We start from the raw sequence: 55,667 nt of genomic DNA, 5'->3' as shown, positions 1-55,667 counted from the left end.
TAGACGGTGCCGTTCTTACATCAAAAGATGACGCTTACTTGCTTAAATAGGCGTTGAGCATCCAGATGGTTTTTTCCTGCTCGCGAATGTAGTCACCGGCTTGCGCCGCGGTACCTTCATCGTCGGCGTCAGAGGCAAGCGCCAGCAGCTCACGCTGCAGCTCAATGATCGTTTGGTAGCCTTTCAGCACGCCTTTGACGCAGGTGGTGCCATCGTGAACGTCTTTATCTTCCTGAATGCGCGACAGCGTTACGTAGTCGCTGTAGGCGTGTACCGGCTTGTGACCCAGGGTCAGGATGCGCTCGGCAACCTCGTCCACTTTGGTCAGCAGGTCGGTGTAGAACTCTTCAAACTTGGCGTGCAGCTCGAAAAAGTCGCTACCGCGAACATTCCAGTGGTAGCCGCGTACGTTCATATAGAAAATTTGGTAATTGGCCAGCAGGTGGTTGAGCTTTTCTGCGAGTTGACTAGCGCTACCTTCGTGTAGGCCAATGCTGTTGGTGTCAGTCATATCCTGCTTCCTCTTTATGCCGCAGTGTTTATGCCACAGTAGGCGGCGGTTGATGCGTGCTTTCAGAATAGGGTGTAACTGTAGCGATGCAAAACAAGTTTTTTGCATCGCGGCCATAGATCTTTGAAATAGAACTTTGAAATTAGAACTTTGAAATTAGCGCTTTGCCATTGGTGCTTCGACATTAAGCCACTTTCGTTACCCTTTGCTGATTTAATAGATGCTGGCGGCGAGAGCCTTTTTCAAGGTCTACATACATTTCAAGGTCTGTGTACCCACAGACGCAGCAGGCTTTCACAGCGCGCTTCCAGCAGTTTAGCGGTGCGCGGTAGTGCGTCAGCTAACGTCATGGGGCCATCGGCTAACGCGAAAGCGGCGGTGACGCCTTCATCAAAACAGGCTTGCCAACCATCGCCTAGGCTGCCCGCCAGCACGATGACGGGTTTGTGGAGACGTTTGGCAGCACGGGAAACGCCGATGGGCGTTTTACCCGACAGGCTCTGCCCATCCAAACGGCCTTCGCCGGTAATCACCAGGTCGGCACGGGCCAACAGCGAAGCCATGCCGGCCTGCTGCATAATCATCTCAATACCGGGCTTTAGCGTGGCATTTAAAAAAGCCTTGGCCGCAAACCCCATACCGCCCGCGGCCCCTACGCCCGGTAGCATTCGATAATCATCGCTTAATGCATGAGTGCTGATATCGGCGAAGTGACCCAGCGCACGATCCAACTGCTCGACCTCTTCAGGTGATGCTCCTTTTTGCGGGCCAAATACCGCGCTGGCACCGCGTTCGCCCAGCAGCGGGTTGTCCACATCAACGGCGGCTTCCAGGCTAAACTTGGCTAACCGCGGGTCTAGCCCATCGAGTTCTAAGCTAGCCAATTGGTTAAGCGCCGCGCCGCCGGGGGGAAGCGGTTCGCCGTGTTGATCTAAAAAGCGCGCGCCCAGTGCCTGCAGCATGCCTGCGCCGCCGTCATTGGTGGCGCTGCCGCCAAGCAGCAGCAGCGCTTTTTCTGCACCTTGATCCAGTGCCGTCAGCAGTAGTTCACCCACCCCAAAGGTAGAGGTGTGTAGCGCATTACGCTCGTCGGCCGCTAAGTGCTGTAATCCGCTGGCTTCAGCCAGCTCAATAAACGCGGTACGCTGGTCGCTCAGCCATCCCCAGGCTGCTTGACGAGGGCGACCCAGGGCATCTTGAACGTTTAGCTGGCGCCGCTCGGCACCAGTCGCGGCGATGAGTGCGTCTAGACTGCCTTCGCCGCCGTCCGCTAAAGGGCAGACTTGAATGTGCGCCTCAGGTGCAGCGCGCTGCACGCCCCGCGCCATGGCAGTTGCGGCGTCTTGGGCGCTTAGTGCATCTTTGAAGCTGTCGGGGCAAAGCAAAACATTCATTAGCACGATCTCCGCAAAACGGTGTCTTCAATACGGTGTCTTCATTACCCTACAATGTCAGTTAAGTATGACCACCTTTGGCGAGCTTAGCGCGCTAGCCTGCGCCAAACCAGCGGCCTCGCCCATTTAGAGGGACTAATATGAAGTCGATACCCATAAGCTTAACCTGTCTGCTGGTACTTGCTGGCTGCCAAGTGGTTCCTGACCGTCTGCCCCAAGCGGAACCAGCGCCAGCGGCTTCGTGCTATTTCCCCGCCATCCATGAGCAGGCGCTGGAAACCAGCGTTGAGGTGCTCACCGAGTGGGGGTTTACCCTGAACTCTACCGATACTTCCCTGGGCTTGATCAGCGCCAGCCGCGAACGGCCACTGCACGGCTATTATGATCCTTACGATGATGCCTACAGCTATGGGCGTGGAATGCGCCTGTTTGGTGGTGTGGGCATAGGGCGCGGTGGTTCCGGTGTCGGTTTTGGCATCGGGGGGATTGGTTATGGCGGTGGCGTGGGCCAGCAGCCGGTGGAGGTGGAGCGTGTGTCGCTACTGGTGGATGACGCGCATATACGGATATCCCGAGATATTCGCCGCTTCGATCACTGGGGTGATCTGCGTGAATCCTACAGTGCCAGCAACGACGATTTCTGTCAGCGCTTTCAAACCAGTTTTACGCAAACCGCCCCTGCGACCGGGAGGCCGTTATGAAAATGCGCCACTGGTTGTTAATCGGGCTACTGGGGGGATTGGTTGGCTGCGCGACGACAACGCCTTTGGAACCCCGTGAACTGGTTTACGCTACCTCTTCAGAGGAAACCTTCCGCGAAGCCGTGGAATTGATGGTGGAGCAGGGCTATGTGGTACGCCATGCGGATCTGTCGTTGGGGCGCGCCGAGGCATCCCTTGCCCGCTGGCCGGAGTATCGCCTGCAACTGCAGGTAAGCGAAGAGGGCAGGGGCAGCCGCGTACGTGTTTCGGCGCTGAAGGGAAGTCAGCCCTTGCCGCCCTATTTGCTCGACCCTTGGCTTGTCGCCTTGCAACATAAATTAGGTGTCGCGCCATGAAGTGGGCGGGTACCGCAGTAGCCGTTTGCTTGGGTATGAGTAGCTTTGTGGTCAGCCCCGATGCCCGTGCCCACCCTCACGGCTGGATCGACCTGAGTGTGCGGGTCATCACCGATGATCAAGGCATGGTGAGTGGCCTGCATCAAACCTGGCGGATGGATCCCTTCTACAGCCTGGTCGTTTTTGAAGAACTACAGCAGGTGGAAAACGCCAGTCTAGAGGAGGGGCTGGATCAGCTTGGCAAAGAGATTCGCGATAATCTCGCCGCGCAGCACTATTTAACCGAAGTGAGTATTAATGGTGAACGCCAGGCGTTGGGTGAGGTAAGCGAATATACCGCCATGGAGCGGGATGGGCGGCTTACCTTTATGTTTATCCTGCCGCTGGAAGCGCCCCAACCGCTGACAGATGCCATGCTTAGCTACCAAGTGTTTGACCCCACCTACTACATCGAAGTGGTGCACGAGGAGGAGGGTGGCCAGCCACGGGATGATGCACTGATACTTCACGGTGAGCCTGTCTGTGAGTTGTCTATTCTCCCCGCTGATCCCGACCCTGAGTTGGTGATGCAAGCGGCGCTGCTCGATAAAGATGAGAGTGGTGAGCCCGGCTTGGGGCGCTATTTTGCCGAAACCGGCCAAGTTGATTGTCGCTAGGCGCTGTTCGAAAACAGGCAGAGCCGTGCTATTTTATGGTCTTGTTACTTTATAACAACTTTTTCGGTGGAGCGGTTAAATGTTTTTAACACGGCCCTTTACACGTCAATTAGGGTTAATGCTGGGTCTTCTGCTAGCCGCAGCAGTGCTCATCATCGTTTGGCAAGGCGGGTTTCAGAGCGTGAGCTATCAGCTACTTGGTTGGCAGCGTGATCTGCACCGTTCGCTAACGCTGGCGATTACCGAACTGTCGCGCACCCCCACCATGGCGACCTGGGTGAGCCTGCTAGGCATTAGCTTCGCTTATGGCGTCTTTCATGCCGCCGGGCCGGGGCACGGTAAAGCCGTCTTGGCGACCTACTTAGCCTCCCACGGCGGTGCGGTAAAGCGCGCCTTGGGGCTCTCTTTTGCTGCCTCCTTACTGCAAGGCGTGACCGCCATTGCGCTGGTCGTTGTGCTGGTTTACGGCCTAGGCTGGATAACCCGGCAGGCCATGGGTAGCGTTGCCTGGGTAGAGCAGGCTAGTTTTCTGCTGGTGGCGGCGTTAGGGGCGTGGCTATGCTGGCGGGCCGTCAAGCAGTTGCGGCGAGCCTATCAGCCGGAGCGAGCGGCTCATTCGCACAGCCCAGGCCATGAACATAATCAAGACCATGAACATAATCCAAACCACGAACATAGCCATGGTCATGACCACAGCCACTGTTGCGGTGGTGCTCACCATATTGAACCGCATCAGGCGTTAGATTGGCGTACGGCGATGATGACGGTCGGCGCCATTGGTATGCGTCCCTGTAGTGGGGCGGTATTAATGCTGGGGGCAGCCAGCTTGCTGGGTCAGTTTGAGGTGGGGGTAGCATCGGTAGTGGCCATGTCGATCGGCACTGGGATAACCGTATCAGCGCTTGCCCTGGCGAGCATTTTTGCCCGTGGCTGGGCGCAGCGGCGCTTATCCAAGCAACAGTACAGCCAGCGCAGCGTACAAAAAGCCACCGGCTGGGTGGCCTTGGCCGGTGGTGCGCTGATAGTAGTAATAGGGATTTCGCTTAGTGTTGCGGGCGTCGCACAGCCTGCCAGTGGGCCGCTCCTCAATGAGCCACCTGCTCGTCAAGGCCACCCATTAACGGGGTAAAAGTCGTCTATATATCAAGCCCGTCGATAAGTGCCAGTAACTGATCCCGTAACTGCGCCTGGCCATCCAGGTCGTAGGGTTCGGGGCTGCCATTGCCCCATACCGGTGCCGGCCAGGTCGCATCGCTGTGCCGTCTAAGCACAACGTGTACATGCAGTTGGCTAACCACATTGCCTAGCGAGGCAATATTGATTTTGTCCCCCTCAAGCGCTGTTTTCATTGCTTCACCTAGCTGAGTGGCTTCCCGCCACAGCTGCTGCTGGTCGTCAGCAGGAAGCTCAAATACTTCGCTAATAGAGGCGTGGCGCGGTACTAGAATCACCCAGGGATAGCGTGCGTCATTCATTAATAGCACGCGGCTTAGCGGAAGGTCTGCGATGGGGAAGGTGTCGGCGGCAAGGCGTTCATCCAGCTCGAATTTGATCAAAGGATAGGCTCCGGGCAAGGGTTTAGGTAATTGCTAGTATAGTCGCCTCGAAGCGACGTAGGGAAAGCGAGCGCGATTGCCAAAACGCTGTTACCCTGAAAAAACTCCCAAGAGGCAAATGACGTTGCCAGTGGAGTTTCCCGATGTTGAATGACTCGTTAAGGAGAACGGAAAATGAAAAAATTATTGGCCATGAGCTTTATGCTGCTGATGACAGCGGGTGTTCTAACTGGTTGTAACACCATCTCTGGCGCTGGTCAGGATGTGCAAGAGGGCGGTAAAGCCGTCCAAGATGCCGCTGAATAATTAAGTAAGACTGTGTTTTAAAGCAAGTGGTATCCTACGGGCTAGGCTAACGCCCGGCCCGTTGGTTTTTATAACCGGTTTCCATGCCCCTATTTTTGGAGATTCAAGGATGAAACCCCGTATTACTCTGGCTAAGTTCGCTGCTGTTAGCGCTTGTGCACTGTTGTTAACGGCCTGCGTTAGTTCCCAAATGCCGATTTCCCCTGCCAACGACGACGTAGACGCAGCGCCACCGCCGCCAACGGTAGCGCCGAACGGTTCCAGTGGTGAGCAGGCTGCCAGCTGTGATCTAGACGCTATCCAATCCGCTATCGGTGAGCCCTTCGACGAGGCTAACGTTGCGCAGTTACAAAGCGATAGCGACGCTCGGCAAGTACGCGTGCTGCGCCCTGGTAGTATGGCCACCATGGATCACCGTCCGGATCGCTTAAATATCCATCTTGATGATCAAGACGGCATTGAAGCGCTGCGCTGCGGCTAACGGTAGCCGAGCACAGCTCGTTTTCAGGCTAACCTAAAATCAGCACGACGCAGGCGGCGGTCAATGCCCCCATGGTGATATTGAACGCCCGCCACGCGGCCTCCGTTTTGATCCACTGCCCAATCGCCGTGCCAAAGGCGGCCCACAAAGCGATGCACGGTAGTCCCACTAGTTCAGCAAAGCCCGCCAGCACTAGCGCGTTGACTATCGGCTGACCGCTTTCGGGCAGAAAACCCGCCATCAGCGCCAGCCCCATTACCCACGCTTTAGGATTGGCAAACTGAAACGCCGCTGCCTGCCAAAATGTAAAGGGTACGCTATGGGTCTGCGCCTTAAGATTGGGCGGCGGGGCGCTGGCAATTTTCCAAGCCAAATAGAGCAAATACGCGCTGCCTATCCAGCGCAGTGCCGTTTGAATCGCCGGGTAGCGTTCAAACAGCACGCCCAAGCCCAGTGCTATACCTGCAAACAACAAAAAGCAGCCGCCTAAAATCCCCCACATATGCGGCAGCGTACGCCTAAAGCCGAAGTTAGCGCCAGAGGCGGTAAGCATAACGTTGTTCGGCCCTGGGGTAAGCGTCATCGACATCATATAGAGTGCGGCCGGACCGAGGATTACCCATTCGCTATTCATTTATTGTATCCATACAATTTGGTGATAAGGATTGTTTTGTTGCCGATTTTGCTAGCATAATGGGGTTTAAATTGACGTCAAAGGTTTTATTGTCACCATGACAATGTGGGTGCCTTCGCTAGCTGAATTTTCTGGTTCACGTTACCGCGCTATTGCCAGTGCCATTGAAGCCGCTATCCAGGCGGGAACACTACTGCCAGGGGAGCGATTGCCGCCCCAGCGCCGCTTGGCGGATGCGCTAGGTGTGACCATTGGCACGGTAACCCGGGGGTACGCTGAGGCTGAACGCAATGGCTGGGTGTCGGCACGGGTGGGTAGCGGCACCTATGTGAAGAGCCAAGACCAAAACAATGCTTTTAGCCTGACGTTTCCCGCTGACGAAACGGCCGGTGTGATCGATTTAAGCCTTAGCCTGCCACCGCCCCACCCGTTGCGGCAGACGCTGTTGAGCGAAGCGCTGGTCGCTTTAAGTCAATCCGGGGCAGCATTAGCACGTGGTGTTACTTACCAACAGGCCCAGGGGCGTCATGAGCATCGTGAAGTACTCGCTCGCTGGTTAAATACTTTGGGTATGCCGCTGATGGCCGATGAGCTGCTCATTACCCAGGGTGGGCAGCATGGCCTTAGTTTGGCGCTCAGCACCTTGCTAAGGCCGGGCGAGCTGTTGGCCGCTGATGCCTTGACCTATCCCGGTGCCATCAGCGCTGCGCAGCAGGGGCATCTAAAGTTGGTAGGCATTGGTCAAGACAGTGAAGGGATGCGCATGGATCTGCTTGAGGCGCAGTGTGCCCGGCAGCCACCTAGAGCGATTTATCTAACGCCGGAACAGAACAACCCCACCGGCGCGTGTTTAAGCGAATCGCGCCGCGAGCGACTGGTAACGTTGGCACGGCGCTACGATATCTGGCTGATTGAAGATGGCGTGCAGTATCTACCCGCTGAGCAGCGCGGTACACCCCTTTACAGGCTTGCGCCGGAGCGCACGCTGTTTGTGTTTAGTACCGCTAAAGTGCTGGCGGGTGGGCTACGAATTGGCGTACTGCGTGCGCCTAAAAGCTTGCACGAGCGGTTAGCGACAGGCCTTCGCGCTCAGAGTTGGATGGTGCCACCGCTAATGGTCGATGTGGTTTGCCATTGGATTAATCAGCCCGCGGCGGAAAAATTACTTACCTGGCAAACTCAGGAGCTCGCGGAGCGTCAGCAGTTGGCTGCCGAATGGCTAAAAGATTTTTCCTTAAGCGGGCGTTCGCACAGCAGCAATGTATGGCTTGCGCTGCCAGAGGGGAGCCGGGCCGTAGAGCTGTGTGAACGGCTACTGCAGCGGGGCGTTAAGGTCAGCAGCGCAGAGCCCTTTTGTGTCGGGAGCACGCCAGCGCCCCAAGCGATTCGGCTATGTGTTGGGGCCGCGGCGGATCGCAGTGAACTGATTCAGGCATTGAGTATCGTCGCCGCCTGTTTAACCGAGCGCCCATTAGCCCCTGTCACTTTGTGAATTACTCGTAGCGGTCTTTCCAGCCCTGGTGGCGCACCTGGTCTTTAAGCATTTCGAGGACGTCGTACAGCACCTGCTCGGTGACCCGATTGCTGCCTTCGTCAACCGTCAGCCAGGTGTCGAAGCCGCTGTCGGCGGTGCGCTCCACTAACTGCCTAAACTCATCCGAATGAATGCCTAGCAGCAGCTCATCGACTAGCCGTTGAGCAACGCCGCTGAGTGATGCTTCCATCGCGCTGGTGGCCTGCTGCCCCATGGGCAGGCGATTAAGGCGCTGAATCTCGGGGCTTTCCCGTAGCGTGCGGCTAACTAAATCACTGATTGCCGCCATAATGGATTGGCGGTTGTGCTGGTAGGCTTTGCCGATAGTGCTCTCCAGCCGCTGAGCGATCTCATGAATCAGCTGAGCTTTGCGGGGCATGATCACACGTTCAATCACGCGCTCGGTCAGCGAATCGCTGGCGCGTATCTGCTGCTGTACATTGCCCAATAGACGCAGGGCGATGCGGTCGGAAAGCTCCTCAAGCAGAATGTCGTAATACTTGGCCACAAATTGATAGATGTACCAGTGGGTAACATCAATAAGGCCGAGGCGATGCAGCCGATTGATTAACGATACAACGCGTAAAATACGCAGTAGTCGGAAGCCCGCGAGGGGAATGCAGCCCAGCACATCGTACCAGTGCACGAAGGGGTAGAAAAACCAGCGGTGGTAGCGCCGCTCGGCAATCGCGATTGACCAGCCCAGCAGTACGTCGGCGATAAAAAAGCTGACAAATACCAGGTCGATGGTGATAAAACGGCTATGAATCACGTCATCGTAGAAGGTGTGAAAACCGGGGGCGAGGTTGGCGATGCCCTGGTTAATAGGGTCAAGCAGAAACAGCGAATCAAACAGCAGTAGCGATAGATTAATCACCACTAGCGTCAGGATAAAAAAATCCCAACCAATATGGGCGTATTCAACCGCTTTAGGCAGGTGTGGATAGCGTTCCCTGGCGGGCATACGAACTCCTTGTCGTTGGGTCTTTAATGGGCCTGGGACTGGTAATGCTGCTGGGTCAGCAGTTCCTCTTTTTCTGCCTGTTTGCGTAATTTTTTGCGCAGTGCCGCCTTTTCAAAACGCAGTTCCTGGAGCGGTGTGGCCAACTTGAGCGGCGGTACGCTAGCGGGTTTACCATCAGCGTCCACTGCTACCATGGTGAGGTAGCAACTGTTGGTATGACGGATCAGCTTATTACGAATATCTTCAGCCACGACCTTGATGCCCACTTCCATCGACGAGCGACCAACATGATTAACGCTGGCCAGAAAGGTGACCAGCTCACCGACATGAATCGGCTGCTTAAACAACACCTGATCCACTGACAGCGTCACCACATAGTGGCCCGAATAGCGGCTGGCGCAAGCAAAAGCGACTTCATCGAGCTTTTTAAGAATTGCACCACCATGGACTTTGCCGCTGAAATTCGCCATATCGGGCGTCATCAATACGGTCATGGAGAGTTCATGCTGCCCAGGCAGGGCAGCGTTAGCGCTGATTTCGGCGTCTGTCATTCGGTGCTCCTGCTCCTACGTGAGACCAATAACGGCTGCCCGTTACTCATATGCTGGGCAAACTGAGCGACGGGCAGTCATTGGCGGTTGTTTAAAACCATACCAGACCGACGGAAATAATAATGCCGGTGATAAAAAGCTGAATCAGGCAGAAGCCCATAATATCTTTCGCCTTTAGGCCCGCAATGGCGAGCACCGGGAGTGCCCAGAAGGGCTGTAGCAGGTTAGTCCAGGCATCGCCCCAAGCCACCGCCATGGCAACCCTCGGAATATCAGCTCCTAAGGCCTGAGCAGCCGGTAGCATCACCGGTGCCTGAACTGCCCACTGGCCGCCGCCGGAAGGGACGAATAGGTTGACAATACCCGCGCTGATAAACGACCAGAACGGCAGTGTATTGGTGGTGGCAAAGGAGACCAGCCACTCGGACATGCTCTCTGCTAGTCCGGACTGCACCATGATGGCCATGATGCCAGCGTAAAATGGGAATTGGATGACAATCCCCGCGCCGCCTTTAATCGCTTCGTGCAGGCTATTGAGCAGATTACGTGGCGTGCGGTGCAACACAATGGCTAGGAACAGAAACATAAAGTTAACGACGTTAAGGTTTAAGCCGCCACTTCGTAACAGGAAGTGATCAAGCAAGAACAGCAGCCCCGGCACTCCGACCAGCAGGGCGAGGGTAAAGCTATTTTCCAGGCGTTCAGCAGGGCGAGTAATGCGGCCAACCGGCTCGGGCTCGTCATTCAGAACATTTGGGTCGACATAGACGCTATCCTTCTCATCCGGCAGCATCATGCGGTTTACCAGTGGGATGGCAATAAATAGGCAGGCCACAATAGCGAGGTTGAAGAAGGCGAAAATCGTAGAGCCGGTACCAATCACTCCAATTTGATCGGCGGAAAAATGCCCTTCGGTAGCGATGGTTAGCGGGATTGAACCTGCCAAACCGCCGTGCCACACCACAAAGCCTGAGTAAGCACTGGCCACTAATAGCCGATAGTCAACGCGGATCAACCGGGCCAGCTCTTTGGCAAATAGCGCGCCGACCACAAGGCCAAACCCCCAGTTAATCCAGCTGGCCGCCAATGAGACCAGCGTCACTAGGATGATTGCACCGCCAGGGGATTTCGCAGTACCGGCTATTTTCTGCAGAATGCGTTTTACTGGCGGTGAGCTTGCCAGCATAAAACCGGTGACCAGCACCAGCAGCATCTGCATAGAGAACGTCAGCAAGCCCCAGAAGCCATCACCCCAGAAGCGCAGTACTGCCAGCGGTGTTTGCCGCTCAATGGCGATTGCGGCGGCCGAGGCAATTAATGTCAGCAATAGTACGAAAATATACGGGTCGGGGAGATAGCGCTCCACCAGCTTTACCGCCGGTTTTGAGATCATTTTAAGCATGGGATGCTCTCTTTATTCATTATTAGGAAGTGGCTAAGCAAGGTCTTGGAAGTGTAACGGCATAGCTAATATACGGGTGAGTACGGAAATTTTCACGTTGAAGCTGCCCGCTTAATCTTACGTTAGCGTAGTTGAGGTTAATTGCGCCTGTTTTAACGCTAATGGTTTAACCGGTAGGGGCGATGGTAGTGAAAATAGTAGTAGGCGATCAGCACCGCCGAGCGCACCAGCGTGAACAGCATAAACGCCAGCCAGAGCCCATGATTGCCCAGTCCCTGGGTTAGCCACCAAATGGGTAGATAGGCGGCTAGGCCAATAAAGATACTGTTACGCATTTCACGTACCGCAGTGGTGCCAATAAACACCCCATCAAGGAGGTAGCTCCATACCGCAATCAGCGGCATGACGACCATCCAGGGCAAGTACTGCGCCGCAGTTGCACGCACCTCTTCAAGGCCGGTGAGCAGCGCTATGAGCGCATTGCCGCCCAGCGCGAACAGCAGGGCGGCAGCGCCAGCCGTCCATAATGAAAATCGCGCGGCGGCGCGCACAGTGGCGGCAAATTCCTGCCAATCCTGACGGCCATAGGCGCGCCCAATCAGTGATTCGGCAGCGTGGGCAAAGCCGTCCAGGGCGTAGCTGGTGAGCATGATAAATTGTAGCAGCACAGCGTTGGCAGCAAGCACTGTATCGCCTTGACGAGCACCCTGGGCGGTAAAGAACGCCATGGCAAACAGCAGGCCGAGGGTGCGCACAAACAGGTTGGCGTTGACGTTAAACAGGGCTGTGTAAGCTGCGAGTGCCAGCAGGCGCTCGCGTAAAAAATGGCCTTCCAGCCGGGTTAGCTGGCGAAGCACCAGGTAGCTACCAAACGCTAGGGCACTGTAGTCAGCGATTACGCTCGCCCAGGCCACGCCGTTGCTGGTCATCCCCAGGCCTACTACAAACCATAAATCCAGCACGATATTAACGCTGTTGGTGAGCAGCAAAATCATCAGCGTGACGCGGGAGTTCTGTTGGCCCAAAAACCAGCCCAGAATGGCGTAGTTGGCGAGCACCGCCGGTGCAGACCAGAGGCGTATATGGGCGTATTCTCGCGCTAAATCAGTCGCTACCTCACTACCATCTAACAGCCATAAACCGAGCGTAATCAGCGGCGAGGCAAACACAATCAGCAGGCTACCAATCACCAGCGCCATGATCAGCGACTGCCCCAGCAGGTTGCGCACGTCTGTATCGCTCTCGCGCCCCATGGCTTGGGCGACCAGCCCCGTCGTGCCCATGCGCAAAAAGCCAAACCCCCAATAGAGGAAGCTAAACAGTGTGGCACCGAGGGTAACGCCGGCTAAGTAGCGGGAGTCGGGCAAGTGCCCGACCACAGCGGTATCCACCAACCCGAGCAGCGGGACGGTGATATTGGAGAGGATGATTGGCCAAGCAAGGGCCCAAATCCGCATTGGGTTTAGGCGGCAGTGATGATGCGGTACTTCTTCATCAACTGTTCTTGGCTTTCGTGGCGTTCAGGGTCAAGTGGAATGCAGTCCACCGGGCAGACCTGTTGGCATTGAGGTTCGTCATAGTGACCCACGCACTCGGTGCATAGATTAGGGTCAATGACGTAGATCTCCTCACCGGGGGAGATCGCATCATTGGGGCACTCGGGTTCGCAGACGTCGCAGTTAATGCACTCGTCGGTAATCATCAGGGCCATGGGCATACCTCGCAGATGGCATTAACACTCGGGCTTTGCACGAAAACTGCTTGCGCTCGTCCATACGTTGTTAAAAATCGGCTCAAAATACTCATTTACACCCTGTAAACTCCGTTTTTTCGCCGATTTTTGCCTAGTCTGGCCTTCGCTCAGCGACTTTTCGTACAAACCCCTAGGGTATCAATAGCAATACCTGAGTGTTTTACTCAACAATGGCGTTGGCTAGCTAGTGTAGTGGTTACGCAGCGCTTCGGCGACCTGAGGATGCACCAGGGGGGAAATATCGCCGCCAAGCTTGGCAATTTCGCGCACGATGGTTGAAGAGATATACGAATTTTCTACCGCGGGGGTTAAAAACACGCTCTCCAGCTCCGGGTTTTGTGCGCGGTTCATATTGGCCAACTGCAGCTCGTACTCAAAGTCAGAGACCGCGCGCAGGCCGCGCAGAATGATTGTCGCACCCTGTTCGTGCATCATGGTTGTGAGCAGGGTCGAGAAGCCGATCACCTCAACGTTGGGCAGCGGCGCGCAGACCGCTTTCACTAAGCTCATGCGCGTTTCCAAGTCGAGGTGGGGGCTTTTGCCAGGGCTTGCCGCCACCGCGATGACCACTTTGTCGAACATCCGTGCGCCGCGCTCGATCAGGTCAAAATGGCCATTGGTGATAGGGTCGAAGGTGCCGGGGTAGACGGCGATATTCAGTTTGCGCGTGGTCATTCCTCGCTCTCCTCGTCCAGGCAGCCAAACGGGTTATCGCTGGTTAAGGAGACGGCGTGGTCGTAACCGGGGATATGAATCCGGTCAGCGTGAATATCCAGCTCTGGGCCCTCCAGCACCGCTTCACCAAACTGATAGCGTGGAGCGTAGTGGCCACGGTCTGCCTGGGCCAAGTAGGCCGCTGCTGCTTCGCGGGTGGTTTCGCGACGGGTTTTCCAGGCGTTCACCGCCGCCGCGCCGTGGCGCTGCGTCAGCAGGCGTTCGGTCACCGCAGGTGAAAGCACCACGCCGGTGGCGTTGTTGCCGCCGAAGCCCTTGGCGTTAATAAAAGCAGCGTCCGCGCGAAAAGTTTGTGCCGTTTGAGAAAAGCGCAGCCGCTCAGCATAGACATCGTCAGCCACCGTATCCAGCGTGGGAATGCCCGGCAGCAAGTCGTGGGCAAAACTACCCAGTGCGCTCGCCAACTGGTCGCCCGCCGCGGAGCCTTGTGAGTGGCCAATAAAGGCTTTAATCGCCACTACGGGCCAGTCGCTAATGCCGTTGGCGCGGGCAATTTCGTCGAACACATGGGATTCGGTAATGCGGTTTTTGGGTGTGCTGGTGCCGTGAGCGTGCAAAAAGCTGCGCTCTTTAAGGGATTTTTCGCCCAGCATATCGCGCACCAACGCAGTCGCTTTGCCGAGGGTGATGTAGTTGCCGATGCCCGGCGCCGAAATCGAGCGCTTGTAACCATCGGCATTAACGAACACATCAGGCACCGCACCGAGAATATCCGCGCCGACTTCCAACGCTAGGGCATCGTCCATCAGTAGCACGAACTGGCTGGCTTCCGCCATGGTAAAGCCACAGTTGCGCGCAAACGGACGGCAGGCGCGCTGATAATCGCTGTCGGTGAGCAGCTCCAGAGCATCCAGGGCTTTCAGACCAGCGTCGTCAGCTAGCGCACCCATGGCCCGGAAACCCTCGATGATTTCCGGGGTGATGGGTGCGTCTGCAGTACCCACCATCACCACACGACGGCGTCCGGCGCGAATGTCATCAATACCCAGGCGCAGGTTATAGAGAAAGCTGGCACAGGCGCCTAACGCTGCGCCTGTGCCACCTACGCTACCCAGTACATAGGCATTCAAAAAGTCGGCGGGCATCTGACCATAGCCCAGAGGCATCTGCTTGGAGGTGGCGCGTTGACCACTCACCAGGCTTTTCAGTAAGCCGCCCCAGCCTTGATCGTCTAGCTGTCCAATGGAGTTCCCGGCGTACACGGCAATATGATCCGGATTTAACTGTTGGCGCAGCGTCTCCCAAGAGAGACCGCTGGCGCCCAGGCAGTCGCTGGCACCAAATACCGCCAGCGATAGCCCGCGGGGGTGGTGCACGCTGCGGTAGAGGTTTGCGGGGTTAAAGCCGCTGGGTAGCTGGGCCGCCGCGCGTACCTTGGGTAACTGCGCGTCGGGAAGCAGTACCTCTAACACCCCTGCAGGTACGCTCACCTCTACCTCGCGGACATCAATGTCGCGCACCTGCCAATCCTCCGGCAGGTGTTCGGGTAACTGGCGGCGGCGCAGGGTAAAGCGTAGCGGCTCGGCCAACTGCATGCTGGCTTGCCGGTTTGACGGCATGCCAGGGTCGAGAAAGCGAGGGTCTTCGTTGCGTCGGATCAGGGTGTGGTTCAGCACCTGATCGCGCAGCGACTGCGCTGGGGCCTCTACGGGCTGACCTTGACTATCGTGCCACCCCTCTTCGGAGTGCTCGACTAGACGCATAAGCGCGGCCAAGCCTTCCAGTGTCTGGCGTTGCTGGTCAGCAGGAAGGGCATCAAGCACGGTGCGGCGGAAGGCCTGATGGCCAGAGGTTCTGCCAGCGGGATTGATGCCGCCCATGCCGACAATCACCGGTAAGTGTGACAAGCCGGGTTCCTCGTGGTGCGGTGGTGGTAATAACAATTATCGGCAAAAGTACTCGGTATATGATGCCTAGTACCATGCGCTTAATAAGTACGCTAAGAAGCACGTTATGCGTGATCATAGCACCGGCTGAGCAACGGCGTCATGCCGCAAGCGTTCGAGACTGATAGAATCACGCTTTTCAGCCGAGTAATGGCATGCAGCATACTTCTCGACCAGTGGTTTCTAATCAGCCAGGCCCACATCAGGATCTCGCCCGACGAGTGAGCCGAGCGTTAACGCATCCGCTACGTAAACCAATCGCCGAACACACGCAGCGCAGTTTCGCCCTGGCGGCAGAGTGGTTCGTGGGCCGTCAGGCACCGTTGATACTAGATTCGGGCTGTGGCGTGGGGATATCGACCCGCCAACTGGCGGTGCAGTTCCCTGCCCATGCGGTAATCGGCGTGGATCGCAGCGAGGATCGTTTGGGGCGCGACCACGGCCAGTTGCCTGACAATGCGCTGCTGGTAAGAGCGGATCTGGTCGACTTTTGGCGCTTGGCCTATCAGGCTGGCTGGGCGCCAGAGTATCACTTTCTCCTTTATCCGAACCCTTATCCCAAGGCGGGGCACCTAAAAATGCGCTGGCATGGCCATGCGGTTTTACCCACACTGTTGGCGCTTGGCGGGTATCTTGAGTTGCGCTCCAACTGGTCCCTCTACGTTGAAGAGTTTGCTTTGGCAGTGGCACAGGTAACCGGCAAACAGGCAGCGGTGACTGAAATTGCGCCTAAAGGGGACTATTTAACCCCTTTCGAAGCTAAGTATGCTCAGAGTGGCCAGGTTCTGTGGCGTTTATGCGTTGAGTTGGAGCGAACATGACGTTTGTCTATTTGGTGTTGGCGATTGTGGCCGAAGTGATCGCCACGAGCGCCTTAAAAGCCTCCATGGGCTTCACGCGCCCGCTACCCAGCGTGGTGGTGGTAGTGGGTTACGGGTTAGCTTTTTATTTGCTCAGCCTGGTGCTGCGCACGCTGCCGGTAGGGGTTGCCTATGCGATTTGGGCAGGCCTGGGTATTGTGCTGGTCACCTTGGTTGGCATAGTGGTATTCGGTGAAAAGCCTGATTTGCCGGCGGTGATAGGAATTAGTTTGATAGTAGCAGGCGTGGTCATGCTGCAAATGTTTTCAAAAATGAATGTGCATTGAGGAGCTGTAATGGGGTGTTTTTTTGCTGTTAAGCGCATGCAGCGCTGGTCGCTGGTGACAGGTGTAGCCACATTGGCGCTGTGTGCCAGCACCAGTCTGTTCGCCGATTTCAATCGCCTGGGCCAACTGCAGAGCAAAGGCTTTTCGATTAGCGCGGAAGCACGCCTTTTGGATGCCGATGCAGGCGCTAATGCGTTGTTGGGCAGCATCACCCCGGATCGACAGCTGTCGCCCGCTTCGGTCACTAAAGCCTACTTGTCGGCGGCGGCGCTAAACCGTTTTGGCCCCCAGCACCGCTTTACCAGCCAACTGGTCAGCTCCGCTAGCATTGAAAATGGGGTGTTACGCGGTGACTTGGTGTTTGAGGGCGGCGGGGACCCGGGCCTAACCACTGAGAACCTTTGGCGCTTGGTGCAGCGTTTGCACTTAGCCGGGGTGCGTGAGGTAGAGGGGGCGTTGGTGGTCAGCCAGTGGCGCTTTGGGTCAGTGGACTGTATTACCACGGATCGCTGTAATGCCCTGACTCGGGTTGCCAATGCCTATAGCGCGCCGCTCTCCTCAGCTGGCGTTAACTTTGGTAGCTGGTGCGTTAATGTCGCACCAGCGACGAACGCGGGTGAGCCCGCCCAAGTGGGGCTATGCGATAGCCAGACGTCGCTGATCACCATTGATAACCAAGTAATCACCCGCCCCGCCAATAGCGGTACTGAGATTAGCGCTGAACGAATTACCGATGAGCGTGGCGACGTGATGCGCTTGACGGGGCAGATCTCCACCAATGCCACTGCACGCGATGTCTACCGTGGCGCAGGGGATGCCGCCGAAACAACCGCGCAAGTCCTAATGGGCATGTTGAACCAGGCGGGTATACAGGTGCGCGAAGCGTGGCGCGTTAGCTCGTCTCAGCCGCCTAGCAGCGCCCAGCGTCTGGCGGCGGTGGACAGCCAGCCACTGCAAGAGCTATTGCTGCGCATCATGAACTACTCCAATAACTATATGGCCGATGTGCTGGCGCTGGATCTCGTCGAGACACCCCAGGCACAGCTACGCCAGGCGGGCCAGGCGATTGAAACTTACGCCCACAGCCTGCCCGGGCACGGGCCGTTAACATTGTATAGTGGTAGCGGACTGACCACTGAAAACCGCACATCGGCCCAGGGCGTTAACGTAATGCTGGAGGACATGTTTCGTCAAAGTAGCCTGTTTCCCAGCTTTGTGGCGGCCTTTCAGTCACCCGCTAACGGGGTAATGCGCTTCATTCGGCGAGGTTCCTCCACGTTTCAAAACAATGTCATGATCAAAACCGGCACGCTTAACCAACCTTTTGCAGTACGCGCCGCGGCGGGCTATTTTCGCACTGCGCAAGGGCGCTGGGGGGTGTTTAGTGTCATGGTCAATGGTAACGGCAGTACGCCTTATTTAAGCTGGACTGAAGTGCTGGATCCGTTGTCACAGGATCTAGAAGCAATGATGTTAGCGAATTGAACAAACTCTACGCTCACAAGGTGAGGCGATCTGCATGAAACCTGGGCATACCGGTTTAACACATTTGGTTCACTCCACACGCTATTCGTGGAAAGGCCTGAAAGCGGCGTTCAGAAACGAGGCGGCTTTCCGTCAAGAGGTCGGCATTACGGTAGTACTGCTGCCGCTTGCCTGGTGGATCGGTGAAGGACCTATCAGTTGGCTACTGCTAGTGGGTAGTCTGTTTTTTGTACTGATAGTGGAGCTGCTTAATAGTGCGATTGAGAACGTGGTGGATCGGATTGGTACCGAGCACCATGAGCTTTCAGGGCGGGCCAAGGATATTGGTTCGGCGGCGGTGATGCTGTCGCTGATCATGGCCGGGCTTACCTGGGGGCTATTGGGCTGGGAAAAATTCTTTAGCTAAGCAGGTAATTGAAAGCGAACGTTTTTGACGCGCTGTCAGCGAGGTAGTTATGCAAGTGAACGACGATTTCTTACCGTTGTCGACGCTGCCAGCGTCGTTACATACCGCCACCCAATCCGCCTGGAAGCGGCTACGCGAGGCGCTTGCTCAAGCTGATAATGTCGCCGAGATGACCAAGCAGGAATTGCCTTCCAGTAATTGGCAAGGGCTTTCGGAACAGCGTCGCGAGGCGCTTGCTAAAGTATTGACCATCTCGACCTTCGCGCTGGATACCTTGGTTCGCTACCCCCAGTGGTTGGCCGAGTTGGATATTGCCGGTGAGTTGGACGTAAACCCAGGTCGAGATGAGCTGGCTAGCTGGCTGAGTGAGTCACTTGAGAGTGCCGAAGACGAAGAGGCGATGCAGCGGGTAATCCGCCGTTTTCGTCGCAAGCGTATGCTGGGGATTATCTGGCGTGACCTTAACCGTGCCTCTGGCCATAGCATGTGGAGTACCGCCACGGCGGTGTCTGAGCTTGCCGAAATATGCTTGGAAGCGGCATTAACCTGGCTTGAACGTTTTTACGCGCCGCGTTGGGGCTTACCTGCCCCACGTAAAGACGGCACGCCCCAGCGTCTGGTGATTCTGGGTATGGGCAAACTAGGTGCTGGGGAGCTGAACCTCTCTTCCGATATCGATCTGATCTTTGCCTTCCCTGAAAAAGGTGAGACGCAAGGTGGGCGCAAACCGTTAGAGCACCAGGAATACTTTACCAAGCTGGGGCAAAAGCTGATTGCCGCCCTGGATGCCATGACCGCCGATGGCTTCGCCTTCCGTGTCGATATGCGCTTGCGGCCTTTGGGCGACGGCGGGCCGCTGGTGGGCTGTTTTGCCATGCTCTCTAGCTACTACCAGGATCAAGGCCGCGAATGGGAGCGTTACGCCATGCTCAAGGCGCGCCCGGTCGCGGGGGATCTGGACGCGGGCGATGAGCTGTTGGCCGGGCTGCGCCCCTTTGTGTATCGCAAATACCTGGATTTTGGCGCCATTGAGTCGCTGCGTGAACTGAAAGCGATGATCAACCGCGAAGTGAAGCGCAAAGGCATGCAGAGCAATATCAAACTTGGCTCCGGCGGCATTCGTGAGGTTGAGTTCGTCGTGCAGGCGTTCCAACTGATTCGCGGCGGCCGCGATACGGAGCTGCAGGTGACATCGCTAAAAACGGCGCTCAATCGTTTGCCCGAGCTGGGCCTGTTGCCGCAGGAAGTGGTCGATGAGCTGCTGCCTGATTATGCCTTTCTGCGCGATGTCGAACACGCTCTCCAAGCACTGGAAGACCGTCAGACACAGACCTTGCCCAGCGATGATGCTGATCGTGAACGGGTAGCCTTCGCCATGGGGCATGAAGATTGGCCGGGGTTGATAGCCCAGCTTGACGAAGTGCGCGAGCGGGTGCGCCAACACTTTGATGCCGTGATTGCCGACCCCGAAGAGGATGTCGATGAGGCCAACGATGATAGCCAGCTTGGCTTGGCTCAGTGGCGGCTTATTTGGCGCGGCGAGTTAGAAGTGCAGGAGGCCAGCGCGTACCTGGCCGAGGCGGGTTTTAACGAGCCAGAAAAAGCCTTGAAGCGGCTGCATAGCCTTTATCATTCTCGGCAAGTGCAAAGCATGCAGCGGATTGGCTTCGAGCGCTTGGATGCGTTAATGCCGCTGCTGTTGGATGCGGTGGCGGGCAATGAAGCACCGGATACCGCGCTTGAACGGGTACAGCCGCTGATTGAGGCCGTACTGCGGCGTACAGCTTACCTTGCGCTGCTGCGCGAAAACCCCCAGGCGCTCGAACACCTGATGCGCTTGTGCGCCGCGAGCCCCTGGATAGCTGAACAGCTGTCGCGTTATCCCATTCTGCTCGACGAGCTGCTGACGCCAGAAACGCTGTATACCCCCGCCGATAAAGCGCGCCTTGCCGATGAGCTGCGCCAAACGCTGAATCGTTTGCCAGAGGATGATGAAGAGGCCCAGCTAGAGGCATTGCGCGTTTTTAAACACGCTCAAACCCTGCACGTAGCGGCGTCGGATATCGTGGGTACTCGGCATCTAATGAAAGTAAGCGATTACTTAACCTATATCGCCGAAGTCATTCTCGATGCCGTGTTGGCGATGGCGTGGAAGCATATTACCCGCAAGCACGGTGTTCCTGAGGGGCTGAATGCCGGGGAAGCGGCTTTTCTGATCGTTGGTTACGGCAAACTGGGCGGCATTGAGCTGGGCTACAGCTCCGATTTAGATCTTGTTTTCCTTCACGATAGCGATGGTCAGGGCACAACTGATGGTCCACGACCCATTGATACGCCAGTGTTTTTTACCCGTCTGGGACAACGTATTATTCACCTGCTCACCGCGGTAACGCCCACCGGCACGCTGTATGAAGTGGATATGCGCCTGCGGCCTTCGGGTAATTCAGGACTATTGGTGACATCGCTTAAAGCCTTTGCCGAGTATCAGCGTCAGAATGCCTGGACCTGGGAGCACCAGGCATTGGTGCGCGCCCGGGTGGTGGCGGGTAGCGATTCGCTGGCCGAGAAATTCAGTCAGTTACGGGGCGATATTCTAGGTGGTGAGAGAGATAAAGCTGCACTGCGCGAAGAGGTGGTCAAAATGCGTCAGAAAATGCGCGACCATCTGGGCAGTAAAACCACCAGCAATACCTTTAACGTCAAACACGATGCGGGCGGTATGGTGGATATCGAGTTTCTCTGCCAATACGCGGTGTTAGCGCTTGCTCACCAAACGCCTGCGTTACTTACCTACAGCGATAATATCCGCATTCTAGAGAGCCTGACCGAGAGTGGGCACTTACCAGCTGAAGAGGCAGAGCGTCTTCGCGAGGCTTATCTGGCTTATCGCAGCGCTACGCACCGAGCGGCGCTCACCGGTCAGAAAGCACTCAGCGATGGTGAGGAATTCCGTGCGCATCGCGATATAGTCACCGCGCTCTGGCAGCGCTTTCTTGAACCTTCCACCGCCGATAACCGCTAGTCAGACGGTAACCAGGACGCAACAGTGATAACAAGGAATAGGGCTGGGCGGCCCGTATGATTGGACATATTCTGGCCACGCTATTGCCAGTATTTTTAATCGCTGGCTGTGGCGCAGCCTATGGGCGCTACCGTACACCGGATATTCGCAGTCTCAATACCCTCAACATGGAGCTGTTCGTTCCGCTATTGGTGTTCGCCGTGCTGGCTGACCGGCAAGCGCCGTTAGCTGAGTACGCCTGGCTGGCCACGGCAGCGATAGCAGTAGTGCTGGGGTCGGGGCTTGTACTTTGGCCGCTGGCAAAGTGGCTAAAGCTGGATAGCAAGATCTTCCTTCCGCCGATGATGTTCAACAATGCGGGCAATATGGGCGTGCCGCTGCTGGTGTTGGCATTTGGTGCTGAGGCGCTTCCTGCGGCGGTGGTGGTGTTTATCGTTGAAATGCTGCTGCACTTTTCGGTGGGGCTTTACATGCTTAACCCGCGCACTTCGCTCTGGCGAATGCTGCGCATGCCAATTGTACTCGCGAGTCTGGCGGGTTTAGCGGTGAATATCAGTGGCCTGCCGCTGCCTGGCTGGCTACTGGAGGCGATGCATATGCTAGGCGGGGTATGTATTCCGCTAATGCTGTTTGCGTTAGGGGTGCGGCTCTTGGAGATCGACTTTAGCGATTGGCGTACGGGGATACTGGGGGCGGTGCTGTGTCCGCTTTCCGGGTTAGTAATTGCTTTGCCGTTGATGTGGCTACTGCCACTAAATGCGCTTCAGGCGGCGGTGCTGCTGGTATTTGCGGCACTGCCGCCTGCGGTGTTGAATTACTTGGTCGCAGAGCAGTATAAGCTGGCGCCACAAAAAGTGGCTTCGCTGGTGCTGATTGGTAACCTGGGCAGTCTGGTCGTTATGCCGCTGACCTTGGCCGCGGCATTTACCTGGGTTTACGCGCCGCTGTAACAAAGTATACGGCACTAGGTGGCGCGAAAAAGTGACTAACGGGTTAATTAACGATCATCTTTAACTTCATAGCTGCCTTCCAAGACATCCTGATGACCAGGACGGTTTTGCGCAGACGTATGCGGGGAAGCATGTCCGTGAGAATGCCCTTGAGAATATCCCCCACCTATATCCTGTGCCTGCTGGGCGCGCATCTGCTCCATACGCTTTTTCATTTTATGGCGCATAAACGGCATCATTGCCCAGCCAATCAGCAAGAAAAACAGGCCGAGTACCACGCCGACTATCATTAACGCGCCAAACGCCAGCCACGTGAGCAGCAGCTTCAAGCTGCCCGCCACTCCGGTGGGTTGAGTTTGCGCAGCACGGGTGCGCCATTGGTTAGCCGCTTGCCATGCAGCGTTGCGTTGGTCGCGATTCATCTGTGGCATGAGAGCCTCCATCGGTTATTCGCACCCATTGGAACACAGTAGCTCTAGCAAGTTCACTGCTTGGCCACAGTGCGATTAGATTTTTCAACTGTTACCATTAAGCTGTACAAGGCAGGTTTAGTTGTACAAGCATGCGCTTAATACGCAGTGCTTACCTAAACAGAGCTCATTTAACAGGACGGTTATATGGCTAATCATGGAGGCAAGTCGGTATTCATCGCATCGGTGGTGATTATTTTTGGCTTGGTAGTTGTTGGGGCGTCATTTCCTGAAGGATTTGCCAACGTTGCAGAGGGCGCACTGACTACTGTTACCGGGCTATTCGGGTGGTTTTATCTATTTTCGGTTTTTGGTTTTGTCATTTTTCTGTTTGGTCTGGCGCTAAGCAAGTATGGCAAGGTGCGCTTAGGCCCCCAGGACAGTCGACCCAACTATACATTCTTTTCGTGGATCAGCATGCTGCTGGCCGCAGGCTTTGGTGTCGGACTGGTCTTCTATGGCATGGCGGAACCCATGTTTCACTTCATTGAGCCGCCCTATGGCGACAGAACCGCCGAAACCGAAGCGGCCGCCCGCTACGCTATTCAATACAGCTACTTTAACTGGGGGATACACCAGTGGGCAGCTTTCTCGATTGTCGGTTTGATCATTGCCTATTTTCAGTTCCGCAAAGGGCAGGCAGGACTGGTGTCGTCCGTACTGTCATCGATAACGGCTAAGAATCCTAAAATTCGTCCTTACGCTTCCTGGCTGGATGTATTTGCCGTGGTCGCCACCGTAATGGGTGTGGCTACCTCGTTAGGGTTAGGTGTGCTGCAGATGAATGGCGGTTTAAACGCTGTGTTTGGCCTGCCGGAGAACGGTTTCTGGCAGTTTGTGATTCTTTTCGTGATGTTCTGCGCCTATATGGCTTCCACCTGGTCGGGTTTGGATAAAGGCATTAAACGCCTCTCTAACCTTAATATGATTTTATGCATCGGGTTGATGCTGTATGTGCTGTTCACTGGCCCAACCGTGGCGATATTAGAGACCATCACGGTGGGGATTGGTGACTATCTGCAGAACTTTATCGGCATGAGCCTGCGCATTTCTCCCTATGGTGATAATGAGTGGGCAAGCAACTGGACGATTTTCTACTGGGCCTGGGTGATTGCCTGGTCGCCGTTTGTAGGTACCTTTATTGCCCGGGTATCACGGGGGCGTACCATCAAAGAGTATGTGTTTGGGGTGCTGTTCGTACCGCCGCTGCTGGCCTGTTTATGGATTGGCGTATTCGGTGGCGCGGCGCTTCACATGGAGTTGAACGGTACCGATATCGGTCTTGCTGCCGCAACCCAGGATAATATAACCGTCGCACTGTTCGAGATGTTTGAGTTGATGCCCTTTACCGGCGTGCTGTCGGTCGTTGCGATGCTGCTGATCTTTATTTTCCTGGTCACCTCCGCTGACTCGGCCTCGTATATCGTGGCGCAAATGACCGATAATGGTTCGATCAATCCGCCGCTCTATAAGCGCGTCATTTGGGGTGTGCTGATCGCCGCTATTTGCCTGACGTTAATTGCCTCAGGTGGCTTAACGGGGCTGCAATCGGCTTCGGTGCTGTCGGCACTGCCGTTCACCTTTATCTTGTATATGATGGTGTTCGTATTAGTTCAGGAACTACGCGCCGACCGCAAGGCGATGCTAACGCAGCTTTATCGCCGCCATGGCGAAACGCCGGTGGGTGCGGACGCCTTTGAAGCCGAGCTGTTAGGTGAAGAAGAGCGCTTGCGCCGTGCACCGAGTGTGGTCAATCGGCGCATTAATAGTTAGCATCAGTCATCAGCACTAATAAAAAGTAACCAAGCCTTTGATTGCGGGGCAAGGTAGTTGGGGAGCAGCGACACATGAAGCGAAAATGCTGATGGCGCGGCAAGGGCGCCATGGAGCGACACGACGGCAGGCTAAAGGAGTTGCTTTCGATCGCTGGCTAGATAGGGTAGTCACAGTAGCGGTGCTAACGGCGATGATCATTGGTCTGGCTGCTGTGGCCGCTCACTGGCTGCTTTAAAGTACCAGCTCTGTGCAATATGTGTGCTTAACGCCCGGCTTTATGCCGGGCGTTTGCGTGTTTCGACCCGGTTTCGACCCAGTCGTTTGGCGTGGTAAAGGTGCTGGTCGGCACGCTCAATCAGCGCTTCAGCACTAATTGATAAGCCGGGCGACATGCTGGCAACACCCATGCTAACGGTAAGCTCTGAATGGGTGCTTGAAAAAGCATGAGGAATGGCCAGTGACAGCACTGCTTCGCGCAAGCAGTTGGCAACGCCCACAGCGTCGTCATGATCCTGACCTGGCAGTACACAGACAAATTCTTCGCCGCCGTAGCGGGCGAGTAAATCCCTGGCGGGGGCAATGCACTGATTGAGCGCTTTTGCTACGGCGCGCAGGGTGTCGTCGCCCATGGCGTGCCCATAATGATCGTTAAACTCCTTAAAGTTATCGATATCGATAAAAATCACCGATAGCGGCTGCTGGGTTTGCTGCGCCAAGCGCCAGTGTTGTTGATAAAACTCATCGAAGTGGCGTCGGTTCGCCACGCCCGTCAAGCCATCCATATTAGAGAGATGATGGAGCTGGTCGCGCTGCTCCAAGCCTTGCTGAAACGCGTTTAACAAATGATCCAAACTATCCACCAGATGCCCTAACTCATCATGCTGATGTCCTCGCAACATTGGCTTGGGCCACTGGCCGGGACGATTGGGATCGGTTTGGGCAATAGCTGCGTGTACCTTGAGCAATGGGCGAGTAATAAATAGATGAAAAAAAGCGATCACCACTAGGCTTAAAATAAACGCCTCTAAAATACTCACCCCGACCACCGTGTAAATACGCGCGAGGAACTGCTGGGTTAAGTAGCCTTCTGCCAGCATCAGCTCAATCTCGCCGACGACAGCTTCCGGCATGTCGCTGCCCATGTAGTAGGCGAGGTCGGTTTGGTGGTGCAGTATATCGCCAAATAAATATTGGCTGAGCCAAGTCGAATCAGCCTGTTTTGGCCTCTCAAATTCAGCCAGAGCGCGCCCAAAATCGTCACGAATCGACACCCATGCGACCTCGTCAGCATTAAATAGCCCATAGGCGATTTGGTGGGCGAGGTCGGGGTTAAGCTGGAAAGCGGCCTCTGCTGCGGCGCCGTTAACGACCGCCAACTGTTGAGTAATGCGTTGCTCGGTTTCCTGGCGCATATTGGTAGCGTGGCTGAGAAGTTCAATACTTCCTGCTACACCACTAATCAGCATAGCAATGAGCAGGGTGAGTAGCGCTTGCTTAGTGGTCAGGCTGCCTTTTTTAGGCGCGACGCCAGTGGTCAACATAGGAAAGCGAGGGCGGGGACTTATCACTGGCTCTCCCCCTGCAGGGCATCCAGCTGGGCTTGCAGTCGCTCCAGCAGTGCTTTCGAAACGTTGAGGTGGCAGGCGAGATAAAGCGGTGCGCGATAAAAAGTAAATAAATGCGCTAGCGCGATGTCCTGTTCATGTGCCATAAATTCACCGGTTGCTTTGCCTGTCACAATCACATCTAGTAGCCCCGCCTTTAAACGTGCGATATTTTCTCGCTCCGAAGGAGCAAGTAGCACATTAATGCCGCTATCAGCGACGTAATCGCCTATGGCATCTTCCCTAAAACTGCCCACTCGCCAAGCGTTCAGCCCGGAAAGTGAATCAACATTGAGCCCACGCTCGGCTAAACTGAACGCTGCCCATTCATTGTCGACCAGTGGCCCCACCCAGTGAAACAGCGCTTCACGCTCAAGGGTGCGGGTGGTGGAGTAGACGCAATGGTTCTCCCTTAAGCGTGCTTCGGTGTAAGCGCGTGCCCAAGGCAGCAGCCGAAAATTAGCCTCTATGTCAGCTTGGCGAAGCGCATCACGTAGCAGTCGCGTCGCACTACCGATTATTTGCCCTTGGTCGTCCGAATAATTGAACGGTGGATACTCTTCGGTATTGATCGTCAGCGGCATCGCATGAAGTGGCAGACTGCAGCTACCGATAACGGTGATCAGGGCAACGCCCATGCGGTATCGCCATCGGCGAGTTAGGTCGTTAGCCATCGTCAACTACCTCTCGACTCGTCCCGCTTGCACCCTGTTTAAGGCCTGCTGCATCAGCGCTACCAGACGTGGATCCGTGGCTTTGTTGATGGCAAAGTATAGCGAAGATTCGCTGAGGGTGTGTGTGGGGGTTAAAATATCTTTAGGATAACCTTCTGACTCCGCTATCCAGCCAGCCACATTCTGACTGTAAGCCCATAGGTCAACTCGCCCGCGGGTTAGCATATTGAGTGCGCTTCGGTTATCAATAGCGGATACGAGTAAGTGCTCAGGATAGCCAGCTTCCAACAGTGCCTGGGCACCGATATCTTCCCGAATGACCGCTACGGTCAGGCCGCGATCAATCGCTTGAGCCAAAGAATCAACCACAATCGGTGCGTCGCGGTGGGCTAGCAGTACGACCCGGTCTTGAGCAATCGGCCCCACCCAGTGGAAATTGACCTCTCTTGAGGGCGTACGCGTAGTGGAAAATAGCACCGTATTAGGTTGGCTGCGCGCCAGCTCATAGCCGCGAATCCAAGGGTAGTGACGGACGTCATTACGGCTTAATGGTGTTTCTGTCGCTGCAAAAATAGCCTCCAACAAATCAATCGATATCCCGGTTAATTGCTGATTATCGATATAGTTATAGGGCGGGTACTCTTCAGTAATAAAGGTTAATGCCGCCAAGGTGTCGGGCTCATCAGCCTGTCCGCTTGCGACGATTGCCAGCCAGAGGCATAGCGTGGCCATCAACCTGGTTAAGGGTTGTCGGTACACTGGCCGTAGAGATGGCTGGGCTAATCCCATCGCAGTTCTATCCGTATTACTGATCAATCAATCAAACTTAGAGCAACGCTGGTCGGCTGTCATCTCTAATCTGCCAACGCAAGCCGTGGCGCCTTGGCGGTTCTATCTGCTAGCCTTACGGCTTCCCCTGTGAGAGAAAACTAATGCTGCCTGCTAACACTGCTAAGGCGACGGATGGCTACGCATCGCGTCGAGAAATTTTCGGCTGGGCGATGTTTGATTTTGCCAACCAGGCCTACACGCTTTTGATTATTACCGTGGTATTTGGCGAGCTTTTCACCACACTCATTGTGGGGGATCGGGGCGATAATTTCCGGTTGGCCAACTTTTTGTGGAGCCTGGCCCTGGCGATTAGTTATCTAATGGTGGTGATTACCGCGCCGTTGTGCGGAGCGGTGATGGATTACCGGGCGGAGAAAAAACGCTTTCTGCTGATTAGTTATCTCGCCACCGTGGTCACTACGGGCATGCTCTACTTCGTTGAGCCGGGCTATGTCGTTATCGGTTTGTTATTGATCGTGCTGTCTAACTACGCGTACTCCATGGGGGAGTCGTTTATTGCTGCATTTTTACCTGAACTTGGGCCGCCGCAGTCGCTGGGCAAAATTTCTGGCTTTGGCTGGGCGCTCGGCTACATCGGTGGACTGTTTGCGGCAGGTTTTACCCTGGTGGTGCTAGGCGAGGCCAGCGCGGAAAACTTTGAGCGCATACGCTGGGTGGGGCCCTTTGCGGCCGGCTTTTTTCTGATTACCGCTATTCCTACGTTTTTATGGCTAAAAGAGCGTGGCACCCCTCAGCCCCGTGGCGTCTCTTATCGGCATATTGCCCTGAACCGCGTCACCACCACCCTTCACGAGCTGCGCTATTTTAAAGATCTGACGGTGTTTTTGATTTCACTGCTGTTCTCGATGGCTGGCGTCTACATCATCATCGCGTTCGCCTTTATTTATGGTGCTCAAGTGATCGGTTGGGATGAAAGCGTACGCAATATCATGTTTATTATTGTCCAAGTGACCGCTGCAGCGGGGGCTCTGGGGTTTGGCTGGATACAGGATCAGCTAGGTGCCAAGCGAACGTACCAAATGACCCTGGCGCTATGGGTGCTGGCGATTATTGCTATCTGGGCAACGCCGGAGATGACGCAGTGGGTAAACGGGCAGTTTGACCTGCAGTGGCAGGCACAGTACGTATTTTTGATAGTCGGCTGCCTGGCGGGGCTTAGCCTGGGTTCCAGCCAATCTGCCAGCAGGGCACTGGTGGGGCTATTTTCACCCTTGGAGAAATCAGCCGAGTTCTTCGGCTTCTGGGGGCTGGCGAATAAGTTGGCAGGGGTGTTGGGGATCGTCATGCTGGGGGTGTTGCAGACGCTGGTTGGTTTGCAAGCGTCTATTCTATTATGTGTTGCCCTGTTCGTTATCGCGATGCTGATTTGCGCCAGGGTCAACGAGCGCCGTGGTCGGGAGGCGGCGCTCGCCTGGGAAGCCAACAGCTATAGCAACACTAATAACGCTAACGAGGCATCCTTACCTCAGTGAGGTGGAGCATGGCAACGCACCTGGCAGGTCAAACAGCGCAACGCGGTGGTATCGTTATGATGCTGCTGTTTTGGGTGCTGTTAATGGCGGTGGGCACTTGGTGGATTCACGGTGGTCTCGAAGAGATGATGCGCCCGAACGCGAATATTGTGCATACGCTACCTGCAGGTGAGCCGGTTACCTTAAAACGTAACCGGGCAGGGCACTTTGAAGCGCCGGGACGCATCAACGGCACGCCGGTGACCTTTTTGCTCGATACTGGCGCCACCTATGTCGCCATACCGGTCGATTTGGCTAGCGAGTTAGGCCTAAAACCGGGACGCCGCGCTTGGTTCAATACCGCCAATGGTCGAGTTGAAGGTACTTTAACCGAACTCGATGAGGTTTCTCTGGGCGGTCTAAAAGTGCAGAATGTGCAGGGGTCTATCAGCCCCGGCATGGAGCGTGACACCGTTCTACTCGGCATGAGCTTTTTAAATTTATTGTCGATTGAAATACAGTCGGGTGAGATGGTGTTGAGCCTTCCCGAGCAGTGAGTTCGGCTTGTGAATGTGCCACTGATATGATTGTCTAAATTAATACGAGTGCCAACATGCTAAGGAGTTGCTATGGGCATTGAAGTAGGTGGTTTATTAGGGCTAATTTGGCTCATCATTGTGATCTGGGCCATTGTGAAAGTAGCCAAAAGCGGCGCGGGTGGTCTTGCTAAGCTGATATGGATCCTGGTGCTGCTGTTTTTCCCGTTAGTCGGCTTAATTGCATGGTTTCTGTTTGGGCCCAAAGGGTAGCCGCTGAAAAGCAAAGCTGTTGAAAAGCCCGCCTCGTGCAATTGCGTCAAAATGTGTAGTCGAAAAAAGTAGTTGTAAAAAAGTAGCTAAGTAAAAAAAGGCAGGCCACTGGTGGTCTGCCTTTTTAAGTATGCTTTAGCAATAGATATACTTAACCAAACATTACTCAATGGTGTCGTTTTCTTCCCCTGGCGGCGCCTTGTAATGCCCTGGGATTTTTAACTTCTCCCCATTGGGCAGGTCGCGCACTTGGGCTGGAACGTAAACACGCTTAATGACACTTTTCGTTTTGCTACTTCCCATGGCAGGTTCCTCCTGTCAAATTGTCGACAGTTCGCGCCTTAACAGTAGCTTCCGCAGGTGCGAGAATCAAGTATCGGGCCTTGTCTACCGATCAATGCGCATGATTGTAACGACAGAAGCGGGTGTTTTGATAGTTTTGAGTTATCCTGAGTGCCAATCATAGGGCGCCTGCGTTGGTATTGGGTGAGCGGGTGAAAAAATAAACAGCCTAAGCGGAGTGCATAAAGAGGATGGTAGATCATTTGGAACAGCAATTTCAGGCGCTTGAGTCGCAAGAGTCTGTAATGCCTGACTATCCTGATCAAGATCATGTCCTGATCATTGAGGATGACCAGCGTTTAGCCGAGCTGACCCGTGATTACTTGGAAGCGAACGGCTTCCAAGTAACGCTGGAAGCTGACGGTGCGAAAGGGGTCGACCGTATTTTAACCCTACAGCCCGATCTGGTGATTTTAGACTTAATGCTGCCGGGGGAGGACGGCCTGGCGATTTGTCGTCGTGTTAGACCCAATTTTGCCGGCCCGATCATGATGCTGACCGCTCGCACCGATGATCTTGATCAGGTCTTGGGGCTCGAAATGGGCGCCGACGACTACGTGCCGAAGCCGGTTCAACCGAGGGTGCTATTGGCGCGTATGCGCGCGCTGCTGCGCCGTGCCGACGGGCCGGCACCAGACGGCGAAATGCGGCTGCGTTTTGAAAACCTGGAGATCGATAACGCCACTCGTGAAGCCTGGCTTTCAGGCGAGCGAATTGACTTAACCAGCGCTGAGTTTGACCTACTTTGGTTACTGGGCCGTAACGCTGGCCGAGTACTCACCCGCGAAGAGATATTCAGCGACTTACGGGGCATTAAGTACGACGGCCAAGACCGCTCGATTGATGTACGCGTATCGCGCATTCGACCCAAAATTGGCGATGATCCGAATCAGCCTCACCGGATCAAAACCGTGCGCAGCAAAGGTTATCTTTTCGTCAAAGACAGTTGATCATTCAGAGGGATGGCATCATGCGGCGGGTGCTCAGTAACGGCTCGTTTTTACGCTTCTATTTGCTGTTGGGCATCGCGCTATTAGTGGTTTTTGTGATCGCCTTAGCGGGGCGCTCCTTTATCGAACAGGTGCGCCGTGAAGACTATCGAGAGCAGCTCGCCGCGCTGCCTATGTCGTTGATGACGCAACAGCTCGCCGACGCACCGGTTGAACAGCGAAATGCTCTGCTTGAGCGTTTTGCGGAACAGCTCGATTTACAGCTGACCCTGCAGCCTATCAGCGATGCGGATTTGGGATTTTTCGAACGGTCACGCCTGGAGCAGGGCAAAATACTGGTCGCTGAAAGCCCCTGGCTACTGCAACAGCGTTTGCCCGGCGACACCTGGCTGCTGCAAGCACGACTCGATGACTGGAGTGAGCACCAGTGGCATGGCAGCATTGAGTTGCTTGGTGGGTGGCTCGCGGCAGCGCCCGCGGCAGAGCGTGATGGCCGCATTGCCCAATTGCGTCCAGGGAGTTGGCCGTTGCAGCTTTTGCCTTCGTTGCCTGCGGGACTAACGGCGGCGCAGCAGGCTCAGCTGGCCAGGGGCAACGTCATCACCCAACTCGTTTCTGATAAGCTTTCAATTACGCTGCTCTATCAGTTGCCAGGCGAGTCACAATGGCTGCAAGCGGGGCCTATTTCCCGCGGCGACACCTTACCGCTGAATTTGCACTTACCCCTTTTGATGGGGCTGATGATCGTTCTCAGCCTGATTATTTATTTGATTATGCGCAGTATCGAAGCCCGCATGGCGCGGCTGGAGTTGGCTGCCACGCGGATTGCCAGTGGCCGCCTGGAAACCCGGGTAAAGGTAGAGAGCGGCGACTTTTTAGGCCGCTTGGGGATGGCTTTTAATGGCATGGCCAATCAGGTGCAGAGCCTGCTGCGCGGTCAACAGGAGATGATTCGGGCGGTTTCCCACGAGCTGCGCACCCCGGTCGCGCGTATTCGCTTTGCCGTGCAGATGGTCGAGGATATGACCGATCAACCCGCCATTCGCCGCCAGCTTCAGGGGATCGATGCGGACATTGCCGAGCTCGATGAGTTAGTTGATGAAATTCTCACCTATGCACGACTGGGTGGAGAAACGGTTAACGGCGCTGAGCTTGAAACGGCGCTGGTAGAGTGTCGGGCCATGGCGGAACGGGTGATTGATACGCTGTCGCCGCTGCATAGGGGCTTAGCGTTGGCGCTTGCGCCTGGTCCTGAAATCGAGCTGCTGGCGGAGCCGCGCTATCTTCAGCGTGCGGTGCAGAATTTAGTCGGCAACGCCTGCCGCCATGCTAAGTCCCAGGTGATGATTCACCTCTGGGATGAACCCAATCTGGTGCGTATTGACGTTGAAGACGACGGCCCCGGCATTCCGCCGGAAGCGCGGGCGGATATTTTCAAGCCGTTTGCCCGTCTGGACGACAGCCGTGCTCGCAGCTCTGGTGGCTACGGGTTAGGGCTTTCGATTGTGCAGAAAATCATGGCCGGGCACGGTGGTAGCGTGACCATCGATACCAGTCCCACTTTGGGCGGCGCGCGCTTTACGCTGCTGGTTCCGCGTCGCGATCCGCAGGCTTGACCCCGGATAGCACTGCAAAGGAGGTCTCCCGCGCCGTGCGTAAAAAATCCTGCATCCATGGCGCTTCGCGGGTCTCTTCGCGAATCGCCGCATACAGCGTGCTCCATACCCCATGCTCGCCTAGCTTCACCGCGCTAACGTAATCGCGCTCTAAATACTCGGTGAGTGCCCAGTTGGGTAGTGCACACACGCCACGCCCGCTGGCCACCAGCTGCATCATCATAATCGTCAATTCGGCGGTACGAATCTCCTGAGGACGCACGTTCGCCGGTTGCAAAAACTGGGTGAAAATATCCAATCGCGACTGCTCAACGGGGTAGGTAATCAACGTTTCCTCAGCCAGTGCCTGGGGCTCTATAAACCCCCGGCCAGCAAAAGGGTGCTGGCGGGCGACGGCCAGTAGCCCTTCATAGCGAAACAGCGGGGCGTAGTGAATGCCCTCAAGGGGCTGGGGGTCAGCGGTGATCACCAGATCCAGCTGCTCGCGGGCAAGCGCTGGAAGCGGGTCGAAGTGGTGACCGCTGGGAATGTCGATTTCCACTTCCGGCCAGTGATCGCGAAAATAGTCCACTGTGGGCATTAGCCACTGAAAGCAGCTGTGGCACTCAATGGCCATATGCAAACGCCCCTGCTCAGTGCCTGCCAAGCGCGCCAAATCACGCTCCGCCTTACGTACTTCAGGCAGTACCTGGTCGGCTAGGGCGAGCAGCCGCAGCCCCGCGCGGGTGAATTCCACCGGGCGGGTTTTACGCACAAAAAGCGCGCTGTCCACGCGGCTCTCAAGATCTTTAAGCTGGTGCGAAAGCGCCGATTGGGTCAAATGCACGCGATCGGCAGCATCGACCAGGGAGCCGGTTTCGCGCAGAGCCAGCAGCGTGCGTAGGTGTCGTAACTCAATCATGTAGTGGCTCAATCATCGTGAGTGTTCTTCATCTTTACTATTAGAAACTTTAGTTTGATTCACCAATGCGTGGTGCCCAGACTGTGTGAATTATTTCACGTTGGTAGGGTTCATCATGACAGTTTCTCATATTCTCGGCTATCCCCGCATCGGCGCTCAGCGCGAGCTAAAAAAAGCCACTGAAGCATACTGGAGAGGCGAGTGCACGCGTAGCGAGCTGGAAAGCACCGGCCGTGCGTTGCGCTTACGTCACTGGCAGGCGCAGCAGGACGTGGGTTTGGATTTCGTTAGCGTGGGCGATTTCGCATTTTACGACCAAGTGTTGAACGTTTCAGTGGCGCTGGGAGCGGTGCCTGCCCGCTTTAACGCCAATAATGAAGTGGCAGGTGGCGATATCGATCTCGACACCACCTTTCGTATGGCCCGCGGTAGAGCCCCCAGCGGTGAGCCCGCCGCAGCCTGTGAAATGACCAAATACTTCGATACCAACTACCACTACCTCGTCCCCGAACTGCACGAAGGGCAAACCTTTACTCTGGCATCCAACCGGCTGTTTGACGAAGTGGATGAAGCGTTACGTGCGGGTTTTACCCCGAAAGTAACGCTGACGGGGCCGCTGACTTGGCTATGGCTTGGCAAAACCAAGGGCGGTGATTTTGATCGCCTGACGCTGCTCGACAGCGTACTCGACGTGTATGGCGAAATATTAGCGCGGCTTGCCACCCAAGGCATTGAGTGGGTGCAACTGGATGAGCCTGCGCTGGTGCAGGATCTGCCGCTGGCATGGCAGCAGGCCTATGAGCGTGCCTATCATCGCCTTCAGTCTGCGCCGCTAAAACTATTGCTAGCCACTTACTTCGGCGGCTTGGGCGATAACCTATCATTGGCGACCCGTTTGCCCGTGGCAGGGTTGCACATTGATGCCGTGCGCGCCCCCCAGCAAGTCGAGGGTGTGATTGATCGCCTTGGCCCCCATCAGGTGCTATCGGTGGGGTTTGTCGATGGTCGCAATATCTGGCGGGCCGATTTGGCTGCCTTGCGAGAACGCCTGCTGCCGTTGAAAGTGCGCCTGGGGCAGCGGCTTTGGTTGGCACCCAGCTGCTCGCTGCTGCATGTGCCGGTGGATTTGGCCCAGGAGACGGAGCTTGGTGATGAGCTGATCAGCTGGCTGGCTTTCGCGCGGCAGAAACTTGACGAGGTGGTCACCTTGGCGCGCTTGATCGATAACCGCGCCACGCCTGCCGATGAGCAGCGACTGGATCAGGCCACACGGGCGCTGGATGCCCGGCGTGAATCAACGCGTATTCACCAAGCTGAGGTCAGTGAGCGTTTGGCGGCGGTTCGCCCCGCCGATAGCCAGCGCCGGGCGCCTTATGGTGTGCGTTCTGAGGCTCAGCGTCGCGCGCTTAAGCTGCCGCTATTCCCCACCACGACGATTGGTTCTTTCCCGCAAACCGATGCGATTCGTGCCGCCCGGCGCGCTTTTAAGGCTGGTGAGCTGGCGTTGGCCGACTACGAAGCCCGTATGCAGGTTGAAATTGCCTACGCCGTTGAACGCCAGCAGGCGCTGGGGATCGATGTGCCAGTGCATGGCGAAGCCGAACGTAACGATATGGTGGAGTACTTTGGCGAGCAGTTGGAAGGCTTTGCGTTTACCCGTTTTGGCTGGGTACAAAGTTACGGTTCACGCTGCGTGAAGCCGCCGGTGATCTTCGGTGACGTATCGCGCCCCGCCCCGATGACGGTGCGCTGGAGCGAGTACGCCCAAACTCTGACCGATAAGCCCATGAAGGGCATGTTGACAGGGCCGGTGACGATTCTACAGTGGTCGTTTGTGCGTGATGACCAGCCGCGGGAAACCACCTGCCGCCAGATTGCCTTGGCGCTGCGCGATGAGGTGTTGGATCTGGAAAAAGCCGGGATCAACATTATTCAAATCGATGAGCCAGCGCTACGCGAAGGGTTACCGCTGCGCCAAGATGAGTGGCAATCATACCTTGATTGGGCGGTAGAGAGCTTCCAGCTAAGCGCTGCAGGTGTGGCCAACACCACCCAGATTCATACCCATATGTGCTACTCGGAATTCAACGACATCATTGGCGCGATTGCAGCACTTGATGCCGATGTCATCACCATCGAAACGTCGCGTTCGGATATGCACCTGTTGGATGCCTTCCAGGACTTCGCTTATCCTAATGAAATCGGCCCAGGGGTTTACGATATCCACACCCCCAATATTCCCGAGGTGAGCTGGATGGTCGATTTGATGGAGAAAGCCCTGGAAAAAATCCCCGTCGAACGGCTGTGGGTGAACCCGGACTGCGGCTTAAAAACCCGTGGTTGGACGGAAGTAGAGCCAGCGCTGGCCAATATGGTGGAAGCGGCTAAGGTGTTACGTCAACGCTATGCGTAAACGGGTAGAGGGCAGAATCCCTCCCGCTGCCCTAAGCAGCGGGGGAGTGCTGACTTTTCGATGCCTAGCTTTTTGATGCATAGGCGTAGAGCAGGGTTTCCTGGGCACTAATGGCATCGCTGTCGCCCGGATTCTGGAGTAGGTAGTTGCCGTCGGTCTGGAGCAGCCAGCTCTGGCAGTTATCCACCAGGTAGGTCTCCAGGTCTTTGCGTACCCGGGTGGCGAGCTTCTTATCCAGCAGCGGGAAGCACGTCTCCACACGGTGGAACATATTGCGTGCCATAAAGTCCGCGCTTGAGCACCAGGTCTCCGACTTGCCATCATTGTGGAAGTGGAACACCCGAGTATGCTCCAGCAGACGACCAATAATCGAGCGCACGCGAATGTTGTCGGAAACGCCCGGTACTCCTGGCTTCAAACAGCACATACCGCGAATAATCAAATCGCACTCTACCCCCGCCTGTGAGGCCCGGTAGAGCGCTTTGATAAGCTTGGGCTCGGTTAACGAGTTGCACTTAATAATGATGTGCCCGCGCTTACCCTTACGCGCTATCTGCGCTTCCCGATCGATCATTGCCACCAACCGTTCATGCAGCGTGAATGGCGCGTGCAACAGCGTGTCGATTTTGCGTGCGCGGCCCATTCCAGACAACTGTTGGAACACTTTATGAACATCGGCACACAACGCTTTGTTGGCAGTCAGCAGGCTGTAGTCGGTATATAGCTTGGCGGTTTTAGAGTGATAGTTACCGGTGCCCAGGTGCGCGTAGTAGCAAAGTTCACCTTTTTCGCGACGAACGATGTGCAGCATTTTGGCGTGGGTTTTGTACGCCATAATGCCGTAGACAACGATTGCCCCCGCTTCTTGCAAGCGTGAAGCCAGCTGTAGGTTGTCGGCCTCATCAAAGCGCGCGCGCAGTTCAATGACCACAGTGACTTCTTTGCCTTGGCTGGCCGCTTCCACCAGTGCGTTAACAATGGCCGAGTCTGCGCCGGTACGGTAAAGGGTCTGCTTCACTGCCAGTACATTTGGATCCCGGGCGGCTTCGCGCAGCAGGTCTTCAATCGGCGTAAACGACTGGAAAGGGTGATGGAGTAGAATGTCGTTCTTGGCGATGGCTTCAAACAGGCTACCCGCTTTGAGCGCTTTGGGAATGCTGGGGGTGAACGGCCGATAGAGTAGTTCGGGGCGATCCACGTCCCCCAGTACCGACATCATACGGGTTAAATTAACCGGCCCTTTGACGCGATATAAGTCGTCACTTTCCAGTTCAAACTGGCGCAGCAAAAAGTTGGTCAAGTCATCAGGGCAACTGTCGGCGACTTCCAGGCGCACACCGCTGCCGTAGCGGCGTGCCAGCAGCTCACCGCGCAGCGCAGAGGCGAGATCCGAAACCTCCTCTGGGTCAACGCTCATATCCGCGTTGCGGGTCAGCCGGAATTGATAGCAGCCGCGTACGCTCATACCAGGAAACAGCTCCTCGGCATGGGCATGAATCATCGAAGAGAGGAAAACATATTCCGAGAATCCCTCCTCGCAGAGCTCCTTGGGCAGTGCCATCAGACGCGGTAGCGAGCGCGGCGCGGGAAGAATCGCCATCCCCCCGGCGCGACCAAACGCATCTTTGCCTTCCAACTCAACAATAAAATTGAGGCTTTTATTCACTAAACGCGGGAAAGGGTGCGAGGGGTCGAGGCCGATCGGACTAATGACCGGCATAATTTCATTATCGAAAAACGCCTTAACCCAGGCTTTCTGCTCATCAGTCCACTGATCGCGGCGACGAAAACGCAGCCCATGGATTTCCAGCGCGGGTAACAAGGTGTCGTTGAGTATCTGATACTGGCGATCAATTTGCGCGTGGGCAAGCTGCGAGATCTCCGCCAACACCGCTTTGGGCAGGCGGCCATCGGCGGCGGTGGTGTCGTCGCCCAGGGCAATTTGATGCTTCAAACCCGCCACTCGAATCTCGAAAAACTCATCCATGTTGGAGGAGAAGATCAGCAGGAACATTAGCCGATTGAGCAGTGGGTGGGCGTCATCTAAAGCCTGCTCCAAGACGCGGATATTGAACTGTAGATGCGACAGCTCGCGGTTGAAGTAGAGCTGGGTATCGTCGAGGTCGGTTTCAGGCTGTGCTTCACGTGCCTGGACGCCGGTTGGGGTACGGTTAATCCGTAGCGGCGTATCGCCGTCGCTGCTGGTGTGATCGGTAGACGACAGTGGTAAGGAATCTGAAGCTTGCTCGTCCATAGTGGATCTCCCCGCGTTGATAGCTCGAAGGTATCATAGCCTGATACTTGTATATCAGTGCAGTATGCGGGGAGAAGATGACAAAAAGGTGTCACCAGGTTGTCATCTTAGCGTTGCTGAAGTAACCGCGCTGCATCTAGGGCGAAGTAGGTCAGAATGCCATCTGCGCCTGCCCGTTTGAAACACATCAACGACTCCAGTATTACCGGCTCCGCTTCTAACCAGCCGTTGTCGAAGGCCGCGCGGTGCATGGCGTACTCGCCGCTGACTTGGTAGGCGAAGGTGGGTACCTGTAGTTCGCTTTTTACCCGCTGCACGATATCTAGGTAGGGCATGCCGGGCTTGACCATCACCATGTCGGCGCCCTCGGCGATATCCATGGCCACTTCGTGGAGCGCTTCATCGCTGTTAGCGGGATCCATTTGATAGGTGCGCTTGTCCGCTTTGCCCAAGTTAGCAGCCGAACCGACCGCATCGCGAAAAGGCCCGTAGTAGTGCGAGGCGTACTTGGCGCTGTAGGCCATAATACGCACATTATGTAAATGTTCCTGCTCCAACACCTGGCGAATCGCACCAATCCGGCCATCCATCATATCGGAAGGGGCGACCACATCGGCCCCCGCTTCGGCATGGGAGAGCGCCTGCTTGAGCAGGGTATCCACTGTGCGGTCATTCTGGACATAGCCGTGTTCGTCAAGAATGCCGTCTTGACCGTGGCTGGTATAAGGATCCAGCGCCACGTCCGTGATAATGCCTAATTCGGGTAGCGCTTCTTTAAGGGCACGCACGCTGCGCTGAACTAAACCGCTAGCGCTATAGGCCTCTTCAGCAAACTCACTCTTGTGCTCGGAGCCAACCACAGGAAAGAGTGCCAGTGCTGGAATGCCCAGTTCATACGCTTCGCGAGCTTGCTCGATCAGCAGATCAATAGACAGCCGTTCAACGCCGGGCATGGAGGCGACGGCTTCGCGCTGATTGATACCTTCCAACACAAAAACGGGCAGAATCAGGTCGGATGGACTCAGGCTGTTTTCCTGCATCAATCGGCGTGAGAAATCGTCGCGGCGCATACGGCGCATGCGCGTGGCGGGAAAGTGGCGGGCAGTGGGTGTACTCAAGAGGGCTCTCCATTAGAGGTCGTAAAAATCAGTGATCGTGAACATTAAGGATCGCAAATCAACATGCCCGAAGGCCTGGAATCAGTATATCAGCCATGCCCTGCGGCGAAAGCCGTCTTGTGGCGACACGGCAGACTGACTAAAGTGAGCGACAGCTTTGCTGTATTGCGTTCGGCAGACCCTGGGATAAGGAGATAGGCATGACCAAACAGGTGGCAGTGATTTTAGCTGGCTGCGGCGTTTACGATGGCTCGGAAATATATGAGACCACGCTAACCCTGCTGCGCTTGGATCAGTTGGGCATTGGATACCGCTGTTTTGCCCCCGATATTGAGCAGCACCATGTGGTTAACCACCTCACCCAAGAAGTAGTGGAGGGCGAGCAGCGTAACGTGTTGCTGGAGTCCGCTCGCTTGGCGCGAGGGGAGATCAGCCCACTGAGTGAATTAGTGGCTAATGATTTTGACGCAGTGATTGTGCCCGGTGGTTTTGGCGTTGCCAAGAACCTTTCGGACTTTGCCAGTGCCAGCGACAATATGCAGGTGTTAGAAGCGCTAAAAGAGGCGCTGACGGGCTTTCACCAAGAGGCCAAGCCGATTGGTTTGATGTGTATTTCCCCCGTACTTGTGCCACGCCTATTGGATGAGGGCATTGCGGTAACGGTGGGCAATGACCCGGCGGTTTCCGGGGCGATAAGCGCCATGGGTGGGCTACACCGCACCTGTAGCGTAGAAGATATCGTGGTGGATTTTGAGCACCGGGTGGTCACCACACCCGCTTATATGCTGGCAACGCGGATCAGCGAAGCCGCAACTGGTATTTTTAAACTGGTGGATCGCATTGCAGAAATGATGGATTAAGCTCGCCACTGTGCTGATACAAAAGCCGCCGCCATTGATCATGGCGGCGGCTTTTAAATATCTGGACGTTGATCCCAGTGCTTAGAGGTCTGCTTCTTGCTCTTCGGCAGTCTCTTTCTCCTCTTTGCGCTTGCGCACCAGGCGACCAAACAACAGCCCGACTTCATAAAGCAGATACATCGGTACCGCCAGTAGGCTCTGTGAAATCACATCCGGGGGCGTTAGCAGCATGCCGACAACAAAGCAGCCTAGTAGGATATACGGGCGCTTTTTAGACAAGCTTTCCACCGACGTAGCGCCAGATAAGATAAGCAAAAAGGTCGCAATAGGAATCTCAAACGCTACACCGAAGGCAAAGAACAGCTTAAGAACGAAGTTCAGATATTGGTTAATGTCGGTCATCACGGCGACGTTTTCCGGCCCGGTTTGGGTGAAAAACTCAAACAGCAGCGGAAAAACAACGTAATAGGCAAACGCCGCGCCGCCGTAGAAAAGCGCAATGCTCGAAACCAGAATCGGAATCGCCAGCGCTTTCTCATTGTCGTAAAGCCCCGGGGCGATAAACGCCCAGGCTTGGTGTAGCACAAACGGAATAGCGATAAATACCGCGACTACCAGAGTGAGCTTGAACGGCGCTAAGAATGGCGAAGCGACTTCTGTGGCGATCATCTGCGAGCCTTCGGGCAGCAGCGCCATCAACGGCTCGGCAACAAAGGTGTAGATATCATTGGCAAAGGAGTAGAGGCCCAAAAAGACCACCAGGATAACGATCACGGCGCGCATTAGCCGTGAGCGCAGCTCGATCAGGTGCTCAATCAGGGGGGCTTGGCTCTGCTCTTCCCGCGGCTCCTTTGAATCGCCAGACATGCTCATTGGTGATTACGATCCTTATTAAGTGCAGCCGACTCAGGGTTAGGCGTTTCAGGTTCGGCCTCGCGGGTGGGCGCAGCCGAGGCAGATGATGACGGAGGTGTTTCTTCACGCACCGTTTCCTCTCGCACCGTTTGCAGGGCGTCATCCAATCGAGAGCTGGCCTGGGCAACGCGCTGCTCAGTGTCACTCTTATCAGTGTCGCTCTGCTGCGCTGGTGCAGCGTCTGACGGGCTATCGGCAATGCTCTCTACGTCCAGCTTCGCTTTCTTCAAGCTGTCATCGAGCTTCTTTTGCTGTTCATTGAGCTTTTGGCGCAGCTCTTCTGCTTCCAGTTGGGCGCTGATTTCACGCTGCATACCGGATACCGTACGCTTGATTTTACCAATCCACATGCCCGTCGTACGGGCGGCGCGGGGCAGCCGCTCCGGGCCAAGCACCAACAGCCCGACGACGCCAATCAGCATCAGTTCAAGAAAGCCGATATCCAGCATGGTTTATTTGCGCTCTTCGTTGCGGTCGTGGGCGGCCTGTTTCTCTTCGGCTTGAACGTCGTAAGTGTTGCCCGGCTCTTCATGGCTCACTTTGGCATGGGGTTGGTCGGCGTCCTCTTTGTCCGCCTCTTTATTTTTCTCCTCGTCGTGCATGGCTTTCTTGAAGCCCTTGACCGCCCCGCCTAGGTCGGTGCCCACGTTACGCAGTTTTTTGGTGCCGAAAACCAGAATGATGATGCCCAGCACAATCAGCAACTGCCAAATACTAATACCACCTAACATATGCGTGTCCTCTTGCGAGCAGGTTAACTATCGATTGAGTGCTATCTATTTTAGTGAGTGCTACCTATTTTAGCGCTATCTCTTTTACCACTGAGCCAATGAATACGAGCCCTATGGCTAGGAGCAGTACTACAGTACGCGCGTTACCACTATGCGACAGCCCTATGTGGCAACTATGGCTGGCGGGCGGCTTTTTCCTCGTGTCCGGAAATGCCGAAACGCCGTGCCAGTTCGTCTAAAACGGCCTGATGATCCATCCCCAGGTGTGACAGCATCACCAGGCTATGAAACCACAGGTCGGCGGTTTCAGAAATCAATGCTTGGCGTTCAGCCTCGCTACCATGCTCGGCATCTTTTGCCGCAAGCACTGTTTCTGTTGCTTCCTCGCCTACCTTTTCGAGTATCTTGTTCAAACCCTTATGATGCAAGGAGGCAACATAAGATTCTTCTGCCGCTGCATGGCGTCGCTGCTTTAGCACCTCATTGAGCGTATCCAGCACATCAGTATGGCTAGTCGAATTGTTAGGCGATAATGCGTTGCTGTCCATGGGAATCCTCGTAAACGTTTAGTGCGTCACTCTATTGCCATACCAGCAGCAGTAGGCCAATGGCGGCGGCCGCTAGTATCGGCCACTCCTGAAGTGCAATCCAACCGCTTAATGGCTGCCACGCCAGTGCCAGCGCCAGCAGAATCAAGCCAAGCCGAAGGCGGTAGAGGCGTTTGCCCTGGCGCGCCATCTGCACCCGCATGTCGTTGATCGATTCGACTTGCTGGTGGCGCTGGCGATGCTCGTGCTCCATACGGCTTAGCGCCTGGTGAGCCAGTACGGGCAGTTCGGGCAACTGGTGCGAAAGCTCCGGCGCCTGGCGCTTCAGCGACTCCCATAAACCGCTGACCCCGGCACGCTCTTTCATCCACTGCTCTAAATAGGGCTTGGCGGTACTCCACAGATCTAGATCCGGGTAGAGTTGGCGCCCCAGGCCTTCAATATTGAGCAGCGTTTTCTGCAACAGTACCAGCTGCGGCTGTACTTCCATATTAAAGCGCCGCGCGGTTTGAAACAGCCCCAATAGCACCTGGCCGAAGGAGATATCTTTCAACGGCTTCTCTAAAATGGGCTCACAAACGGTGCGAATCGCCGCTGCGAATTCGTTAGCGCGGGTGTTTTCGCCCACCCAGCCGGATTCGATGTGCAGCGCAGCGACTTCATAATAGTCCTGGTGGAAAAACGCCAGTAGGTTACGCGCTAAGTAGTCCTGATCTTCCCGGGTCAGGCTGCCGACGATGCCGCAATCGATGGCAATGTATTGGGGATCTTCGGGGTTGTCACAGTTGACGAAAATATTGCCTGGGTGCATATCCGCGTGAAAGAAGTTGTCACGGAATACCTGAGTAAAGAACAGCTCGACGCCGCGCTCTGCAAGCTTCTTCAAATTAGTGCCACGAGCAATCAGGGTATCTAAATCGGCGACCGGAATACCGCGAATGCGCTCTTGCACCATCACATGGCGGCGGGTGAAGGGCCAGTAGATGGTGGGCACAAACAGCAGCGGTGAGTCTTTGAAGTTGCGCTTGAGCTGCGAGGTGTTGGCGGCCTCTTTGTAGAGATCCAGCTCGTCAAACAGCGTGGCTTCGTAGTCGCGAATGACTTCCACCGGACGCAGGCGACGCGCCTCGGGGATTTTGGAGAATAGCTTGGCGACTTGGTACATCAGCGCCATATCCTGACGCATCACGCGATCAATGCCGGGGCGAATGATTTTCACCACCACGTCTTCACCGCCGTGCAGTCTTGCCGCGTGCACCTGGGCAATCGACGCCGAGGCCAATGGCACTCGGTCAAACTCAGCAAAGGCCTCTTCCAGCGACATTTCCAGCGCTTTCTCGACCCGGTCGGCGGCTTGATCACCGGGAAAGGGCGGCACCTGATCCTGCAGGCGTTTCAGCTCATCGGCGATATCCGCTGGCAGCAGGTCGCGACGGGTCGAGAGCATTTGGCCGAATTTAATAAAAATCGGCCCCAGTGCTTCCAGCGACAAGCGCAGACGTTCGCCCCGCGAGCGCTTGCCAACGGGGATCAAACGTAGCGGAGAAAACCATAGCAGCGCCCGGAGCCACCAGGGCAGCCGCTCTAGCGGCAGCAGTGTGTCAAGCCGGTGGCGGCTGATCACCCAGCTTATCCGCAGCAGACGCAGGCTCATGGGCGCGACTCCTGTGGCGCAAGCTGTAGCTGTTCTAGACGTCGCTGTAAGCGGTTTAGTCGCGCTTCCAGGCGATCGGTCGCCACCTCTAACTCGGTCAGATGCTCGCGCAGTAGGCTACGCTGCTGCCGCCCTGGCAGCAGGCGTGCCTCTTCAAAGACATATTCAGAAACATCCTGCATCAGCTCGTCTTTGGCACGCAGCCCCCAGCGGGCAGCGCGGCGCAGTCCCTCGGCCAGGGAGTGGGCGGGCATATCGCCCAGCCAGCGGGCCAGCTCGCTCTCCCAGTCGATGTCCAGGTCGAAGAGCAGGTCTCGAGTGGCTTCAAGCAGATGGATACGCCCGCGCACCGCCAGCTTGCCGTCAAACATAAGGCGTTCAATCGAGGCGCCGCTGATCCACTCGGAAAACGTTTCCGGAGTGAGCTCTACCACTGCGTCTACGTCGGTTTCATCAACGTCATCGCCGCGCATCAGGTCGAGCCCGGCGTGATGGTAGTGAATGACCAACGCTAAGTGAGGCTGCTCAAGGCGCACCAGTAGACGGCTGCCCGCCAGTGCCGCTAGCCGTGCGGGGGCCGCCGGGTCACGGGCGAGTAGAGCGTTAAGCGTGCGTTCACAACCGGCCAGCAGCAGGGTTGGGGTTACCAGCATGCTGACCTCTTGGCAGGAAACGTTAGGGCACAAAACGTCATAGTTTAATGCCGCGGTGCAGGGCCACGATACCGCCGGTCAGGTTGGTGTACTCAACCCGCTCAAGTCCCGCCTCTTCCATCATGGCTTTAAGCGTTTCCTGATCCGGGTGCATGCGAATCGACTCCGCCAGATAGCGGTAGCTGTCGCCGTCCCCCGCCACCAGTTCACCCATTTTGGGCAGCAGGCGGAAAGAGTACTCATCGTAGGCCTTGGAGAGCAGCGGGTTATTGGGCTTGGAGAACTCCAGCACCAAAAGGCGACCACCGGGCTTGAGCACACGGGCCATGGAGCGCAACGCGGCGTCTTTGTCGGTGACGTTACGTAAACCAAAGGCAATGGTGATGCAGTCGAAGCTGTTGTCGGGAAACGGCAGACTTTCGGCATTGGCTTGAACATACTCGACGTTGCCGCCTACGCCGTTATCCATCAGTTTGTCGCGGCCCACTTTGAGCATGGAGGCGTTGATGTCGGCAAGTACGACTTTGCCCCGGGGGCCAACCAAACGGGAGAACTTAAGCGTTAAATCCCCTGTGCCGCCCGCGATATCCAGCACGTGGTGACCAGGCCGCACCCCTGCGCGTTCAATGGTAAGACGCTTCCAGACTCGGTGGATGCCCATAGACATCAGGTCGTTCATCACATCGTAGCGGGCAGCCACGGAGTGGAAAACATCGGCCACTCGTGAAGCTTTTTCATCAACTGGGACTTCCTGAAAACCAAAGTCAGTGGTGCGTTTTTCTGTGGGGCTCATTGGGCAGTAGCTCCCGAATTCGAGGCGATGGCAAATCGACCTTAGGTCTTTTGACCCTGAGATCGACGCGATTAAAAGTTAACGCCATTGTAGCCTTGTCCACCCTGGCTTGTCTGCCTGGCTTCTTGTATAGGATATGAGTCAGGTAGTCACAGTTGCTTGAATTGAATGCTGGCGGGCTCTCGCGAGGCACCGGCCTCTTTTAAACGCTGCAAGTAGTTGTTCCAGTAGGCTTCTTGGTGGGTCGCGAGGTCATACAGGTAGTTCCAGCTAAATAGCCCGCTGTCATGGCCATCATCGAAGTGCAGTTTCAGTGCATAGTTGCCCGCCTGAGTAATATTTTGCAGGCCGACATCTTTTTTACCCACTTGCAGTACCGCGGTGTCGCCGCCGTGGCCACGCACTTCGGCGGAAGGCGAATAGACGCGTAAAAACTCAACCGGGAGGTGAAAACTCTCCCCATTGGCGTAGCCAAGCTCCAGCTCGCGGGCCTGTTTATGGTAGTGAACCCTAGTGGGGGTGGGCGCATTCATGATGAAACCTCATCGCTAAGTGTCCATGGCTTATGAACATAGCAGCAAGCCCGCAAAGAGCGGGCTTGCTGTTGCTGACGGTACCAATGCAGATAATAACAGCAGACGCAGCTTACAAAATATACCGCGACAGGTCTTCGTCGACCGCCAGTTCGCCAAGCTGAGCATTGACATAGTCGCCGTCAATTACCAGCGGGCTCTCCATATCGCCGCCTCGGAAAGAGGCTTCTTCCAATAGCCGCTCCATCACTGTGTGTAGGCGGCGGGCGCCGATATTTTCAGTGCCTTCGTTGACCTGCCAGGAGATCTGAGCGATGCGCTCGATACCGTCGGGAGTAAACTCTACGTCCAGCCCTTCGGTGGCCAGCAGCGCTTGGTACTGCTTGGTCAGCGAGGCGGAGGGCTCGGTGAGAATGCGCTTAAAGTCGTTGGGCGTTAGCGCGTCAAGCTCAACCCGGATCGGCAAGCGGCCCTGTAGTTCAGGGATCAGATCCGATGGGCGCGACAGGTGGAAAGCACCGGAGGCGATAAACAGGATGTGATCGGTTTTAACCATGCCGTACTTGGTCGAGACGGTGGAACCCTCTATCAGCGGCAGCAGATCTCGTTGGACGCCCTCACGGGAGACTTCGCCACCGCTGGACTGGCCGCTACCCTTGGCGACTTTATCGATCTCATCCAGGAATACGATGCCGTGTTGCTCGACCGAGTAGACCGCGCGGGATTTGATCTCTTCCTCGTTGACCAGCTTGCCCGCTTCTTCATCGCGCAGCAGTACCAGCGCCTCTTTGACTGTTACGCGGCGGTTTTCACGCTTCTGCTGGCCCATGTTGGAGAACATGCTCTGCAGCTGGCTGGTCATCTCTTCCATACCTGGTGGCGTCATGATATCGATGCCTTGGCCCTGGGAAGAGATTTCGATATCGATCTCTTTATCGTCCAACTGCCCTTCGCGAAGCTTCTTGCGGAAGGTCTGGCGGGTGCCGCTGTCTTCCCGCGGCTTGTCTTCCTGGCCACGGGGCGGCGGCAGAAGGGCGTCTAGCACGCGGTCTTCTGCAGCATCTTCGGCGCGGTGGCTAACTTCTTCTTTGGCCTGTTCGCGCACCATCTTGATCGCCGCTTCCATTAAGTCGCGGATAATCGACTCTACATCACGGCCTACATAACCAACTTCAGTAAACTTGGTCGCCTCGACTTTAATAAACGGCGCTTTAGCCAGTTTGGCCAGGCGGCGGGCAATCTCGGTTTTACCCACACCGGTGGGGCCGATCATCAAAATATTTTTAGGAGTGACTTCTGGGCGCAGGTCGTCATCGAGCTGCATACGGCGCCAGCGGTTACGCAAAGCAATTGCCACGGCGCGTTTGGCATCCTGCTGGCCAATAATGTACTGGTCTAGAGCGTGAACAATTTCGCGGGGTGTCATCTGAGTCATATAAGTAACCTTAGTGTGCAGTGAGCGGCGCTTGGGGATCGCGTGAGTTGATTAGCGATCGTCAGTCGACAGCTCTTCGAGGGTCACGTGGTGGTTGGTGAATACACAGATATCACCAGCGATCGAAAGCGACTTCTCGGTGATTTCACGCGCCGACAGCTCGGTATTTTCCAGTAGCGCCCGGGCGCTGGCTTGGGCGAAGTTGCCGCCAGAGCCAATGGCAATAATGCCGCGCTCGGGTTCGACTACATCACCGTTACCGGTAATGATCAGCGAGGCGCTGTGGTCCGCAACGGCGAGCAGCGCTTCCAGGCGGCGCAGTGCCCGGTCAGTGCGCCAATCTTTGGCAAGCTCAACCGCTGCCTTGGTCAAATGGCCTTGGTACTTTTCCAACTGCGCTTCAAAGCGCTCAAACAGCGTGAACGCATCTGCCGTGCCACCCGCAAACCCGGCCAGTACCTTACCGCGGTAGAGGCGGCGTACTTTGCTGGCGTTACCTTTCATTACGGTATTGCCCAGCGATACTTGGCCGTCGCCAGCGAGGGCGACCTGATTACCACGACGGACGGAGACAATAGTGGTCATGGAGATAACTCCTTGGGGGAGGCGAGCTCCCGATGACTGGCAGGCCACTCAATAAGCGACCATTGTTTAAGCGTTCACAACAAAATGCGGGCGGCTGATAAAAAATCAACCGCCCGCAGGGTAATCCAGGAGGGATTATTAGTTTTGCAGTTGGATAAGCAGGGGCTCGATACCTTGGGTGTTCATTAAATCCTGGGCCCGGTTCAACTCACGGGTGTCCTCGTAAGGCCCCACTTGTACCCGGTGCCAGGTATTGCCATCCGCCTTTACTTCGCTGATTTCCGCCAGCAGGCTTAAATTGCGCAGTCGGCCACGCAGCTGTTCGGCGTCGCTGGCTTCACGAAACGAGGCCGCCTGAAGCATATAGCGCCCTGGGGTATTGGTGGCCGCTTCATTCTCCTGAGCCGCCGATACCTGATCTTCAGGTCGGGTGTTGGCGGCAATCACCTGGGCGATGGGGTCGTCGCCTGCAGCGCCAGAGGCCGCAGCACTATCGGCTGTCGGTTCGGGAGCCTCCGGGCGCACAACGCTTGAAGGCAGAGAGACGCCGGGGGCAATGACCTCGGTTTCCGGCAGCAGGGTATAAAACTCAAACGTCGGCATCGACGGTTCAGCGGCTTCCTCGGTTTCCCGAGCGGCGGCGCGCTCTTCGCTACCCGAGGGCTTGGGCAGTACCGTGGCTTGAGGCGCTTCGCTCTGCTCTTGCCAGGGGGCGGTGCCGTGCTGGTGCTGAGCCAAAAAGAAGCCCGCCGCCATACCGGCAAGGCCCCACAGCCAGCCGGGTAGGCGGAAGCCGCCGCCTGAGCTGCGTTTGGACTTGCGCTGCGATGTGGCTCCGCGGCGGGGGGCGGGCTTTTTGCGCGGGCTAGCCATTGCTTACATCTCCTCTGGGGCGCTAACCCCCATTAAGTCAAGCCCGTTGCGCAGCACTTGACGGGTGGCGAGGCCTAGTGCCAGGCGCGTATTGCGCAGGGTGTCGTCTTCGACCATTACTTTGACGGCGTTGTAGCAGGTGTGGAAATCGCCGGAAAGGTCGAGCAAATACTGGGCAACCTGCTGTGGCTCGCGGTTTCTGGCGGCGGTTTCCACTACTTCAGGGAAGCGCGCTAGCCGGTTAAGTACGGCTTTCTCCTGGTCGCTGTCCAGCAGCGCTAGGTTGGCCAGTGCCAAGGCGTGATCAAACGGCTGGTCGGCATCCTGGGCTTTGCGCAGCATGCTGCAGACCCGGGCGTGGGCGTACTGGATGTAGTAGACCGGGTTGTCATTCGACTGGGAGCGGGCCAGGTCGATATCAAAGGTGAGCTGCGAGTCGGCGCGGCGGGCGGCGAGGAAGAAGCGCGTGGCGTCGCGGCCCACTTCGTCGATCAAGTCGCGCACAGTGACATAGCTGCCGGCGCGCTTGGAGAGTTTTACCTCGACGCCTGAGCGGGTAACCATGACCATCTGGTGGAGCACGTAGTCGGGCCAGCCTTTGGGAATGCCTACTTCCAGTGCCTGTAAACCGGCGCGTACGCGGGTGACGGTGGAGTGGTGGTCGGCACCCTGCTCGTTGATCACGGTTTTGAAACCGCGCTGCCACTTGTCCAGGTGGTAGGCCACATCAGGCAGGAAGTAGGTGTAGCCACCCTCGCGTTTGCGCATTACGCGGTCTTTGTCATCACCGAAGTCGGTGGTGCGTAGCCACATGGCACCATCTTCTTCATAGGTGTGGCCTGCGCTCACCAGTTTTTCAACAGTGGCGTCCACCTTGCCATCTTCATAGAGTGAGGACTCTAGGAAATAGACGTCAAACTCCACACCGAAGGCTTTTAGATCCAGATCCTGTTCGCGACGCAGCCACGCCACGGCAAACTCTTGAATGGCGTCTAAATCATCCGGGTCTTTTTTGGCAGTGACTTCGCGGTCATCGGCACTGACCGTTTTGCCTGCCAGGTAGTCGTTGGCCACATCGACGATATACTCGCCGCGATAGCCGTCTTCGGGCCAGCTATCGTCGTCAGGGCCTAAGCCTTTCACCCGCGCTTGTACCGAACGCGCCAAGTTGGCGATCTGGGCGCCAGCGTCGTTGTAGTAGAACTCGCGGGTGACATCAAAACCGGTGGCTTCGAGAAGGCGGCATAGGCAGTCGCCAATCGCTGCGCCCCGACCGTGACCTACGTGCAGCGGGCCGGTGGGGTTGGCGGAAACGAACTCGACCTGCACTTTCTCGCCTTTGCCGACCATGCTGCGGCCAAAGGTGTCGCCGCAGTCGAGTACCTGGGCAACGATTTGCGCTGCGGCATCGGCGGCGGCGAAAAAGTTGATAAAGCCGGGGCCCGCAATCTCGGTTTTTTGGATAGCGTCGCTTTCGGGTAGCGCTGCAACCAGCGCGTTGGCTAATTCACGCGGATTTTTGCCTGCCGGCTTGGCTAACATCAGCGCCAAGTTGGTGGCGTAATCGCCGTGGGCCTTGTCTTTGGTAGGATCCACTTTGATGGTGGGCTGAAGGTCGTTTGGCAGCACGCCTTGGTGCTTGAGCGCGGTGATCGCGCCTTCGAGCAGAGAAACTATCGTATCTTTCATGTGGGTATCCGGTTACGTCTGTGGCGGCGTGTGCTAACGCGCAGCAGTAAAGGTGCGTCGGCAAAGCGGCTATTATCGGCAATTGAGCCGCAGTTTCAAAGGCGTGTTGCTAAACAAGTGCCAAGAGATAAGCGCTAAGCGAGGGTTTGTGGGTCGATATCAATCGACCAGCGTACCTTGCGGGCCTCTCGATTGGCTTCAAGCCACTGCACCAGCCAGCTAACGGCCGGGTGTAGTTGGCTGCGTTTATCGGCTGCCAGCATAACGTGTAAATGGTAGCGGTTCTGGCGTCTTTCCATCGGCGCGGGCACAGGTCCCAGGCAGCGGGTGGCTACGCCGGTCTCTTTTAACCATTGGCGCAGGGCTTGGGCGGCCTGCTGCGCCATGGCCAAAGCGGCCTCCTCTTTGGGGCTTTCGATGCGTAGCAGCGCCATAAAACAGAACGGGGGCAGCTGGGAAATGCGCCTTTCTTCCAGCATATTGCGCGCGAGGGCCCCGTAGCCATGTTCAGCCAATTGACCTAAGTGAGGGTCGTCGGGGTGTAGGGTTTGCACCAGTACTCGGCCTGGGTGGGCGGCGCGACCGGCACGGCCCGCTACCTGTTCAAGTAGTTGGGCGCTGTGCTCCAGAGCGCGAAAATCGGCGGCGTAGAGGCCGCCGTCGGCATTGACGACCACGACAAGTGTGACGTGGGGTAGGTGGTGCCCTTTGGCGAGCATTTGAGTACCGACCAACACGCAGGGTTCGCCGCGCTGAATCTCTTTGAGTACCTGTTCAAAACTGTCCCTGCGCCTAGTACTGTCGCGATCGATGCGGTGGATAGTGGTTTTCGGGAACAGCGTTTGCAGCGTTTCTTCAGTGCGTTCTGTACCACTACCCAAGGCGCGCAGATCGCCGCTGCCACACTCGGGGCAAGCGTCCGGTAGGGCGCGGCGGCTATCGCAGTGGTGGCAAGCCAGTAGGGGAGGCTGGCGGTGTAGCGTCATGCGTGCGTCGCACTGGCCACACTCTGCCATCCAGCCGCAGGCGTGGCAGGCAAGTGTTGGTGCAAAGCCGCGCCGGTTGATAAAAATCAGCACCTGCTTGCCTGCGCTCAAGGTGCTTTTAATCGCTTTGATGGCACCGGGTAACAGGCCGCCCTGGCGGCGTTGGTGGCGTAGATCAATCAGCTCCAGCTTGGCTGGCGGGTGCTGGCTGGGGCGCTGGGTCAGGCGTAGGTGGCGGTAAGCGCCGCTAAGCGCCTGGTGCAGACTCTCCAGGGAGGGTGTGGCACTGCCCATCAGTAGCGGGATTTTATGGTAGTGGGCCCGGGCCACGGCTAAATCGCGGGCGTGGTAGCGCAAACCGTCGTGCTGTTTGTAGGAGCCGTCGTGCTCTTCATCGACAATAATCGCGCCGGGGTTGGCCAGCGGGGTGAAAATCGCCGAGCGGGTGCCGATGATAATGAGCGCCCGGCCGCTGGCGGCGGCTTCCCACACATCTAGCCGTTCGGGGTCGGTGAGGCCTGAGTGTAGCGCCACCACGGGCACCCGGAAGCGGCTTCTAAAGCGGGCGAGTGTCTGTGGGGTTAAGCCAATTTCCGGTACCAGTACCAGCGACTGCTTGCCCTTGGCGGCGACGGCTTCAATAAGCTGCAGGTAGACTTCTGTTTTGCCGCTGCCGGTGACACCCTCGAGTAAGCAGGGGTGATAGCCATCGAGTTTTTCATGCAGTGTGGCCAGCGCCGTCGCCTGTTCACGGTTAAGCGGCAGGGCCGGTGTTGCCAGTAAGTTGCCGCTGGGTGGCGTTGGGGCAGTGAGGATGTGTTCCTGGCTGGATGCGAGGCCTTTCTTCTCCAGCGCTAATAGCTGGTCGCGGGCAAAGCCGTGGGCGCTAACCGCACGGCCAGGCAACCCATGAGGGTGTTGGCGCAGCAGCGCATACAGCTCGGCTTGCTTGGGCGCTCGGCTGAGTATTTCTTCTGCGCTTTCGCCTTGGGCAAGCCAAAGGGTCTGGGTGCGCCCAGCCATGGGGTGCCCCTGGCGTAGCCGCGCAGGCATGGCGTGGTGCAGAGTGTCGCCTAGGCTGTGCTGATAATAACGGGCGGCAAAACGGCATAGCCATAACCAATCCGCCGGCAACGGGGCATCATCCAGCGCTTCGCTGATGCTACGCAGTTGGCTGCGCGGAAGGTCGCTGTGGTCGGCTAATTCGACGACCACACCGACGACTTCGCGACGCCCAAAGGGCACCCGCACTCGTAGCCCCGGCTGCCAGCCGCAGGGGGGCGCTTCCCTGGAAGGCAGGTAGTCGAACAGGCGGCGCAGCGGCGAAGGCAGCGCTACCTTGAGCACCTGATCGAGTGCTTGGGAAGATCTTTGAGACGGCCTTTGGGACTGTCCTTGAGAGTATGCCTGCGAAGAAAAAGAGTCAGCCAATTGGCCTCCGGCGTTAGTTTTGCTAGAATATGCGACCGCTCTGAATCCCAACGATCTTTATCGATCTATTTGTAAAGACCTATCGTAACGACAGAGCGGCTAACCGGTTAGTCGTTTTTTCCAAACCCGTATGCGGTACCTGGCACGAGATCAGGTGGCGGCATATAGCTTAGTGAGGCTCGAAATGAGACAAGGTATTCACCCGAATTACAACACGGTCACCGCCAGCTGTTCTTGCGGCGCCACTTTCCAAGTAGGTACGACCTCTGGTCAGGACTTCTCCTTGGATGTGTGCTCTAACTGCCACCCGTTCTACACTGGTAAGCAGAAGCAAGCGACCACTGGTGGCCGCGTAGAGCGTTTCAACAAGCGTTTCGGCGCTGCTGTTAAGCGCGGCTAATCCCAGTCGGATAGCCATATCGCCAGCATGCCTGTTCATATCAGGCTATTCCTATAAGGCTATGCTCGCGCAAAACCCACGCCTCGGCGTGGGTTTTTTGTGAGCTGGATATGCTTGCTGCATGAGTTTTGTGTGGAAAAATTTTCCATAAATGCTGTTGTGCAGCGATAAGTAAAGCATTATGAGTAAAGCCTGTTTGCATAAGTTTCTGCAAATAGTGGCTAAAAGTGACGAATGTGAAGATAAAATTCAGTTAAACGAGCGTTTTGTCGTAAGTTGACAGCGCGCTTGAGGCGCTATGGTTTTTTCTATATTCTGAAACGACTTATCTACTTTATGTTAACTGGACTCTGACCATGACGGATGCAAATAAGCAGGCTGCTTTGGATTATCACGCGAAACCGATTCCCGGTAAGCTTTCGGTGGAGTTGACCAAACCCACCGCGACAGCACGGGATTTGGCACTGGCGTATAGCCCAGGCGTGGCTGAGCCAGTACTTGAAATCGCCAGGGATGCGGAAAATTCTTACCGCTATACCGGCAAGGGCAATCTGGTCGCCGTCATTACCGATGGCAGCGCTATTCTGGGGTTGGGTAATCTGGGCCCGCTGGCGAGCAAGCCAGTGATGGAAGGCAAGGGCGTGCTGTTTAAGTGCTTTGCAGGCATCAATTCGGTGGATATCGAAGTGGATGCGGAAAGCCCGCAGGCGTTTATCGATACCGTCGCGCGCATTGCCGATACCTGGGGCGGGATTAACCTTGAAGACATCAAGGCGCCGGAGTGTTTTGAAATTGAGAAAGCACTGGTTGAGCGCTGCAGCATCCCGGTCTTCCACGATGACCAGCACGGCACCGCAATTGTGACAGCGGCCGGCATGCTTAATGCCTTGGATATCGCGGGCAAAAAAATTGAGAATGTCAAGATCGTTTGCATGGGCGCAGGGGCGGCGGCGATTGCCTGCATGCGGCTGCTGGTCTCCTGTGGTGCGAGTAAAGAGAACTTGGTAATGCTGGATCGGCGTGGCGTTATTCATACTGCTCGCGAAGGTATCAACGAATATAAGGCTGAATTCGCCCGCGATACCGAGATGCGCACCTTGGACGATGCCATCGACAATGCTGACGTCTTTATCGGCCTGTCAGGCCCGGGGCTGCTGTCTGCTGAGCAGGTGAAAAAAATGGCGCCAGATCCGGTGATTTTTGCCTGCACCAACCCGGATCCGGAGATCCATCCTGACGTTGCCCGGGAGGTGCGCCCGGATGTGATCATGGCGACCGGCCGTTCGGACTTCCCGAACCAGGTCAATAACGTGCTGGGCTTCCCGTTTATCTTCCGCGGTGCTTTGGATGTTCGCGCCACGCGCATTAATGAAGAGATGAAGCTGGCCGCGGTGCATGCCTTGAAAGACCTGGCCCGCGAGCCGGTTCCTCAGGAAGTGCTGGACGCCTACGAGCGCACCGAGATGAGTTTTGGCCGCGAGTACATCATCCCCACGCCGGTCGATATTCGCTTGCTGGCGCGGGTTTCCTCGGCGGTGGCGCAAGCCGCGGTTGATTCTGGTGTCGCCCGTAAGCCTTTCCCGGCGCACTACCCGCTGCAGTCAATTAATGACGTTTATGGCGGTTAAGGCACTGCTCCCTGGTTAGTCGATTTACGCCCGCTGCTTAGCGGGCGTAAATGTTTTGAGAGATTATTTATTTAGCTTTGAGAATAGCGTGTTAACCCTTCCTGAGCGGTGGAGGCCACTAAGCGGCCATCGCGGCTGTAAATATGCCCCCGCGCCAGCCCGCGAGCGCCGCCTGTCCAGGGTGAGTCGATGACGTATAACAGCCAATCGTCCAGGCGGGTGTCCTGGTGGAGCCACAGGGCATGGTCAAGGCTGGCAATGCGTAGCTTGGGGTCTCGGTACTCAATGCCATG

56 protein-coding genes (1 of these 56 only partly in view) are annotated in these 55,667 nt (G+C 56.2%); 23 read left to right on the top strand and 33 right to left on the bottom strand.

What is annotated here, in order from left to right; genetic code table 11:
• Window positions 1–34: 34 nt before the first annotated feature.
• The gene (locus tag HALTITAN_RS13750; RefSeq protein ID WP_027958621.1) at window positions 35–511 is read right to left on the bottom strand and encodes a Dps family protein; all 477 of its coding nucleotides are present in this window, start codon (window positions 509–511) and stop codon (window positions 35–37) included.
• Between the two features lie 260 nt (window positions 512–771).
• Window positions 772–1,905: a glycerate kinase gene (locus tag HALTITAN_RS13745; RefSeq protein ID WP_039859452.1), complete on the bottom strand. Its 1,134-nt coding sequence runs from the start codon at window positions 1,903–1,905 to the stop codon at window positions 772–774.
• Window positions 1,906–2,045: 140 nt separating this feature from the next.
• Here HALTITAN_RS13745 and HALTITAN_RS13740 point away from each other — a divergent pair, with 140 nt between their 5' ends.
• The 4 genes from HALTITAN_RS13740 (at window position 2,046) to HALTITAN_RS13725 (ending at window position 4,747) form a co-directional block, all read left to right on the top strand.
• A complete protein-coding gene (locus tag HALTITAN_RS13740) occupies window positions 2,046–2,606 on the top strand; it encodes a hypothetical protein (RefSeq protein WP_009287466.1) in 561 nt (186 codons plus the stop codon).
• On the top strand, window positions 2,603–2,962 hold the full coding sequence (locus HALTITAN_RS13735; protein WP_027958624.1) for a hypothetical protein: 360 nt from the start codon (window positions 2,603–2,605) through the stop codon (window positions 2,960–2,962). The genes HALTITAN_RS13740 and HALTITAN_RS13735 overlap by 4 nt, the downstream gene beginning before the upstream one ends.
• The gene (locus HALTITAN_RS13730; protein WP_009287465.1) at window positions 2,959–3,618 is read left to right on the top strand and encodes a DUF1007 family protein; all 660 of its coding nucleotides are present in this window, start codon (window positions 2,959–2,961) and stop codon (window positions 3,616–3,618) included. The genes HALTITAN_RS13735 and HALTITAN_RS13730 overlap by 4 nt, the downstream gene beginning before the upstream one ends.
• A 79-nt stretch (window positions 3,619–3,697) precedes the next feature.
• The gene (locus HALTITAN_RS13725) at window positions 3,698–4,747 is read left to right on the top strand and encodes a nickel/cobalt transporter (protein WP_009287464.1); all 1,050 of its coding nucleotides are present in this window, start codon (window positions 3,698–3,700) and stop codon (window positions 4,745–4,747) included.
• A 7-nt stretch (window positions 4,748–4,754) separates the two neighbouring features.
• On the opposite strand, the gene HALTITAN_RS13720 is transcribed toward HALTITAN_RS13725, so the two are convergent.
• Window positions 4,755–5,174: an HIT domain-containing protein gene (locus HALTITAN_RS13720; RefSeq protein WP_027958625.1), complete on the bottom strand. Its 420-nt coding sequence runs from the start codon at window positions 5,172–5,174 to the stop codon at window positions 4,755–4,757.
• Window positions 5,175–5,348: 174 nt separating this feature from the next.
• Here HALTITAN_RS13720 and HALTITAN_RS13715 point away from each other — a divergent pair, with 174 nt between their 5' ends.
• Both HALTITAN_RS13715 and HALTITAN_RS13710 read left to right on the top strand, forming a co-directional pair.
• On the top strand, window positions 5,349–5,480 hold the full coding sequence (locus tag HALTITAN_RS13715) for an entericidin A/B family lipoprotein (protein ID WP_027958626.1): 132 nt from the start codon (window positions 5,349–5,351) through the stop codon (window positions 5,478–5,480).
• A gap of 109 nt (window positions 5,481–5,589) precedes the next feature.
• On the top strand, window positions 5,590–5,961 hold the full coding sequence (locus tag HALTITAN_RS13710) for an I78 family peptidase inhibitor (RefSeq protein WP_039859450.1): 372 nt from the start codon (window positions 5,590–5,592) through the stop codon (window positions 5,959–5,961).
• A gap of 28 nt (window positions 5,962–5,989) precedes the next feature.
• Here the strand turns inward: HALTITAN_RS13710 and HALTITAN_RS13705 are convergent, their stop codons facing one another.
• A complete protein-coding gene (locus HALTITAN_RS13705; protein WP_009287463.1) occupies window positions 5,990–6,595 on the bottom strand; it encodes a LysE family translocator in 606 nt (201 codons plus the stop codon).
• 97 nt (window positions 6,596–6,692) lie between these two features.
• Between HALTITAN_RS13705 and HALTITAN_RS13700 the strand changes: the two genes are divergently transcribed.
• Window positions 6,693–8,087: an aminotransferase-like domain-containing protein gene (locus HALTITAN_RS13700; protein WP_009287462.1), complete on the top strand. Its 1,395-nt coding sequence runs from the start codon at window positions 6,693–6,695 to the stop codon at window positions 8,085–8,087.
• Between the two features lies 1 nt (window position 8,088).
• Here the strand turns inward: HALTITAN_RS13700 and HALTITAN_RS13695 are convergent, their stop codons facing one another.
• From HALTITAN_RS13695 to HALTITAN_RS13665, 7 genes are all read right to left on the bottom strand, one after another.
• Window positions 8,089–9,093: a hypothetical protein gene (locus HALTITAN_RS13695; RefSeq protein WP_009287461.1), complete on the bottom strand. Its 1,005-nt coding sequence runs from the start codon at window positions 9,091–9,093 to the stop codon at window positions 8,089–8,091.
• 23 nt (window positions 9,094–9,116) lie between these two features.
• Window positions 9,117–9,644: an acyl-CoA thioesterase gene (locus HALTITAN_RS13690; protein ID WP_009287460.1), complete on the bottom strand. Its 528-nt coding sequence runs from the start codon at window positions 9,642–9,644 to the stop codon at window positions 9,117–9,119.
• A gap of 91 nt (window positions 9,645–9,735) precedes the next feature.
• On the bottom strand, window positions 9,736–11,046 hold the full coding sequence (locus tag HALTITAN_RS13685) for a short-chain fatty acid transporter (RefSeq protein ID WP_009287459.1): 1,311 nt from the start codon (window positions 11,044–11,046) through the stop codon (window positions 9,736–9,738).
• A 158-nt stretch (window positions 11,047–11,204) separates the two neighbouring features.
• A complete protein-coding gene (locus HALTITAN_RS13680; protein WP_009287458.1) occupies window positions 11,205–12,503 on the bottom strand; it encodes an MATE family efflux transporter in 1,299 nt (432 codons plus the stop codon).
• 5 nt (window positions 12,504–12,508) lie between these two features.
• Entirely contained in the window at window positions 12,509–12,757 is a 249-nt protein-coding gene (locus HALTITAN_RS13675; protein WP_008957577.1) for a YfhL family 4Fe-4S dicluster ferredoxin, read from the bottom strand.
• A 222-nt stretch (window positions 12,758–12,979) separates the two neighbouring features.
• On the bottom strand, window positions 12,980–13,474 hold the full coding sequence (gene coaD / locus HALTITAN_RS13670; RefSeq protein WP_022522078.1) for a pantetheine-phosphate adenylyltransferase: 495 nt from the start codon (window positions 13,472–13,474) through the stop codon (window positions 12,980–12,982).
• Window positions 13,471–15,354 carry a beta-ketoacyl synthase gene (locus tag HALTITAN_RS13665; RefSeq protein ID WP_035538294.1) on the bottom strand — a complete coding sequence of 628 codons (1,884 nt, stop codon included), beginning with the start codon at window positions 15,352–15,354 and terminating at the stop codon, window positions 13,471–13,473. The genes coaD and HALTITAN_RS13665 overlap by 4 nt, the downstream gene beginning before the upstream one ends.
• 221 nt (window positions 15,355–15,575) lie before the next feature.
• Between HALTITAN_RS13665 and trmB the strand changes: the two genes are divergently transcribed.
• From trmB to HALTITAN_RS13635, 6 genes are read left to right on the top strand one after another with little or no spacing between them, the layout of a single operon-like run.
• Window positions 15,576–16,241: a tRNA (guanine(46)-N(7))-methyltransferase TrmB gene (gene trmB / locus HALTITAN_RS13660; protein ID WP_009287456.1), complete on the top strand. Its 666-nt coding sequence runs from the start codon at window positions 15,576–15,578 to the stop codon at window positions 16,239–16,241.
• Complete coding sequence (locus tag HALTITAN_RS13655; RefSeq protein ID WP_022522081.1) at window positions 16,238–16,567, top strand: DMT family transporter; 330 nt, start codon at window positions 16,238–16,240, stop codon at window positions 16,565–16,567. The genes trmB and HALTITAN_RS13655 overlap by 4 nt, the downstream gene beginning before the upstream one ends.
• A gap of 9 nt (window positions 16,568–16,576) precedes the next feature.
• On the top strand, window positions 16,577–18,052 hold the full coding sequence (dacB, locus tag HALTITAN_RS13650) for a D-alanyl-D-alanine carboxypeptidase/D-alanyl-D-alanine endopeptidase (RefSeq protein WP_027958632.1): 1,476 nt from the start codon (window positions 16,577–16,579) through the stop codon (window positions 18,050–18,052).
• A gap of 34 nt (window positions 18,053–18,086) precedes the next feature.
• The gene (locus HALTITAN_RS13645; protein ID WP_022522083.1) at window positions 18,087–18,458 is read left to right on the top strand and encodes a diacylglycerol kinase; all 372 of its coding nucleotides are present in this window, start codon (window positions 18,087–18,089) and stop codon (window positions 18,456–18,458) included.
• Window positions 18,459–18,507: 49 nt separating this feature from the next.
• Window positions 18,508–21,480, top strand: coding sequence for a bifunctional [glutamate--ammonia ligase]-adenylyl-L-tyrosine phosphorylase/[glutamate--ammonia-ligase] adenylyltransferase (gene glnE / locus HALTITAN_RS13640; protein ID WP_009287455.1), 2,973 nt, complete (start codon window positions 18,508–18,510; stop codon window positions 21,478–21,480).
• Between the two features lie 56 nt (window positions 21,481–21,536).
• Window positions 21,537–22,430: an AEC family transporter gene (locus tag HALTITAN_RS13635; protein WP_009287454.1), complete on the top strand. Its 894-nt coding sequence runs from the start codon at window positions 21,537–21,539 to the stop codon at window positions 22,428–22,430.
• Between the two features lie 47 nt (window positions 22,431–22,477).
• On the opposite strand, the gene HALTITAN_RS13630 is transcribed toward HALTITAN_RS13635, so the two are convergent.
• Complete coding sequence (locus tag HALTITAN_RS13630) at window positions 22,478–22,861, bottom strand: hypothetical protein (protein WP_039859446.1); 384 nt, start codon at window positions 22,859–22,861, stop codon at window positions 22,478–22,480.
• 186 nt (window positions 22,862–23,047) lie between these two features.
• On the opposite strand from HALTITAN_RS13630, the gene HALTITAN_RS13625 reads away from it, so the two are divergent.
• Window positions 23,048–24,673: a BCCT family transporter gene (locus tag HALTITAN_RS13625; protein WP_009287453.1), complete on the top strand. Its 1,626-nt coding sequence runs from the start codon at window positions 23,048–23,050 to the stop codon at window positions 24,671–24,673.
• Between the two features lie 278 nt (window positions 24,674–24,951).
• Here HALTITAN_RS13625 and HALTITAN_RS13620 read toward each other — a convergent pair whose 3' ends face one another.
• Genes HALTITAN_RS13620 through HALTITAN_RS13610 form a run of 3 tightly spaced genes read right to left on the bottom strand, consistent with a single transcriptional unit; the run spans window position 24,952 to window position 27,686 of the window.
• Complete coding sequence (locus HALTITAN_RS13620; protein ID WP_009287452.1) at window positions 24,952–26,244, bottom strand: GGDEF domain-containing protein; 1,293 nt, start codon at window positions 26,242–26,244, stop codon at window positions 24,952–24,954.
• On the bottom strand, window positions 26,241–26,954 hold the full coding sequence (locus HALTITAN_RS13615) for a substrate-binding periplasmic protein (protein ID WP_236614958.1): 714 nt from the start codon (window positions 26,952–26,954) through the stop codon (window positions 26,241–26,243). The genes HALTITAN_RS13620 and HALTITAN_RS13615 overlap by 4 nt, the downstream gene beginning before the upstream one ends.
• 6 nt (window positions 26,955–26,960) lie before the next feature.
• On the bottom strand, window positions 26,961–27,686 hold the full coding sequence (locus HALTITAN_RS13610; RefSeq protein ID WP_223828111.1) for a substrate-binding periplasmic protein: 726 nt from the start codon (window positions 27,684–27,686) through the stop codon (window positions 26,961–26,963).
• 200 nt (window positions 27,687–27,886) lie between these two features.
• On the opposite strand from HALTITAN_RS13610, the gene HALTITAN_RS13605 reads away from it, so the two are divergent.
• The 3 genes from HALTITAN_RS13605 (at window position 27,887) to HALTITAN_RS13595 (ending at window position 30,066) form a co-directional block, all read left to right on the top strand.
• A complete protein-coding gene (locus HALTITAN_RS13605; RefSeq protein WP_009287449.1) occupies window positions 27,887–29,278 on the top strand; it encodes an MFS transporter in 1,392 nt (463 codons plus the stop codon).
• A gap of 8 nt (window positions 29,279–29,286) precedes the next feature.
• Window positions 29,287–29,814 carry a retropepsin-like aspartic protease family protein gene (locus HALTITAN_RS13600; RefSeq protein WP_022522091.1) on the top strand — a complete coding sequence of 176 codons (528 nt, stop codon included), beginning with the start codon at window positions 29,287–29,289 and terminating at the stop codon, window positions 29,812–29,814.
• A gap of 72 nt (window positions 29,815–29,886) precedes the next feature.
• A complete protein-coding gene (locus HALTITAN_RS13595; protein ID WP_022522092.1) occupies window positions 29,887–30,066 on the top strand; it encodes a PLDc N-terminal domain-containing protein in 180 nt (59 codons plus the stop codon).
• Window positions 30,067–30,228: 162 nt separating this feature from the next.
• Here HALTITAN_RS13595 and HALTITAN_RS25755 read toward each other — a convergent pair whose 3' ends face one another.
• Window positions 30,229–30,369, bottom strand: a complete 141-nt coding sequence (locus HALTITAN_RS25755) for a hypothetical protein (RefSeq protein ID WP_162836279.1) — start codon at window positions 30,367–30,369, stop codon at window positions 30,229–30,231.
• Window positions 30,370–30,599: 230 nt separating this feature from the next.
• Between HALTITAN_RS25755 and HALTITAN_RS13590 the strand changes: the two genes are divergently transcribed.
• Entirely contained in the window at window positions 30,600–31,358 is a 759-nt protein-coding gene (locus HALTITAN_RS13590; RefSeq protein ID WP_007113866.1) for a winged helix-turn-helix domain-containing protein, read from the top strand.
• Window positions 31,359–31,378: 20 nt separating this feature from the next.
• Window positions 31,379–32,974, top strand: coding sequence for an ATP-binding protein (locus HALTITAN_RS13585; protein WP_039859445.1), 1,596 nt, complete (start codon window positions 31,379–31,381; stop codon window positions 32,972–32,974).
• Here HALTITAN_RS13585 and HALTITAN_RS13580 read toward each other — a convergent pair.
• Window positions 32,937–33,875: a LysR family transcriptional regulator gene (locus tag HALTITAN_RS13580; RefSeq protein WP_022522094.1), complete on the bottom strand. Its 939-nt coding sequence runs from the start codon at window positions 33,873–33,875 to the stop codon at window positions 32,937–32,939. The two genes, HALTITAN_RS13585 and HALTITAN_RS13580, sit on opposite strands and share 38 nt — an antisense overlap.
• A gap of 115 nt (window positions 33,876–33,990) precedes the next feature.
• Between HALTITAN_RS13580 and metE the strand changes: the two genes are divergently transcribed.
• Complete coding sequence (metE, locus tag HALTITAN_RS13575; protein ID WP_039859443.1) at window positions 33,991–36,288, top strand: 5-methyltetrahydropteroyltriglutamate--homocysteine S-methyltransferase; 2,298 nt, start codon at window positions 33,991–33,993, stop codon at window positions 36,286–36,288.
• 64 nt (window positions 36,289–36,352) lie between these two features.
• On the opposite strand, the gene ppk1 is transcribed toward metE, so the two are convergent.
• Together ppk1 and hemB are read right to left on the bottom strand one after the other, a co-directional pair.
• Window positions 36,353–38,542, bottom strand: a complete 2,190-nt coding sequence (gene ppk1 / locus HALTITAN_RS13570; protein WP_009287446.1) for a polyphosphate kinase 1 — start codon at window positions 38,540–38,542, stop codon at window positions 36,353–36,355.
• Between the two features lie 107 nt (window positions 38,543–38,649).
• Entirely contained in the window at window positions 38,650–39,660 is a 1,011-nt protein-coding gene (hemB, locus tag HALTITAN_RS13565; protein WP_009287445.1) for a porphobilinogen synthase, read from the bottom strand.
• A gap of 200 nt (window positions 39,661–39,860) precedes the next feature.
• On the opposite strand from hemB, the gene elbB reads away from it, so the two are divergent.
• Window positions 39,861–40,520, top strand: a complete 660-nt coding sequence (elbB, locus tag HALTITAN_RS13560; RefSeq protein ID WP_009287444.1) for an isoprenoid biosynthesis glyoxalase ElbB — start codon at window positions 39,861–39,863, stop codon at window positions 40,518–40,520.
• Window positions 40,521–40,601: 81 nt separating this feature from the next.
• Here elbB and tatC read toward each other — a convergent pair whose 3' ends face one another.
• The 13 genes from tatC to HALTITAN_RS13495 all read right to left on the bottom strand — a co-directional run bounded on the left by tatC (window position 40,602) and on the right by HALTITAN_RS13495 (window position 53,262).
• Window positions 40,602–41,393 (bottom strand): twin-arginine translocase subunit TatC, encoded by a 792-nt coding sequence (gene tatC, locus HALTITAN_RS13555; protein WP_009287443.1) that lies wholly within the window; start codon window positions 41,391–41,393, stop codon window positions 40,602–40,604.
• Window positions 41,390–41,884 carry a Sec-independent protein translocase protein TatB gene (gene tatB, locus HALTITAN_RS13550; RefSeq protein ID WP_027958640.1) on the bottom strand — a complete coding sequence of 165 codons (495 nt, stop codon included), beginning with the start codon at window positions 41,882–41,884 and terminating at the stop codon, window positions 41,390–41,392. Before tatB ends, tatC begins: the two co-directional genes overlap by 4 nt.
• Before the next feature lie 3 nt (window positions 41,885–41,887).
• Window positions 41,888–42,166: a Sec-independent protein translocase subunit TatA gene (gene tatA / locus HALTITAN_RS13545; RefSeq protein ID WP_022522099.1), complete on the bottom strand. Its 279-nt coding sequence runs from the start codon at window positions 42,164–42,166 to the stop codon at window positions 41,888–41,890.
• A 173-nt stretch (window positions 42,167–42,339) separates the two neighbouring features.
• Window positions 42,340–42,714 (bottom strand): phosphoribosyl-ATP diphosphatase, encoded by a 375-nt coding sequence (locus tag HALTITAN_RS13540; RefSeq protein ID WP_027958642.1) that lies wholly within the window; start codon window positions 42,712–42,714, stop codon window positions 42,340–42,342.
• 31 nt (window positions 42,715–42,745) lie between these two features.
• Entirely contained in the window at window positions 42,746–44,368 is a 1,623-nt protein-coding gene (gene ubiB, locus HALTITAN_RS13535) for a ubiquinone biosynthesis regulatory protein kinase UbiB (protein WP_027958643.1), read from the bottom strand.
• Window positions 44,365–45,021, bottom strand: a complete 657-nt coding sequence (locus HALTITAN_RS13530) for a ubiquinone biosynthesis accessory factor UbiJ (protein ID WP_039859442.1) — start codon at window positions 45,019–45,021, stop codon at window positions 44,365–44,367. The genes ubiB and HALTITAN_RS13530 overlap by 4 nt, the downstream gene beginning before the upstream one ends.
• A 37-nt stretch (window positions 45,022–45,058) precedes the next feature.
• Window positions 45,059–45,814 (bottom strand): bifunctional demethylmenaquinone methyltransferase/2-methoxy-6-polyprenyl-1,4-benzoquinol methylase UbiE, encoded by a 756-nt coding sequence (ubiE, locus tag HALTITAN_RS13525; RefSeq protein ID WP_009287442.1) that lies wholly within the window; start codon window positions 45,812–45,814, stop codon window positions 45,059–45,061.
• Window positions 45,815–45,963: 149 nt separating this feature from the next.
• Window positions 45,964–46,347, bottom strand: a complete 384-nt coding sequence (locus tag HALTITAN_RS13520) for a gamma-butyrobetaine hydroxylase family protein (RefSeq protein ID WP_027958645.1) — start codon at window positions 46,345–46,347, stop codon at window positions 45,964–45,966.
• A gap of 112 nt (window positions 46,348–46,459) precedes the next feature.
• The gene (hslU, locus tag HALTITAN_RS13515; protein WP_009287441.1) at window positions 46,460–47,782 is read right to left on the bottom strand and encodes an ATP-dependent protease ATPase subunit HslU; all 1,323 of its coding nucleotides are present in this window, start codon (window positions 47,780–47,782) and stop codon (window positions 46,460–46,462) included.
• A gap of 51 nt (window positions 47,783–47,833) precedes the next feature.
• Window positions 47,834–48,367, bottom strand: a complete 534-nt coding sequence (hslV, locus tag HALTITAN_RS13510) for an ATP-dependent protease subunit HslV (protein ID WP_039859441.1) — start codon at window positions 48,365–48,367, stop codon at window positions 47,834–47,836.
• A 138-nt stretch (window positions 48,368–48,505) separates the two neighbouring features.
• A complete protein-coding gene (locus HALTITAN_RS13505; protein WP_039859439.1) occupies window positions 48,506–49,240 on the bottom strand; it encodes an SPOR domain-containing protein in 735 nt (244 codons plus the stop codon).
• Between the two features lie 3 nt (window positions 49,241–49,243).
• The gene (gene argS / locus HALTITAN_RS13500; protein ID WP_009287439.1) at window positions 49,244–50,929 is read right to left on the bottom strand and encodes an arginine--tRNA ligase; all 1,686 of its coding nucleotides are present in this window, start codon (window positions 50,927–50,929) and stop codon (window positions 49,244–49,246) included.
• A 134-nt stretch (window positions 50,930–51,063) separates the two neighbouring features.
• Window positions 51,064–53,262, bottom strand: coding sequence for a primosomal protein N' (locus tag HALTITAN_RS13495; protein ID WP_039859437.1), 2,199 nt, complete (start codon window positions 53,260–53,262; stop codon window positions 51,064–51,066).
• Between the two features lie 268 nt (window positions 53,263–53,530).
• Here HALTITAN_RS13495 and rpmE point away from each other — a divergent pair, with 268 nt between their 5' ends.
• Both rpmE and HALTITAN_RS13485 read left to right on the top strand, forming a co-directional pair.
• Window positions 53,531–53,746: a 50S ribosomal protein L31 gene (rpmE, locus tag HALTITAN_RS24875; protein WP_081742600.1), complete on the top strand. Its 216-nt coding sequence runs from the start codon at window positions 53,531–53,533 to the stop codon at window positions 53,744–53,746.
• A gap of 356 nt (window positions 53,747–54,102) precedes the next feature.
• On the top strand, window positions 54,103–55,374 hold the full coding sequence (locus HALTITAN_RS13485) for a malic enzyme-like NAD(P)-binding protein (protein WP_009287437.1): 1,272 nt from the start codon (window positions 54,103–54,105) through the stop codon (window positions 55,372–55,374).
• A 71-nt stretch (window positions 55,375–55,445) separates the two neighbouring features.
• On the opposite strand, the gene HALTITAN_RS13480 is transcribed toward HALTITAN_RS13485, so the two are convergent.
• On the bottom strand, window positions 55,446–55,667 hold the 3' portion of the coding sequence (locus tag HALTITAN_RS13480; protein ID WP_039859434.1) for an acyl-CoA thioesterase. It continues 597 nt past the right edge of the window; only the last 222 of its 819 coding nucleotides appear in the window; its start codon lies beyond the right edge, outside the window; it ends in the stop codon at window positions 55,446–55,448.

The sequence above is a fragment of the Vreelandella titanicae BH1 genome, from assembly GCF_000336575.1.
GTDB lineage: Bacteria > Pseudomonadota > Gammaproteobacteria > Pseudomonadales > Halomonadaceae > Vreelandella > Vreelandella titanicae.
The sequence above is the reverse complement of the archived record's forward strand: the minus strand, read 5'-3'. Positions and strand labels throughout refer to the sequence as shown.

Coding starts and splice junctions, on each gene's coding strand:
- HALTITAN_RS13750 (WP_027958621.1), bottom strand. CDS start 511: ATGACTGACACCAACAGCATTGGCCTACACGAAGGTAGCGCTAGTCAA.
- HALTITAN_RS13745 (WP_039859452.1), bottom strand. CDS start 1,905: ATGAATGTTTTGCTTTGCCCCGACAGCTTCAAAGATGCACTAAGCGCC.
- HALTITAN_RS13740 (WP_009287466.1), top strand. CDS start 2,046: ATGAAGTCGATACCCATAAGCTTAACCTGTCTGCTGGTACTTGCTGGC.
- HALTITAN_RS13735 (WP_027958624.1), top strand. CDS start 2,603: ATGAAAATGCGCCACTGGTTGTTAATCGGGCTACTGGGGGGATTGGTT.
- HALTITAN_RS13730 (WP_009287465.1), top strand. CDS start 2,959: ATGAAGTGGGCGGGTACCGCAGTAGCCGTTTGCTTGGGTATGAGTAGC.
- HALTITAN_RS13725 (WP_009287464.1), top strand. CDS start 3,698: ATGTTTTTAACACGGCCCTTTACACGTCAATTAGGGTTAATGCTGGGT.
- HALTITAN_RS13715 (WP_027958626.1), top strand. CDS start 5,349: ATGAAAAAATTATTGGCCATGAGCTTTATGCTGCTGATGACAGCGGGT.
- HALTITAN_RS13710 (WP_039859450.1), top strand. CDS start 5,590: ATGAAACCCCGTATTACTCTGGCTAAGTTCGCTGCTGTTAGCGCTTGT.
- HALTITAN_RS13705 (WP_009287463.1), bottom strand. CDS start 6,595: ATGAATAGCGAATGGGTAATCCTCGGTCCGGCCGCACTCTATATGATG.
- HALTITAN_RS13700 (WP_009287462.1), top strand. CDS start 6,693: ATGACAATGTGGGTGCCTTCGCTAGCTGAATTTTCTGGTTCACGTTAC.
- HALTITAN_RS13695 (WP_009287461.1), bottom strand. CDS start 9,093: ATGCCCGCCAGGGAACGCTATCCACACCTGCCTAAAGCGGTTGAATAC.
- HALTITAN_RS13690 (WP_009287460.1), bottom strand. CDS start 9,644: ATGACAGACGCCGAAATCAGCGCTAACGCTGCCCTGCCTGGGCAGCAT.
- HALTITAN_RS13685 (WP_009287459.1), bottom strand. CDS start 11,046: ATGCTTAAAATGATCTCAAAACCGGCGGTAAAGCTGGTGGAGCGCTAT.
- HALTITAN_RS13680 (WP_009287458.1), bottom strand. CDS start 12,503: ATGCGGATTTGGGCCCTTGCTTGGCCAATCATCCTCTCCAATATCACC.
- HALTITAN_RS13675 (WP_008957577.1), bottom strand. CDS start 12,757: ATGGCCCTGATGATTACCGACGAGTGCATTAACTGCGACGTCTGCGAA.
- coaD (WP_022522078.1), bottom strand. CDS start 13,474: ATGACCACGCGCAAACTGAATATCGCCGTCTACCCCGGCACCTTCGAC.
- HALTITAN_RS13665 (WP_035538294.1), bottom strand. CDS start 15,354: ATGGGCGGCATCAATCCCGCTGGCAGAACCTCTGGCCATCAGGCCTTC.
- trmB (WP_009287456.1), top strand. CDS start 15,576: ATGCAGCATACTTCTCGACCAGTGGTTTCTAATCAGCCAGGCCCACAT.
- HALTITAN_RS13655 (WP_022522081.1), top strand. CDS start 16,238: ATGACGTTTGTCTATTTGGTGTTGGCGATTGTGGCCGAAGTGATCGCC.
- dacB (WP_027958632.1), top strand. CDS start 16,577: ATGGGGTGTTTTTTTGCTGTTAAGCGCATGCAGCGCTGGTCGCTGGTG.
- HALTITAN_RS13645 (WP_022522083.1), top strand. CDS start 18,087: ATGAAACCTGGGCATACCGGTTTAACACATTTGGTTCACTCCACACGC.
- glnE (WP_009287455.1), top strand. CDS start 18,508: ATGCAAGTGAACGACGATTTCTTACCGTTGTCGACGCTGCCAGCGTCG.
- HALTITAN_RS13635 (WP_009287454.1), top strand. CDS start 21,537: ATGATTGGACATATTCTGGCCACGCTATTGCCAGTATTTTTAATCGCT.
- HALTITAN_RS13630 (WP_039859446.1), bottom strand. CDS start 22,861: ATGCCACAGATGAATCGCGACCAACGCAACGCTGCATGGCAAGCGGCT.
- HALTITAN_RS13625 (WP_009287453.1), top strand. CDS start 23,048: ATGGCTAATCATGGAGGCAAGTCGGTATTCATCGCATCGGTGGTGATT.
- HALTITAN_RS13615 (WP_236614958.1), bottom strand. CDS start 26,954: ATGGCTAACGACCTAACTCGCCGATGGCGATACCGCATGGGCGTTGCC.
- HALTITAN_RS13610 (WP_223828111.1), bottom strand. CDS start 27,686: ATGGCCACGCTATGCCTCTGGCTGGCAATCGTCGCAAGCGGACAGGCT.
- HALTITAN_RS13605 (WP_009287449.1), top strand. CDS start 27,887: ATGCTGCCTGCTAACACTGCTAAGGCGACGGATGGCTACGCATCGCGT.
- HALTITAN_RS13600 (WP_022522091.1), top strand. CDS start 29,287: ATGGCAACGCACCTGGCAGGTCAAACAGCGCAACGCGGTGGTATCGTT.
- HALTITAN_RS13595 (WP_022522092.1), top strand. CDS start 29,887: ATGGGCATTGAAGTAGGTGGTTTATTAGGGCTAATTTGGCTCATCATT.
- HALTITAN_RS25755 (WP_162836279.1), bottom strand. CDS start 30,369: ATGGGAAGTAGCAAAACGAAAAGTGTCATTAAGCGTGTTTACGTTCCA.
- HALTITAN_RS13590 (WP_007113866.1), top strand. CDS start 30,600: ATGGTAGATCATTTGGAACAGCAATTTCAGGCGCTTGAGTCGCAAGAG.
- HALTITAN_RS13585 (WP_039859445.1), top strand. CDS start 31,379: ATGCGGCGGGTGCTCAGTAACGGCTCGTTTTTACGCTTCTATTTGCTG.
- HALTITAN_RS13580 (WP_022522094.1), bottom strand. CDS start 33,875: ATGATTGAGTTACGACACCTACGCACGCTGCTGGCTCTGCGCGAAACC.
- metE (WP_039859443.1), top strand. CDS start 33,991: ATGACAGTTTCTCATATTCTCGGCTATCCCCGCATCGGCGCTCAGCGC.
- ppk1 (WP_009287446.1), bottom strand. CDS start 38,542: ATGGACGAGCAAGCTTCAGATTCCTTACCACTGTCGTCTACCGATCAC.
- elbB (WP_009287444.1), top strand. CDS start 39,861: ATGACCAAACAGGTGGCAGTGATTTTAGCTGGCTGCGGCGTTTACGAT.
- tatC (WP_009287443.1), bottom strand. CDS start 41,393: ATGAGCATGTCTGGCGATTCAAAGGAGCCGCGGGAAGAGCAGAGCCAA.
- tatB (WP_027958640.1), bottom strand. CDS start 41,884: ATGCTGGATATCGGCTTTCTTGAACTGATGCTGATTGGCGTCGTCGGG.
- tatA (WP_022522099.1), bottom strand. CDS start 42,166: ATGTTAGGTGGTATTAGTATTTGGCAGTTGCTGATTGTGCTGGGCATC.
- HALTITAN_RS13540 (WP_027958642.1), bottom strand. CDS start 42,714: ATGGACAGCAACGCATTATCGCCTAACAATTCGACTAGCCATACTGAT.
- ubiB (WP_027958643.1), bottom strand. CDS start 44,368: ATGAGCCTGCGTCTGCTGCGGATAAGCTGGGTGATCAGCCGCCACCGG.
- HALTITAN_RS13530 (WP_039859442.1), bottom strand. CDS start 45,021: ATGCTGGTAACCCCAACCCTGCTGCTGGCCGGTTGTGAACGCACGCTT.
- ubiE (WP_009287442.1), bottom strand. CDS start 45,814: ATGAGCCCCACAGAAAAACGCACCACTGACTTTGGTTTTCAGGAAGTC.
- HALTITAN_RS13520 (WP_027958645.1), bottom strand. CDS start 46,347: ATGAATGCGCCCACCCCCACTAGGGTTCACTACCATAAACAGGCCCGC.
- hslU (WP_009287441.1), bottom strand. CDS start 47,782: ATGACTCAGATGACACCCCGCGAAATTGTTCACGCTCTAGACCAGTAC.
- hslV (WP_039859441.1), bottom strand. CDS start 48,367: ATGACCACTATTGTCTCCGTCCGTCGTGGTAATCAGGTCGCCCTCGCT.
- HALTITAN_RS13505 (WP_039859439.1), bottom strand. CDS start 49,240: ATGGCTAGCCCGCGCAAAAAGCCCGCCCCCCGCCGCGGAGCCACATCG.
- argS (WP_009287439.1), bottom strand. CDS start 50,929: ATGAAAGATACGATAGTTTCTCTGCTCGAAGGCGCGATCACCGCGCTC.
- rpmE (WP_081742600.1), top strand. CDS start 53,531: ATGAGACAAGGTATTCACCCGAATTACAACACGGTCACCGCCAGCTGT.
- HALTITAN_RS13485 (WP_009287437.1), top strand. CDS start 54,103: ATGACGGATGCAAATAAGCAGGCTGCTTTGGATTATCACGCGAAACCG.